Source organism: Mycetocola saprophilus (assembly GCF_000718085.1).
In the GTDB taxonomy this organism is placed as follows: domain Bacteria; phylum Actinomycetota; class Actinomycetes; order Actinomycetales; family Microbacteriaceae; genus Mycetocola; species Mycetocola saprophilus.
On sequence record NZ_JOEC01000001.1, the window covers coordinates 1032987 to 1089605 of the forward strand.

Annotated in this window: 54 protein-coding genes, 1 tRNA gene, 1 pseudogene and 1 riboswitch (2 of these 57 running past the window's edge); of the genes and pseudogenes, 27 read left to right on the forward strand and 29 right to left on the reverse strand. The window is 66.3% G+C overall.

Features of this window, described 5'->3' with window-relative positions:
* Positions 1-1260, reverse strand: partial view of a translation elongation factor 4 gene (gene lepA / locus IE92_RS0104570; protein WP_030143692.1) — the 5' portion only. 597 nt of this gene lie to the left of the window's left edge; the window shows 1260 of its 1857 coding nt (coding positions 1-1260); it begins with the start codon at positions 1258-1260; the stop codon falls past the left edge of the window.
* A gap of 288 nt (positions 1261-1548) precedes the next feature.
* Here lepA and rpsT point away from each other — a divergent pair, with 288 nt between their 5' ends.
* Positions 1549-1818 carry a 30S ribosomal protein S20 gene (rpsT, locus tag IE92_RS0104575; RefSeq protein ID WP_030143693.1) on the forward strand — a complete coding sequence of 90 codons (270 nt, stop codon included), beginning with the start codon at positions 1549-1551 and terminating at the stop codon, positions 1816-1818.
* 74 nt (positions 1819-1892) lie between these two features.
* Here rpsT and holA read toward each other — a convergent pair whose 3' ends face one another.
* A complete protein-coding gene (holA, locus tag IE92_RS0104580; RefSeq protein WP_030143694.1) occupies positions 1893-2936 on the reverse strand; it encodes a DNA polymerase III subunit delta in 1044 nt (347 codons plus the stop codon).
* Between the two features lie 92 nt (positions 2937-3028).
* Positions 3029-3214, reverse strand: coding sequence for a hypothetical protein (locus IE92_RS18165; RefSeq protein ID WP_156027389.1), 186 nt, complete (start codon positions 3212-3214; stop codon positions 3029-3031).
* Positions 3215-3245: 31 nt separating this feature from the next.
* Here IE92_RS18165 and IE92_RS0104590 point away from each other — a divergent pair.
* A pseudogene (locus IE92_RS0104590) lies at positions 3246-4112 on the forward strand (hypothetical protein); the annotation flags it as partial.
* Positions 4113-4344: 232 nt separating this feature from the next.
* Here IE92_RS0104590 and IE92_RS0104595 read toward each other — a convergent pair.
* Positions 4345-4890, reverse strand: a complete 546-nt coding sequence (locus tag IE92_RS0104595; RefSeq protein WP_030143696.1) for a TetR/AcrR family transcriptional regulator — start codon at positions 4888-4890, stop codon at positions 4345-4347.
* Positions 4891-5136: 246 nt separating this feature from the next.
* Between IE92_RS0104595 and IE92_RS0104600 the strand changes: the two genes are divergently transcribed.
* A complete protein-coding gene (locus tag IE92_RS0104600) occupies positions 5137-5559 on the forward strand; it encodes a RidA family protein (protein WP_030143697.1) in 423 nt (140 codons plus the stop codon).
* Here IE92_RS0104600 and IE92_RS0104605 read toward each other — a convergent pair whose 3' ends face one another.
* Both IE92_RS0104605 and IE92_RS17735 read right to left on the reverse strand, forming a co-directional pair.
* The gene (locus IE92_RS0104605; RefSeq protein WP_156027390.1) at positions 5560-7752 is read right to left on the reverse strand and encodes a ComEC/Rec2 family competence protein; all 2193 of its coding nucleotides are present in this window, start codon (positions 7750-7752) and stop codon (positions 5560-5562) included.
* 347 nt (positions 7753-8099) lie between these two features.
* Complete coding sequence (locus tag IE92_RS17735; RefSeq protein ID WP_081864059.1) at positions 8100-9029, reverse strand: ComEA family DNA-binding protein; 930 nt, start codon at positions 9027-9029, stop codon at positions 8100-8102.
* A 266-nt stretch (positions 9030-9295) separates the two neighbouring features.
* Here IE92_RS17735 and IE92_RS0104615 point away from each other — a divergent pair, with 266 nt between their 5' ends.
* Entirely contained in the window at positions 9296-9865 is a 570-nt protein-coding gene (locus IE92_RS0104615; protein ID WP_030149812.1) for a histidine phosphatase family protein, read from the forward strand.
* Positions 9866-9871: 6 nt separating this feature from the next.
* Here IE92_RS0104615 and IE92_RS0104620 read toward each other — a convergent pair whose 3' ends face one another.
* Positions 9872-10720 (reverse strand): helix-turn-helix transcriptional regulator, encoded by an 849-nt coding sequence (locus IE92_RS0104620; RefSeq protein ID WP_030143701.1) that lies wholly within the window; start codon positions 10718-10720, stop codon positions 9872-9874.
* A 100-nt stretch (positions 10721-10820) separates the two neighbouring features.
* Between IE92_RS0104620 and IE92_RS0104625 the strand changes: the two genes are divergently transcribed.
* Complete coding sequence (locus IE92_RS0104625) at positions 10821-11585, forward strand: SDR family oxidoreductase (protein ID WP_030143702.1); 765 nt, start codon at positions 10821-10823, stop codon at positions 11583-11585.
* Between the two features lie 74 nt (positions 11586-11659).
* Here IE92_RS0104625 and leuS read toward each other — a convergent pair whose 3' ends face one another.
* The 6 genes from leuS to IE92_RS0104655 all read right to left on the reverse strand — a co-directional run bounded on the left by leuS (position 11660) and on the right by IE92_RS0104655 (position 21805).
* On the reverse strand, positions 11660-14170 hold the full coding sequence (leuS, locus tag IE92_RS0104630) for a leucine--tRNA ligase (RefSeq protein ID WP_030143703.1): 2511 nt from the start codon (positions 14168-14170) through the stop codon (positions 11660-11662).
* A gap of 182 nt (positions 14171-14352) precedes the next feature.
* Positions 14353-15927 carry an anthranilate synthase component I family protein gene (locus IE92_RS16420; RefSeq protein WP_030149811.1) on the reverse strand — a complete coding sequence of 525 codons (1575 nt, stop codon included), beginning with the start codon at positions 15925-15927 and terminating at the stop codon, positions 14353-14355.
* Between the two features lie 43 nt (positions 15928-15970).
* Positions 15971-17674, reverse strand: coding sequence for a thiol reductant ABC exporter subunit CydC (gene cydC / locus IE92_RS0104640; protein WP_051701833.1), 1704 nt, complete (start codon positions 17672-17674; stop codon positions 15971-15973).
* Positions 17671-19356, reverse strand: coding sequence for a thiol reductant ABC exporter subunit CydD (cydD, locus tag IE92_RS0104645; RefSeq protein ID WP_030143706.1), 1686 nt, complete (start codon positions 19354-19356; stop codon positions 17671-17673). Before cydD ends, cydC begins: the two co-directional genes overlap by 4 nt.
* A 12-nt stretch (positions 19357-19368) precedes the next feature.
* Positions 19369-20379: a cytochrome d ubiquinol oxidase subunit II gene (gene cydB, locus IE92_RS0104650; RefSeq protein ID WP_030143707.1), complete on the reverse strand. Its 1011-nt coding sequence runs from the start codon at positions 20377-20379 to the stop codon at positions 19369-19371.
* 16 nt (positions 20380-20395) lie between these two features.
* Positions 20396-21805, reverse strand: coding sequence for a cytochrome ubiquinol oxidase subunit I (locus IE92_RS0104655; protein WP_030143708.1), 1410 nt, complete (start codon positions 21803-21805; stop codon positions 20396-20398).
* A gap of 252 nt (positions 21806-22057) precedes the next feature.
* On the opposite strand from IE92_RS0104655, the gene IE92_RS0104660 reads away from it, so the two are divergent.
* From IE92_RS0104660 to IE92_RS0104670, 3 genes are all read left to right on the forward strand, one after another.
* Entirely contained in the window at positions 22058-22723 is a 666-nt protein-coding gene (locus IE92_RS0104660) for a DedA family protein (RefSeq protein ID WP_030143709.1), read from the forward strand.
* Between the two features lie 60 nt (positions 22724-22783).
* On the forward strand, positions 22784-23815 hold the full coding sequence (locus IE92_RS0104665) for an App1 family protein phosphatidate phosphatase (RefSeq protein ID WP_051701905.1): 1032 nt from the start codon (positions 22784-22786) through the stop codon (positions 23813-23815).
* Positions 23816-23932: 117 nt separating this feature from the next.
* A complete protein-coding gene (locus tag IE92_RS0104670) occupies positions 23933-24976 on the forward strand; it encodes an FUSC family protein (RefSeq protein ID WP_030143711.1) in 1044 nt (347 codons plus the stop codon).
* A gap of 71 nt (positions 24977-25047) precedes the next feature.
* On the opposite strand, the gene IE92_RS0104675 is transcribed toward IE92_RS0104670, so the two are convergent.
* Entirely contained in the window at positions 25048-25437 is a 390-nt protein-coding gene (locus tag IE92_RS0104675; protein ID WP_030143712.1) for a YchJ family protein, read from the reverse strand.
* Between the two features lie 60 nt (positions 25438-25497).
* Here IE92_RS0104675 and IE92_RS0104680 point away from each other — a divergent pair, with 60 nt between their 5' ends.
* Entirely contained in the window at positions 25498-26217 is a 720-nt protein-coding gene (locus tag IE92_RS0104680; RefSeq protein ID WP_081864056.1) for an SOS response-associated peptidase, read from the forward strand.
* Between the two features lie 85 nt (positions 26218-26302).
* Positions 26303-26431: riboswitch (FMN riboswitch) on the forward strand.
* A gap of 71 nt (positions 26432-26502) precedes the next feature.
* Entirely contained in the window at positions 26503-27198 is a 696-nt protein-coding gene (gene pnuC, locus IE92_RS0104685; protein ID WP_043321983.1) for a nicotinamide riboside transporter PnuC, read from the forward strand.
* On the opposite strand, the gene IE92_RS0104690 is transcribed toward pnuC, so the two are convergent.
* The 3 genes from IE92_RS0104690 to IE92_RS0104700 are packed head-to-tail and all read right to left on the reverse strand — an operon-like array spanning position 27195 to position 28582.
* Positions 27195-27596 (reverse strand): aldo/keto reductase, encoded by a 402-nt coding sequence (locus IE92_RS0104690; RefSeq protein WP_030143715.1) that lies wholly within the window; start codon positions 27594-27596, stop codon positions 27195-27197. The genes pnuC and IE92_RS0104690 overlap by 4 nt on opposite strands.
* Positions 27584-28198: a TetR/AcrR family transcriptional regulator gene (locus IE92_RS17155; protein WP_051701832.1), complete on the reverse strand. Its 615-nt coding sequence runs from the start codon at positions 28196-28198 to the stop codon at positions 27584-27586. The genes IE92_RS0104690 and IE92_RS17155 overlap by 13 nt, the downstream gene beginning before the upstream one ends.
* Positions 28199-28252: 54 nt before the next feature.
* Positions 28253-28582 carry a thioredoxin family protein gene (locus tag IE92_RS0104700; RefSeq protein ID WP_043321981.1) on the reverse strand — a complete coding sequence of 110 codons (330 nt, stop codon included), beginning with the start codon at positions 28580-28582 and terminating at the stop codon, positions 28253-28255.
* 131 nt (positions 28583-28713) lie between these two features.
* On the opposite strand from IE92_RS0104700, the gene IE92_RS0104705 reads away from it, so the two are divergent.
* The 8 genes from IE92_RS0104705 (at position 28714) to IE92_RS0104740 (ending at position 38428) form a co-directional block, all read left to right on the forward strand.
* The gene (locus IE92_RS0104705) at positions 28714-29697 is read left to right on the forward strand and encodes a diaminopimelate dehydrogenase (protein ID WP_030143718.1); all 984 of its coding nucleotides are present in this window, start codon (positions 28714-28716) and stop codon (positions 29695-29697) included.
* 224 nt (positions 29698-29921) lie between these two features.
* The gene (gene kdpF, locus IE92_RS17740) at positions 29922-30011 is read left to right on the forward strand and encodes a K(+)-transporting ATPase subunit F (protein ID WP_043321978.1); all 90 of its coding nucleotides are present in this window, start codon (positions 29922-29924) and stop codon (positions 30009-30011) included.
* Positions 30011-31672, forward strand: coding sequence for a potassium-transporting ATPase subunit KdpA (gene kdpA / locus IE92_RS0104715; RefSeq protein ID WP_030143719.1), 1662 nt, complete (start codon positions 30011-30013; stop codon positions 31670-31672). Before kdpF ends, kdpA begins: the two co-directional genes overlap by 1 nt.
* Positions 31672-33804, forward strand: coding sequence for a potassium-transporting ATPase subunit KdpB (gene kdpB, locus IE92_RS0104720; RefSeq protein ID WP_081864055.1), 2133 nt, complete (start codon positions 31672-31674; stop codon positions 33802-33804). Before kdpA ends, kdpB begins: the two co-directional genes overlap by 1 nt.
* A gap of 11 nt (positions 33805-33815) precedes the next feature.
* Positions 33816-34406, forward strand: coding sequence for a potassium-transporting ATPase subunit KdpC (gene kdpC / locus IE92_RS0104725; RefSeq protein WP_030143721.1), 591 nt, complete (start codon positions 33816-33818; stop codon positions 34404-34406).
* Entirely contained in the window at positions 34403-36928 is a 2526-nt protein-coding gene (locus tag IE92_RS0104730) for an ATP-binding protein (protein WP_030143722.1), read from the forward strand. Before kdpC ends, IE92_RS0104730 begins: the two co-directional genes overlap by 4 nt.
* A gap of 22 nt (positions 36929-36950) precedes the next feature.
* On the forward strand, positions 36951-37640 hold the full coding sequence (locus tag IE92_RS0104735; protein ID WP_030143723.1) for a response regulator: 690 nt from the start codon (positions 36951-36953) through the stop codon (positions 37638-37640).
* Between the two features lie 80 nt (positions 37641-37720).
* The gene (locus tag IE92_RS0104740; RefSeq protein ID WP_030143724.1) at positions 37721-38428 is read left to right on the forward strand and encodes a TetR/AcrR family transcriptional regulator; all 708 of its coding nucleotides are present in this window, start codon (positions 37721-37723) and stop codon (positions 38426-38428) included.
* Between the two features lie 77 nt (positions 38429-38505).
* Here IE92_RS0104740 and IE92_RS0104745 read toward each other — a convergent pair whose 3' ends face one another.
* A complete protein-coding gene (locus IE92_RS0104745; RefSeq protein ID WP_030143725.1) occupies positions 38506-38877 on the reverse strand; it encodes a winged helix-turn-helix transcriptional regulator in 372 nt (123 codons plus the stop codon).
* A gap of 113 nt (positions 38878-38990) precedes the next feature.
* On the opposite strand from IE92_RS0104745, the gene IE92_RS0104750 reads away from it, so the two are divergent.
* Positions 38991-39380, forward strand: a complete 390-nt coding sequence (locus IE92_RS0104750) for a nuclear transport factor 2 family protein (RefSeq protein ID WP_030143726.1) — start codon at positions 38991-38993, stop codon at positions 39378-39380.
* Positions 39381-39473: 93 nt separating this feature from the next.
* Positions 39474-41012, forward strand: a complete 1539-nt coding sequence (locus tag IE92_RS0104755; protein ID WP_245601215.1) for an MFS transporter — start codon at positions 39474-39476, stop codon at positions 41010-41012.
* On the opposite strand, the gene IE92_RS0104760 is transcribed toward IE92_RS0104755, so the two are convergent.
* Positions 41009-41497 (reverse strand): Lrp/AsnC family transcriptional regulator, encoded by a 489-nt coding sequence (locus IE92_RS0104760; protein ID WP_081864054.1) that lies wholly within the window; start codon positions 41495-41497, stop codon positions 41009-41011. The two genes, IE92_RS0104755 and IE92_RS0104760, sit on opposite strands and share 4 nt — an antisense overlap.
* A gap of 62 nt (positions 41498-41559) precedes the next feature.
* Here IE92_RS0104760 and IE92_RS0104765 point away from each other — a divergent pair, with 62 nt between their 5' ends.
* Both IE92_RS0104765 and IE92_RS0104770 read left to right on the forward strand, forming a co-directional pair.
* Complete coding sequence (locus IE92_RS0104765) at positions 41560-42339, forward strand: AzlC family ABC transporter permease (RefSeq protein WP_081864053.1); 780 nt, start codon at positions 41560-41562, stop codon at positions 42337-42339.
* Positions 42336-42668 carry a branched-chain amino acid transporter permease gene (locus IE92_RS0104770; RefSeq protein WP_030143730.1) on the forward strand — a complete coding sequence of 111 codons (333 nt, stop codon included), beginning with the start codon at positions 42336-42338 and terminating at the stop codon, positions 42666-42668. Before IE92_RS0104765 ends, IE92_RS0104770 begins: the two co-directional genes overlap by 4 nt.
* Before the next feature lie 78 nt (positions 42669-42746).
* Here the strand turns inward: IE92_RS0104770 and IE92_RS0104775 are convergent, their stop codons facing one another.
* Positions 42747-43574 carry a phosphatase PAP2 family protein gene (locus tag IE92_RS0104775; RefSeq protein WP_051701829.1) on the reverse strand — a complete coding sequence of 276 codons (828 nt, stop codon included), beginning with the start codon at positions 43572-43574 and terminating at the stop codon, positions 42747-42749.
* Positions 43575-43700: 126 nt separating this feature from the next.
* The gene (locus IE92_RS0104780) at positions 43701-44456 is read right to left on the reverse strand and encodes an SDR family NAD(P)-dependent oxidoreductase (RefSeq protein ID WP_030143732.1); all 756 of its coding nucleotides are present in this window, start codon (positions 44454-44456) and stop codon (positions 43701-43703) included.
* Between the two features lie 239 nt (positions 44457-44695).
* Here IE92_RS0104780 and IE92_RS0104785 point away from each other — a divergent pair, with 239 nt between their 5' ends.
* Genes IE92_RS0104785 through IE92_RS0104795 form a run of 3 tightly spaced genes read left to right on the forward strand, consistent with a single transcriptional unit; the run spans position 44696 to position 47065 of the window.
* Positions 44696-45556, forward strand: a complete 861-nt coding sequence (locus tag IE92_RS0104785; protein WP_030143733.1) for an aldo/keto reductase — start codon at positions 44696-44698, stop codon at positions 45554-45556.
* A gap of 14 nt (positions 45557-45570) precedes the next feature.
* The gene (locus tag IE92_RS0104790; RefSeq protein ID WP_051701828.1) at positions 45571-46239 is read left to right on the forward strand and encodes a TetR/AcrR family transcriptional regulator; all 669 of its coding nucleotides are present in this window, start codon (positions 45571-45573) and stop codon (positions 46237-46239) included.
* On the forward strand, positions 46217-47065 hold the full coding sequence (locus IE92_RS0104795) for an oxidoreductase (RefSeq protein WP_030143735.1): 849 nt from the start codon (positions 46217-46219) through the stop codon (positions 47063-47065). The genes IE92_RS0104790 and IE92_RS0104795 overlap by 23 nt, the downstream gene beginning before the upstream one ends.
* A 69-nt stretch (positions 47066-47134) precedes the next feature.
* Here the strand turns inward: IE92_RS0104795 and IE92_RS0104800 are convergent, their stop codons facing one another.
* On the reverse strand, positions 47135-48160 hold the full coding sequence (locus tag IE92_RS0104800; RefSeq protein ID WP_245601216.1) for a LysR family transcriptional regulator: 1026 nt from the start codon (positions 48158-48160) through the stop codon (positions 47135-47137).
* A gap of 74 nt (positions 48161-48234) precedes the next feature.
* Here IE92_RS0104800 and IE92_RS0104805 point away from each other — a divergent pair, with 74 nt between their 5' ends.
* Complete coding sequence (locus tag IE92_RS0104805; RefSeq protein ID WP_030143737.1) at positions 48235-49071, forward strand: aldo/keto reductase; 837 nt, start codon at positions 48235-48237, stop codon at positions 49069-49071.
* A 227-nt stretch (positions 49072-49298) separates the two neighbouring features.
* On the opposite strand, the gene IE92_RS0104810 is transcribed toward IE92_RS0104805, so the two are convergent.
* Entirely contained in the window at positions 49299-51446 is a 2148-nt protein-coding gene (locus tag IE92_RS0104810; RefSeq protein ID WP_030143738.1) for an Ig-like domain repeat protein, read from the reverse strand.
* A 1227-nt stretch (positions 51447-52673) separates the two neighbouring features.
* A complete protein-coding gene (locus IE92_RS0104820) occupies positions 52674-53039 on the reverse strand; it encodes a hypothetical protein (protein WP_030143740.1) in 366 nt (121 codons plus the stop codon).
* A gap of 43 nt (positions 53040-53082) precedes the next feature.
* On the opposite strand from IE92_RS0104820, the gene IE92_RS0104825 reads away from it, so the two are divergent.
* Positions 53083-53511, forward strand: a complete 429-nt coding sequence (locus IE92_RS0104825) for a MarR family transcriptional regulator (protein ID WP_030143741.1) — start codon at positions 53083-53085, stop codon at positions 53509-53511.
* 12 nt (positions 53512-53523) lie between these two features.
* Here the strand turns inward: IE92_RS0104825 and IE92_RS0104830 are convergent, their stop codons facing one another.
* From IE92_RS0104830 to IE92_RS0104855, 5 genes are all read right to left on the reverse strand, one after another.
* The gene (locus tag IE92_RS0104830) at positions 53524-54183 is read right to left on the reverse strand and encodes an MBL fold metallo-hydrolase (RefSeq protein ID WP_030143742.1); all 660 of its coding nucleotides are present in this window, start codon (positions 54181-54183) and stop codon (positions 53524-53526) included.
* 101 nt (positions 54184-54284) lie between these two features.
* Positions 54285-54818: a hypothetical protein gene (locus IE92_RS0104835; protein ID WP_156027392.1), complete on the reverse strand. Its 534-nt coding sequence runs from the start codon at positions 54816-54818 to the stop codon at positions 54285-54287.
* A gap of 123 nt (positions 54819-54941) precedes the next feature.
* Positions 54942-55544: a hypothetical protein gene (locus tag IE92_RS0104840; protein WP_030143744.1), complete on the reverse strand. Its 603-nt coding sequence runs from the start codon at positions 55542-55544 to the stop codon at positions 54942-54944.
* A gap of 128 nt (positions 55545-55672) precedes the next feature.
* Positions 55673-55745, reverse strand: a tRNA-Ala gene (locus IE92_RS0104845).
* A gap of 298 nt (positions 55746-56043) precedes the next feature.
* Positions 56044-56619, reverse strand: partial view of a DHA2 family efflux MFS transporter permease subunit gene (locus IE92_RS0104855; RefSeq protein WP_030143746.1) — the 3' end only. It continues 939 nt past the right edge of the window; only the last 576 of its 1515 coding nucleotides appear in the window; its start codon lies off the right edge, out of view; its stop codon occupies positions 56044-56046.

Below are 56619 nucleotides of genomic sequence, written 5' to 3' on the forward strand. Positions count from 1 at the left end.
CACGCGCACCATCGGCTCGGACACGGCGTGGATCTTGCCGGTCGGGAACTCGCTGGGGTTGGTCACGGTCACGGTCTTGCGATCTTCGGTGGTGACCTCGTAGATCACGCTGGGCGCGGTCGCGATGAGGTTCAGACCAAACTCGCGCTCCAGGCGCTCGGTGATGATCTCCAGGTGCAGCAGACCCAGGAAGCCACAGCGGAATCCGAAGCCCAGGGCCACCGAGGTTTCCGGCTCATAGTTCAGCGCCGCATCGGACAGCTTGAGCTTGTCCAGGGCCTCACGCAGGATCGGGTAGTCGGATCCGTCGATCGGGTACAGACCCGAGAACACCATCGGCTTGGGGTCGGTGTAGCCGGGCAGGGCCTCGGTTGCGGGCTTCTGCGCGTGGGTGACGGTGTCGCCCACCTTGGACAGACGCACGTCCTTCACACCGGTGATCAGGTAGCCCACCTCACCAACGCTCAGTCCCTTGGACGGAACGGGCTCGGGCGAGGACACACCGATTTCCAGCAGGTCGTGGGTCGTGCCGGTGGACATCATCTGCAGGCGCTCGCGCGGCTTCAGCGTGCCATCCACCATGCGGACATAGGTGACCACACCGCGGTAGGCGTCGTACACCGAGTCGAAGATCATCGCGCGCGGCTCGGCGTCCACGTTACCCACCGGGGCGGGGATGTCGCGAATCACCCGGTCCAGCAGCGCCTCGACGCCCATGCCGGTCTTACCGGAAACACGCAGCACGTCCTCGGGCTTGCCACCGATCAGGTTGGCGAGCTCAAGCGCGTACTTGTCCGGGTCCGCGGCGGGCAGGTCAATCTTGTTCAGTACCGGAATGATGGTGAGGTCGTTTTCCATCGCCAGGTAGAGGTTGGCGAGGGTCTGGGCCTCGATACCCTGGGCGGCATCCACCAGCAGAATCGCGCCCTCACAGGCGGCGAGCGAGCGGGAAACCTCATAGGAGAAGTCGACGTGACCGGGGGTGTCGATCATGTTCAGCGCGTAGGCCTGACCACCCTCATCCGACCAGGGCATCCGCACTGCCTGGCTCTTGATGGTGATACCGCGCTCACGCTCGATATCCATCCGGTCCAGGTACTGGGCGCGCATGTCACGGTTGGCGACGATGCCGGTGATGCCGAGCATGCGGTCCGCAAGCGTCGACTTACCGTGGTCGATGTGCGCGATGATGCAGAAATTACGGATGAACTCCGACGGGGTACTCGCCGGCTCTAGGGCCTTTACAGCTTGGGGGCTCACGCGTTCCTCTGGTTGTTAATGGTCACAAATAAAATCAGGTGCCGGATAGCCGGGCGTGGACACACGTGTCCTTCTCGCCATTCTCCCATGAAAGGAGTGGCCGGGGCGAATGCGCACCGCCGAAGGGCGGGGATACGACGCGCCAGGTCGCGGTGGTTGGGCGAGATTGATGGGAACTGATAGACTCGGGTCTTGACTTGCGTGCGGAGTATCCACACGAAACAGTCGGACGGCGCCCTCTCTCGCTAACCGACACTCCCATTCGGAACAAACGAAAGACTAACTAAAGTGGCAAACATTAAGTCGCAGATCAAGCGCATCGGTACCAACAAGAAGGCTCAGGAGCGCAACAAGGCCGTCAAGAGCGAGCTGCGCACCGTCGTCCGTCACACCCGCGAGGCCGTCGTCGCCGGCGACAAGGACCGCGCCGTGTCGGCCCTGCGTACCGCTTCGAAGAAGCTGGACAAGGCCGTGAGCAAGGGCGTTCTGCACAAGAACCAGGCCGCTAACCGCAAGTCGGCTCTGGCCAAGCAGGTTGACGCACTGCTCGCCAAGTAATTCTGCTTTCTAAAAATCCCCGTCCTCCTCGGAGGGCGGGGATTTTTGCTGTGTGGGGAAGGTTGCGCCGCGCGCTAGCGACGAACGAGCGTGCGCCCGCGGCTGGCGATGGCCGAGACCATGCGCTCCAGGGCGAACTGCGGATCCCCCGGTGCGCCCTTGACGATCGCATCGGTGTCCGCGATCAGACGGATGCACGCCCCGAGGCCCGCATCGTTCCAGCCGCGCAGGTCCCGCTTGGCCCGGTCAATCTGCCAGGGCGCCAGCCCGAAGGCGCGCGCCATCTGGGCCGCGGGAACCCGGTTCGAGCTCACCTTGGCCATCGTGCGCATCTTCATCGCGAATGCCGCGACCATCGGAACCGGATCGGTGCCCGAGTTGATCGCCTGACGCAGCGCGATCAGCGCCTCACCGGCGCGGCCGGCAATCGCCAGGTCCGCCACCGCGAACGCCGTCACCTCGGCACGGCCACCATAGTACTGGGCGACCGTCTGCTCGGTGATGTCCCCGGTAGTGTCGGCCATCAGCTGGGTGCACGCGGCCACCAGCTCGGCCAGGTCACCGGAAAACGCGGACACCAGAGCGCGGACCGCATCGGGGCGCGCGCGGCGACCGGCGGTCGCAAACTCGGCGGCGGCAAAATCAATCTTCTCCGAGTCCTTTTTCAGCTCGGTGCACACCACCTCGATCGCGGTGCCCTTGGCGGCACGGATCGCATCGAGCAGGCGCTTCCCGCGCACTCCCCCGGCATGCCGCAGCACCACGGTGGCACCCTCGGGCGGGTTGGCCAGGTAGTCGATGGCCTCGGTGAGAAAAATATCGGAGCACTTCTCGACCGCATCGATGCGCACGAACCGGGGCTCCCCAAACAGCGAGGGGCTCGCCACGGTCGCCAGCTCGCTGGCCACGTAGGTGTCGGCGGTGAGTTCGCTCAGCTCAAGACTGGGATCTTCGGCACGCAGCAGATCACGCAGCATGCGAATCGATCGATCGGCCAGGAAGCCCTCGGTTCCGCTCACCAGCACCACGGAGGCCGGCCGAATCTGGTTCCACGCGAGCTGCGGGATCGCGGCCTTGGATGCCGTCTTTGTTGCCGTCGCGCCGCGAGCTGCCGCCACCGTGTCCTCCGTTTCGCGGTCGGGGCCGGGAGGCTCCGATCGTCTCCCTCCAGACTACCGGCTCGTTGACGCCGTGGTCTCGGACAGGCCGTTTAGTTCGGGCTGTGGAGACCAACGTAGGCTCGAGCGGCCCGGGCCGAGGCGACTCCGCCGAGCAGCGCCCAGACAATCAGCCAGATCAGGGCGATCCCCAGCAACACCGGAGTGGCCGATTCCGCTCCCGCCAGCGCGGTGATCTTGCCGATGATCGCGGCCACGATCATCCCGACTGAAGTCAAGGATCGTGTGCTCTGAGTTCTCTCACACAGCTGTCCCACCGTTGATCTCGACCAGCTGGCCGCCGCCGCAGGGATCACCGGGCTGGCCGTGAACGACGCAATCGAAGCCGCCCAGTACGCAATCTGGCGCTATACGGACCTGGGCTTTGATGCGGCCTGGAACTGGGAGACCCCGAACTCCGAGGCCGTGTACTGGCGCCTGGATAACGGGGCCAACGCCGCACCCTCTCCTGTGCCGTTCCCCACCGTGGCTACCGCAACAATCACGGCACCGAGTACCCGGCAGACCGCCGGAAGCCTGGTGGGTCCGTTCACCGTGAGCACCAACCAGGCATTGGTGGGTATCGATGCGCAGGGCGTGCCCGTCACCGACGCCCAGGGCACCCCGATCACCCCCTCGGCCGTGACCAATGGCCAGGCCGTCTATTTGGATCTGCGCACGCAGAAGGTCGCCGGGACCGCAACCATCACCGTGACCGCGGCCGCCGCCGGACCCACCGGAAACATCATCTCGGTGGCCACTCCAGAAAACACCGAGCCTTCCGCCGACGCGCATGCCCAGTCCATCGTGCTCGTTCAGGCACGCACAGCCACGACGCGCGCGCAGGTAGCGGCCTCCTGGTTCGCGGCACAGGCTACCGAGCCCACCGCCGGAGGATCGACGCCCACCTCGGGACCCGGTACCACCGCGGGGCCGAACGCCACGGCGGCACCCGGCGCGTCTTCCGCCCCCGCGGGAGCCGTCTCGACCTCGGACGCATCTCGCGCGGGCGCACAGAACGCTCGCCTCGCCTCCACCGGTGAATCGTTTCCGGCACTGGCGCTCGGCATTGCCGTCGTCCTGCTCGCCCTGGGACTGGCAGCCCGCCGCATCCGAGGATCGCGCCGCGACGCCTAGTGTAAGACACACCTGCCCCGGGCCTCGGTTTCCACTCGGAGATTGGGGCCCGGGGCCTCGGTCTCCGCACGGAGAACGGGGCTCGGGCTCTGTGGGCCGCAGCACGGACCAGGGCCCCGTCGGGCATGTCGGTGGGCGACAGCGCAGACCGCGGCACCGTCGGGCATGTCGGTGGCCGACAGCTCGGCGCGGAGCGGAGCGTCCTCGGGCATGTCGGCGTGAGAGCCGGAAACTAGGTGCGGGGACGGGCGGGCAATGCCGCCAGCAATACGTCCAAGCCCGCGCGCATAATGACCTCGGGGTCCACCGGATCCAGCTCTCGGAGCCGTGCATACGCCGGTGCGAGCGTCGGTTCCACGCCGAGATCACGCTCGCTTCGAGCCATACTCGCGGTGGTTGCCGAGCCGATGATGTAGTTGGCAACCACGTACGCGGTTCCCAGCGGATCCCGAGCCCCCGCCTCAATCAGGAGCACCACCATCCGATCGCTGACTCGCACATAGTGCGGTCCGCGGGGTGCGCGCATCGCGATCACCCGTACGGCCCAGGAATGCCGCACCAGATGGCGATAATAGGCAACCATCAGATCCTCGAGGGACGCAGACACCACGGCCACCTCCATGATCGGATCCAACTTCATGGCATGGTCCAGCGCCAGGTCGAATAGATCATCCGCGGACTCCACCCGCGAGTAGAGACTGGCCGGCGCGACCCCCAGCACCCCGGCAACCGAGCGGATACTCAGCGCCTGCATGCCGCCCTCGTCCAGGAGACGCATGCTCGCGCGCGCCACCTCGTCAACGTGGACGGAACGCGTCCGCCGCACGGGCTTTGGATGATCCCAGTAACTCACGGTGTCCACTATAGATCAGCACAGGGACTAAACGAACACTGTATGCTTAATTCGTTTGTGAGCTTCGGGACGACCGCAGCACACTCGCCGCGGGCGCGGGGCCTGGCCGTAGAACTGGCCCTGGCCCGCGACTACGTCGGCTGCCGCTCCCCACGCACCTCGAAGGAAAATATGACCTCCGCCGTTACCCTGATCCGTTCCGCCGCCCTATCCGACGCGGCCCAGTATGCCTACGCGGCGACCGCACCCGCGGGTGCGCGCCTAATCTTCCTTGCCGGTTCCTGCCCACTCAACGCCGATGGATCAACCGCCGGCATCGGAGACTTCGCCGCCCAGGCGGCGTCCTGTATCGACAACATGAAGACGGCACTGAACGCGGCCGGGGCACGGATCACCGATGTGATCAGCACCCGGGTTCTGGTGGCATCGAGCGACCAGGCGGACCTGGTTTCCGCCTGGAACGTGGTTCGCGACGCGTTTGGCGACCACGACGTCCCCAGTACCCTGCTGGGTGTCACGGTCCTGGGGTATGACCACCAACTGGTCGAGATCGAGGCCGTCGCCGCGGTCCTGGATGCGGAGCAGATCGACTAGCTATTGATCGGCGCGCACCTCCAGGCCTCGTCCCGTTCGCACCACGAAGATCGTGCCACCGAGATCGGTTCGTGTAACGCGGACGCCCAGGGCGCTCAGAAAACCGAGCGTCCGGGCACGCGGATGCCCGTAACCGTTGCGCGCGCCCACCGAGATCACCCCGATCCGCGGACGGAGAAGACGATAAAGCGCGGGATCCTGATCGGCGCTGCCATGATGGGCCACCTTCACGATGTCGGTGGAGCGCTCGTAGCCGGTGCCCGAAAGTTCGGGAATCAACCGTGCCTGCGTATCGGCACCGAGATCCGCGAGGAACAGCGCCCGGGTTCCCTCCCCATCAAACCCCCACACAACCGCCGCATCATTGGCGCTCTGGCTCCCATCGGCCGAGGTGGGCCAGAAAACTTGCCAATCCAACGCGCCGAGTCTTCCCCGTTGCCCCGCCTGCGCCGCCCTGGTGGCGGAGGGTAGCCGGGCAAACACGCGTTTGTCCTGCGCCGAGCGCGGCGTCGCCACCAGGGATTCATCGATGCGTTCACCCAGCTCGGTGGTGATGCCGCCGCTGTGATCCGCGTCATAGTGCGTGAGCACAAACAGGTTGATGCGATCGATGCCGAGGCGGTCCAGACAGCCGGTGAGCACAACCGGATCACGTCCCGAGTCGATGAGGGCTACCCGACCCTGGGACCGCACCAGAATCGCATCGCCCTGGCCGACATCACACGCGGCGATGATCCAGTCTTTCGGCACGGAGGCCCGCGAAAACACCGCGGGAACCACCGCCGCCCCGGTCACCAACGAACCGGTGACCAGGAGGGCAATCCCCCATCGCATTCGTCGCGCACGGTGCAGAACCCATCCCAACAGCACCACGGTCAGCGCGAGCAGACTCAGCGCCCCCATCGGCCCCGATTGCCAGGGCAGCAGAGCTCCGGGGACCGCGGCAAAAACCCGCGCAACCGCAATGATCCAGGCGGTGGGGAGCCAGGCGATCCACACGGCAACAAACCCCAGCGGAGGCCACACGGCCTGGGCGACACAGGCGACGACACCCATCAGCGTGGCAAGGGGTGCGGCCGGCTCGGCAAGCAGATTGGCGGGTATGGCGGTCATCGAAATCTCCGGTCGAAGCAGAATGAGGATCGGGCCACAGGCAATCTGTGCGGCAAGCGGAACCGCCAGGGCGTGGGAAAGCCACACGGGCAGCCACCGTTTCAACACGGCGGCCAGGGGCCCGCTGAGCAGCAGAAGACCCGTGGTGGCGGCCACCGACAGGATGAACCCAAAATCGCGAGCCAGCCCGGGATCGAGCAGGAGCAGCACGATCACCGCGATGTTGACAAGCGGTAGGCCGGATCCCGGACGTCCACGCAGCAGAAAGAGCAGCGCCACCGTGGCCATGACGGCCGCGCGCAGCACACTGGGATCCGGCCCGACCAACAGTACAAACCCGCCCAGCCCACCCGCCGCGACCACAATGCGCAGCCGGCGACCGGCCCCCAGGAGCGCCGCAATCCCGCCGCAGACGGCAATCACCACCGCACAGTTGGCTCCCGAAACCGCCACCAGGTGCGTCAGACCCGTGTCTCGCATGGCCTGATCGAGCTCGGCGGGCAGCGCCCGGGTTTCACCAATCGCCAGGCCGGGAAGCAACGTGCCCGCGCTGCCGGGCAGGACCGATGCCGCCTGAACGAGCCCCGCACGCAGACTCTCGATGCCACGTTGAATCGTCTGGGTGGGGCCCACGGGCCCCACCACATCCGCTTTACGCATCGCCCGCACCGAAACCCAGGCGACCTCCTCCGCGCCTACCGCGCTGGCGCGCACACCGCCGTCCACCTCGAAGGTGTCGCCGATCACAACATCGCTCAGCTGCTGTCCCACCAGAAGCACGGGCACGTCGCTGGATTGGCCACGCACACTCAGCGTTCGAGCCTCGACGAGTGCTCGGTCGCGCCCGTCCGCGGACGGCGTCATCGGACGCGGACGGGCGGTTGCGCGCACGCGCATTGCGATGGTCGGAGTCCGCGCCGGGGCCGCTCGATACCCCACCGGCGGCGGCGATTGCCCCTCGGAGGATGGCGCGAGTTCGGCGACCCGACTCAGCGGATCCGTCTCGACCCGGGTGCGGTTTGCCGCGATGTTCATCGTGGCCACCGTGGCCACGATGGTAAGAGCGAGTACAACGCTCACCCGAATGATCGCGCGCACCTCGGACGAAACCCTCGGATCAGGCTCCCCCGTGCCTGCTCCCGACCCCTCCACGGTCGGCGGCCGACGTTGATACTCGAGGACTAACGCCACACCCAGCGGGATTCCGATCGCAGGGATGATCGCGGCCAGGCCCCACAGAAAACCCGAATCCAGAAACGGCAGCCCCAAACTCAGCCCCCAGACCACGAGCGCAACCGGAACGAGACGGTAGGGACCGGGTAACCTTCCCGGATCGACCAGTTGCCGCCACTGCCTTCCGCCCGGTGGTCTCGGGTGATGCCGCGTCACGGGGTCACCTTCCCCCACCGGTCTCGGGTGGTGCGCCGTCACGGCATCACCTTCCCCCGGAGCGATGCAATCATCTTGGGACCGATACCCGAGACGCGAGTGAGGTCGTCGACGTTTCGAAACGGACCGTTAGACTCACGCCACTCGACGATACGGGCGGCCAGGGCCGGGCCGATCCGCGGAAGGGTATCGAGCTGCTCCGCGGTCGCCCGACTCAGTGAGATCGGCCCCTGTCCCGAGGCAGAACCGCCGCCCCCGGCGGTACCACCCGCGCCCTCCCCTGCGTTCGGCGTCGCGATTTCGCCCTGCGCGGGCACACGAATCTGCTCCCCGTCAACGAGCCTACGAGCCAGATTGATCTGCGAAATATCCGCGTTTGGTGCTGCTCCGCCGGCCGCGATAATCGCGGCGTCCGCCCGGGCGGCACCATTGAGCGTGTAGAGGCCCGGGGCACCCACGGCCCCGACCACGTGCACCGTAACCGACGCAGCGTCGCCGCCCGCCGAGCCAGCGGTGGTCTGCGTGCCAGCGTCGTCCCGTGATTGCGTGGCGGCACCGTTGCCCGCCTGTGTTGTGACATCCGCGGACTCTGATCTTGCGGAGCCTACACCCTCGGAGGCCGACCCTGCGACGCCCGGCCCCGGAGAATCGGACGATGAGCTTTCCGTCGACGAGGATGACGATGGCGACGCCGTGGTTGATACCGCCGCATCGGGATCGAGCAGCCGAATCAGGACGATCCCCAGCACCAGCACCGCGATCACCCCGGCAACAAGGAGGCCACGGCCACGAACGCTCAGAGTTGCCCATCGCCGCGCGAGTCTGTGCACCCGACCGAGCTCCGGGTGGGGCAGACGACCGTGTGCCTCACCCGCTGGAAGCGGGGCTTCGGACGGGTCCGGTGGGCGCGCGTGACGTGGGGTGTGTGGATGCGCGGAAGGCGGGCCGAGTGCGGTGTGAGTGGTCATGTCCCGAGGCTAGGCCGGGGGTGCTCCCGCGCGGAATCACGGCGCTCCCGCTGGGGATAACCGGGGGCTGGGACCGCGTTGTGGAGGAAAGCCCAAACCAGTCGGAGACCAACCGGACGAGCACCAACCGGACACCAACAGGTCCGGCACCAACGGGCAAGGCAACGGTTCAGCCGGATGCGTTACCGTGAACAGGACACCCCTTGCAGCCGAGGAAGGCCCGGCCCCCTCAGCGACCCCACGCAAGCGCAAGAAAGAGAATGTTCATGACGCCATCGGGATCCCCTGCCCGTATCGCCCTTGTCCGCCACGGTGAAACCGAGTGGAACGCCGCCCATAAATATCAGGGGCAGGTGGATATTCCCCTCAACGCCGCGGGCAAGGACCAGGCGGCTGCCGCCGCGGATGCGCTCAGGACGGGCGAGCATTCCTGGGATATCGCGCTGGTTTCTCCGCTCTCTCGCGCACGCGACACCGCCGCCGCGATCACCACGGCGCTGGCTCTGCCACCTGCAGTGGTCACCCCGCTCCTCATCGAACGTAGTTTTGGCGTCGCCGAGGGGATGCCCCGCGACGAAGCCCACGAGCGCTGGCCCGAGGGCGACATTCCCGAGGCCGAGACCCTCACCGAGGTGGATCTGCGCGTGCGAGACTTTCTCACTCAGGTTGCCGAGCAGTACGCCGGACAGTCGGTCATTGTGGTGTGCCATGTGGTTATCATCCGCTCGATTGTGCGCGCACTCACCGGCGAAGACCCGGGGTTTGTCGTCAATGGATCGGTCACCCAGCTGGTGCCGGATTCGGCACCGGCGGGCATGCGCATCATCCCCGAATAGTTGACGTTATGAACCAGAAGCGAAGCGCTCGATACCCACCACACTGAGCATCTGGAGCTTGCTCTCGGCCTCGCTACGCGGCGCGGCCGAGAGCACCAGCAGGGCCTGGGTTTGATCTTCGGTGAAGAGCGTCTGACAGTCCACTTCGATCTCACCCAGCTCGGGATGGATCAGCGTTTTATGGTCGGCGAATCGCCGCTGGACGCGCTGTTCTGCCCACAGCGTGACAAACTCCGGGCTCACGCGCTCGAGCTCTCGCACCAGTTCGGCGGCTCGGGAATGCGGACCCATCAGACCCAGCGCGGCCCGAAGCGACGCCACCTGGGCGCGCCCCTGGCGGTCCCGATCCGACTCGGGATAGAGCGTGCGTGCGGTCTCGGGATGGGCAAACCAACGATAAACCTCGCTGCGTTCCCACCCGGTGAGATGGCTGGTCTCCCCGTACAGAGCGGCCGCGGGCGCATTCTGAATCAGGATTTCCCCAAGCAGGGAGACGATCAGCGCGGGTGTGTCCGAAAGCCGGTCCAGGACCCGCAGCAACGCGGGTGCCACATACTCACCCGTGGCCGAGCGGTCGGGCGCGGCCAAACCGGCTATCCGGTATAGATAGTCACGCTCGTCCGGGGAGAGCCTGAGCGCTCGCGCCAGCGCAGACAGGATCTGCGCACTCGGCTGCGTGCTGCGCCCCTGCTCCAACCGCGTGTAATAGTCGGTAGACATCTGGGCGAGCTGCGCAACCTCCTCGCGGCGTAATCCCGGGGCGCGCCGCCTCGGGCCCGCGTGCAAACCGACGTCAGCGGGTTTGAGATCGCCGCGGTGGCGAGAGAGAAACAGGCTGAGAGCATCGCGATCCATGTGACCAGTATCCTCCGTTCCCACCGGGCAAACCAGGGACTCTCCCTCCCCCGATAACCGCTCTCTGGTACCCGGCCCTGTACGGATCAATACTCGACACATGAACATTTCAGGAAACACCATCTTCGTTCCCGGCGCGACCAGCGGCATCGGTCTGGCGCTGGCTCTCGCACTGCAGAACGCCGGAAACACGGTCATCATCGGTGGACGACGCACAGAGCTGCTCGACCAAATCGCCGCCACTCACCCGGGCATTCACACGGTGCACATCGACACCACAAGCGTGGCCAGCATCCAGCAGGCCGCCACCGCCGTGATCGACGCCCACCACGATCTCAACGTCCTGATCGCGATGGCCGGAATCATGCGTGTCGAGGACTGGACCCGCCCAAGCGGGTTCCTCGACTCCGCCGAGGAGATCGTCACTACCAACCTGCTCGGGCCCATCCGCCTGATCGGCGCGTTCGTGGAACACCTGCAGGGTCGACCGGATGCCACCATCATGACGGTGAGTTCGGGCCTCGCCTTCACCCCGCTCATGGCGACGCCGACCTATAACGCGACCAAGGCGGCAATCCATATGCTGACCGAATCGCTGCGACTACAGTTCGCCGAAACCTCGGTACGCATGCTGGAGCTGGTGCCGCCGTCGGTGGCCACCGATCTCCTGCCCGGCCAGCGCGAGAGCGCGTTCGCGATGCCGCTGGATGAGTTTATTGCCGAGACGGTGGCGCTGATCCACGAGAATCCGAATGCCGAGGAAATCCTGGTGGAACGGGTGAAATTCCTCCGGTTTGGCGAGGCACGCGGGGACTATAAGCAGACAGTCGCCGCGGTGAACAACCTGGATCCGCACGGCAAGTAGCGCCGCGCTCACAGAGACGGACACAAAGCGGGGCGGTTTCCCTTCGGAAACCGCCCCGCTTTTGTATGTGCGAGCTACGCCTTGATCGCGATGTTGACGAGCTTGGGCTCGCGCACGATGACCTTGACGATCTGGCCCTCACCGATCGCGCGCTGCACTCCCTCGGAGGCCAGGGCGATGGCCTCGAGGTCTGCGGCGGAGATGTCGGGGGCCACGTCCACGCGGTCGCGCACCTTGCCGTTGACCTGGAAGACCGCGGTCACCGAGTCGGCCACCAGCAGGCTCGGGTCGGCATCCTTCCAGCGCACCAGCGCAACCGGGGCCGGGAAGCCCAGGTTGGCCCACATGTCCTCGGCCGCGAACGGCGCAAAGATGTTCAGCGCGGTGGCCAGAACCTCGGCGGCCTCGCGGACGGCGGGGTCACCGGCACCGGGGCCCGAGTCGATCGCGCGACGGGTCACGTTGGTGAGCTCCATCAGGCGGGCGACCACCACGTTGAACTTATACGACTCGATCAGCGCGGGGGCATCGGCCAGGAAACGGTGGGTTTCGCGGCGCAGGGCGCGGTCACCGTCGTCGGCAATGCTGCCGGACGGGGTGGTCACGTCCTTCGAGATCCGCCAGGCGCGGGCGAGGAACTTGGCGGCACCGGCCGGCGACACATCCGCCCAGTCGATGTCGTCCTCGGGCGGGCTGGCGAAGGCCATGGTCACGCGCAGGGCGTCGGCACCGTAGGCATCCAGCTCGCCGGCGAACTCCACCAGGTTGCCCTTGGACTTGCTCATCTTGGAGCCATCCATGAGCACCATGCCCTGGTTCAGCAGCGCGGTGAAGGGCTCCACGAAGTCGACGTAGCCGAGGTCGTGCAGCACCTTGGTGATGAAGCGCGCGTACAGCAGGTGCAGGATCGCGTGCTCCACGCCACCCACATAGTGGTCAACCGGTGCCCACTTCTTCGCCTCGTTGACGTCGAAGGCCACCTCTTCCGAGTTGGCGGACAGGAAGCGCAGGAAGTACCAGGAGGAGTCCACGAAGGTGTCCATGGTGTCCGAGTCGCGCTTGGCGGGCTTGCCACAGGTCGGGCAGGGCACGTTCACCCAGTCCTCTGCGGCACCCAGCGGGCTCGCACCCTTGGCCTGCAGGTCGAGGCCCGCGCTCTCGGGCAGACGCACCGGCAGCTCGGAGGAGGGAACCGGAACCTCGCCACAGTCACCACAGTGGATGATCGGGATCGGGGTACCCCAGTAACGCTGACGCGAGATCAGCCAGTCACGCAGACGGTAGTTCTTGGACGCGTGACCGAGGCCACGCTCCTCCAGGTCGGCGATGATCGCGGGGATCGACTCGGCCTTGGTCAGGCCGTCAAACTTGCCCGAGTTGATCATCTTGCCGGCGCCGGGCAGCGCGATGCCGCTCTCGGCCGGGTCGACCACGGCGTCCGCGCCATCAACCGGCTCGGTGTCCACAACGATCCGGATCGGCAGGTCGAAGGCCTTGGCGAAGTCCAGGTCACGCTGGTCGTGCGCGGGCACGGCCATGATCGCGCCGTGGCCGTAGTCGGCCAGCACGTAGTCGGAGATCCAGATCGGCAGCTTCTCGCCGTTGACCGGGTTGATCGCAAAGCGGCCGGAGAACAGACCGGTCTTCTCGCGGTCGGTGGCCTGACGCTCGATGTCGTTGGCCTTCTTGACCTCTTCCAGGTAGTCCTGGAACTTGATGCGGGTCTCCGCGTCGGCCTCGGCCACCAGCTCGGCGGCCAGGTCGGCATCCGCGGCAACAACCATGAAGGTGGCACCAAACAGGGTGTCCGGACGGGTGGTGTAGACGGTGATCGGCTCGGCGCGGCCCTCGATCTCGAAGGTCACATCGGCACCGTTGGAACGGCCGACCCAGTTGCGCTGCATGCTCAGCACCTTGGACTGCCAGCCCTCTTCCAGGAGGCTCAGGTCATCCACCAGGCGGTCTGCATAATCGGTGATCTTGAAGTACCACTGGTTCAGCTTCTTCTTGGTGACCAGTGCGCCACAGCGCTCACAGCGACCGTCCACCACCTGCTCGTTGGCGAGCACGGTCTGGTCGTTGGGGCACCAGTTAACCGGGCTGTCCTTGCGGTACGCCAGGCCCTTGTTGAACATCTCCAGGAACAGCCACTGGTTCCAGCGGTAGTACTCGGGGTCGCTTGTGTGGATCTCGCGGCTCCAGTCAAAGGAGGTCGCGTAGCGGCGGAAGGAGGTCTTCTGCTGCTCGATGTTCTGGTAGGTCCACTCGCGCGGGTCGATGCCACGCTTGATGGCCGCATTTTCCGCGGGCAGACCGAAGGAGTCCCACCCGATCGGGTGCAGCACCGAGAAACCCTGTCCACGCCAGTAGCGCGCGAGCACGTCGCCCAGCGCGAATGCTTCGGCGTGACCCATGTGCAGGTCTCCGGAGGGGTACGGGAACATGTCCAGCACGTACTTGCGCGGTGCATCATCGGGTACATCGGCCGTATTGAACGGCGCAAGCTTGTCCCAGATCCCCAGCCAGCGGTCCTGGATGGCGGAGAAGTCGTACTTCTCTTCGATGTTGGGCTCGTTGGTGCTCACAAAACTCTCATTCTCAAGCGAAATCGGGCGGCCGCGGTGCGACGCTCGGTGGCCACTCACGGTGGAGGACAAACGGTTCTAGCAAAAGAACACGTATCCGTCTAGGTTACCGCGGATTGCGGGGTCCCGGGTGCCGAAGCGGGTGTCGATCCGGATGCCCACGGCGAACGGCAAGCTTCGGTTTATCGATCGGCCTCGGCCACGCCCAGCGCCGCCAGCAAAACGCGCGCCTTCAGCCGCGATTCGGCATACTCACGATCGGGATCCGACAGGATCGTAATTCCCCCACCGGCACCGATCCGCACAAGCCCGGGTTCCACCAGGATGCTGCGGATGATCATCGAGAGTTCCAGGGATCCGCGCGCGTCCCGGTACCCGAACGCACCCGCATATGCCCCGCGCGGCCCGGCCTCCATTTCGGCCAGATGGGTCATCGCGCGGTGCTTCGGGGCACCGGTCATCGATCCCGCCGGGAACGTGACGCGCAGCAGGTCTCCGATGTGTACGTCCCCGCGCATGGTCGCCTGCACCGTGGACACCAGCTGATGCACCTGCGAGTATGTCTCGACCACGTGCAGCTCCGACACGGTGACCGAGCCGAGTTCGGCGATTCTTCCCAGATCGTTGCGCATCAGATCCACGATCATCAGGTTTTCGGCGCGCTCCTTCTCATCCGCACGCACCTCGGCGGCCAGTTCGGCGTCTCGGATCGGATCCGGGTCGCGCCGCCGCGTGCCTTTGACCGGGCGGGTGGTGACCCCGCGTGCGGTGTCCACGGAGAGGAAGGTTTCGGGGCTCGAGGACACCAGCGCGGTGTCGCCAAACCGCAGGTATCCCCCGCGGTCGGTGGGGCTCAGCGTGCGCAGGCGCCGATAGAGCCGGAACGGATCGACGTTGCCCGGCACGGTGACCTCGTTGGTCAGACACAGCTGAAAAGCCTCGCCGGCGGCGATTAGCGTGCGGCAACGCTCGACCAGCGTGCGGTACTCGGTTCCCGAGTGCCGCCAGGTCGGGTGGGACGTCGCGGGGGCCGAGGCTGCGGGCGCAGTACCGGCGAGTACCGTGCCGGTGGCCGCGGGTGTGGGTGCGGAAACCAGGTGGGCGGGGTCGGCAGCGGTCGGCCCAGCAGCCGCAGCAGTCGGTCCGGCAGCAGCGGTCGGTCCGGCGGCAGTGGCTGGGCCAGCAGCGCCAGCAACAGCAGCAGCAGCAGCAGCAGCAGCAGCAGCAGCAGCAGCAGCAGCAGACGGATCCTCCCACCTCGGATCGGCCGGCAGGTCCTCGCGCTGAATCAGCGTGATGCTGCGGGCGCCGTGGTCGAAGGCGAGCATCCGGTCCACCAGCATCCATCCGGCGTCCGGGAGCGCCTCGGCCCGCGATGCGGCGGCGGGTGCGCCCACCAGGTCGGCACCGTACTCGTAGCCGAGGAACCCGATCCATCCCCCGCCGAAGCCGGGCACATCCGCAGCGACCAGCGTGAAAGACTCCAGCACCGACTCCAGTACCGCGTGCAGGTCCGGCAGCTCCGCCGAGGGCGAAAGCACGCGGGAGTCCCGTCCGGCCTCATGCAGGCTCACGGTGCCGGAAATCCGATCGGCGGTGGCCACCGTGCTGGCGATCCCCAGATAGGAGGGTCCGGAATCCGCTCCGGCACCGGCATCCAGCCAGAAGCAGAGGTCGGCATCACCGATCAGGCCCGGAGCCACCGAGGCGGGATCGATCCACCCCGGCAGCACGCGGGCACTAAAACTCAGTTTCACCCTCAAAGCTTAGCGAGACGACGGCCCACCTACGGACCGCGCGCTAGCTCGCCGAGACCAGGGTTCCCGCCTCGATGCGCAGGTGACGGTCGAAGAGATCACCGGCGACGTCGGCATGGGAGATCAGGATGACCGTGCGTCCGTGGGCGCGGGCGACGCCCACCAGATCGGCGATCAGGGCGGTCGCCAGGTCTCCCTCGACGCTCGCCGTGGGCTCATCCAGCACAATCACCGGGAACTCGTGCAGCAGGGCCCGCGCCAGGGCCAGACGCTGCGCCTGGCCGCCGGACACCAACGCACCCCGCTCACCCACGCGAGCGGACAGGCCGCCGCGCTCGCGCACCCAGTCACCGAGACCCACCTGATCGAGGAGTGATTCAAGCTCCGCATCGGTGGCGGTGTCGTGGGCGAACAGCAGGTTCTGGCGAATATCCTCGTCAAAGAGGTACGGCGCCTGCTCGCACAGACCGATTTCCGTGCGCACGGTATCGGGATGCAGCGAGGAGAGCTCGGTGCCCTGCAGCCGGATGGATCCGGTGTAGTCGATGAAGCGCACCAGCGCGTGAGCCAGGGTCGTCTTGCCGGCACCGCTCGGGCCCTCGATCAGCAGGCTCTCGCCCGCCACGATGTTCAGCGAGTCGATGCGCAGCGCGGGTTCGGGGGCACCGGGGTGACGGATCGCGACGTTGGAGAACGACAGCAGATCGGCACCGGGCACCGGCACCAGCTCGGTCGCGCCCACCTCGGCGGGCACGTCGGACGCACGCTCGGCGTCGGTGGCACCGGCGATCCGCTCGGCGCTCGAGCGCACCTGACGCCAGGCACCGAGGGCCAGTGGCACGTTGGCCACGACCTCAAACACCGCGAGCGGAACCAGGGCCAGCACGGCCAGGCCGGGGCCCGACAAGCCACCCTCGTGCAGCACCGGAATCGCGCTGATCATGGCGATCGCAATCGCCACGCCGGTGAACAGGGCCAGGGCCGCCGCGGCGATGCCGGTGCCACTGGCACGCTTAACCAGCGAGGTGGTGAGGGCCTTGTCCGCCGCGTCCACCCGGGCACGGGCCGCGGGCTCGGCACCGTAGGCCACCAGCACGTCGAGCGCACCGAGGTAGTCCACCAGGGAATCCAGCAGGTTTGCCCGCTGCGGGGCGAGCGAGCGCTCGGCTCGGGCGGCCACCACCGAGATAGCCCAGGCGCTCAGCGCAAACGTCAGGATCAGTGCGAGCGCGAGTCCCAGGGCCGCGCCCGGGGAGAGCAGAGCTACGCCGACAACCGCGATGATCGACACGCCCAGCGCGGTCAGCAGCGGCTGAATCACGCGCAGTCCCAGGTTCTGCATCTCGTCCACATCCGACACCAGGGTCGACAGCAGGCTGCCGCGGCGGGAGCGGGCAAGGCCCGCCGGGGCGATCGGGAGCAGCCGCTCCAGCAGTCCCACCCGCACGGTTTCCAGCTGGCGGAAGGCCGCCTCGTGGCTAAACAGACGATCCAGGTAGCGGAAGAAGGCCCGGGCCAGCGCGAAGGCGCGCACCCCCACGATGGCCAGGTTGAGGTACATGATCGGCGGCATCTCGGCCGCGCGGGTGATCAGGTAGGCGCTACACGCCATCAGGGCCACGGTGGCCAGGGCCGATCCGATGGCCGATAGGAGCCCGCCGGTGGCGTACTTGCCGCGCGGTCGCGCGGCCCTCAGCACGTCCCGGGTGTTTACCACCGAGGGGGTCGGGGTCACTGTTGCGCTCATGCGTCCACCTCGATCGGCTCGGCTGCGGGTACGGGGATCGGGACCAGGTCAATTCGGGTGTCGGAACCCTCGAGGAAGGCCCCGCGATGGCTGAGCACCAGCACGGCGGTACCCTCCGCAGCCAGGGTGCGCAGGTTTGTCACCAGGCGCGCCTCGGTGGCGTGATCCAGGGCCGAACTCGGCTCATCCAGGATCAGCACCGCGCAGTCACGTCGACGCATCCGGTACAGCGCCCGAGCAATGCCCACGCGCTGCGCCTGCCCGCCGGAGAGACCGGCACCTGACACACCCAGGTCACGTGTCGCGTCCAGATCATCGGCAACCGCGGTCTCCAGCGCCCAGTCCAGGACGGCGGGGTCGGGATCCGGGTCGCCCAGGGTCACGTTTTCGGCGATGGTGCCGGCGGTCAGGCCCGGACGCTGCGGGGCCCAGGCGAGCCAGTCCCGCTCCCCCGCGGGGACTCCGCGCAGGGACACACCGTCGCGGGTGATCTCGCCGGTAAAGTCGGTGAAGCCCAGCAGCGCACCAACCAGGCTGGACTTGCCCACGCCGCTCGGACCCGAGAGTACTGTGAGCTTCCCAGGCAGGACCTCGGCGCTGATCGGCTCATGCGACAGCGGCGCATCGGCCTCATGCTGGGCGCGCACCGCGGCGAACACCAGTCCGGCGCCCGCGGTCCCGCCGTTCACAACCGAGGAAGCGGAGCCGATGGAGGTTTCGGGCAGCGTGGCCGCCTCATCGAGAATCGCGAACGCATCCTCGGCGGCGGTCACACCCTCGGCCGCCGCGTGGAAGTTGGTGCCCACGTTGCGCAGCGGGAGGAACACCTCGGGGGCCAGCAGCAGCACAAACAGTCCCACCGAGAGCAGCATGCCGCCCTCAACCAGGCGCAGGCCGATGCCCACGGCGACGATCGCGACGGCGAGGCTCGAGGCCAGCTCCAGCACAAAGCCGGAGAGGAAGGTCACCCGCAGCACCTTCATCGTCGCCTGACGATACTCGGTGGTGATGGTGCGCATCCGATCGGCCTGGCGGTGCTGGCGACCAAAAATCTTCAGGGTTGCGAGTCCGCCGAGCAGGTCGACGAAGCCGCGCGAGAGTTTACCCAGGGTGTCCCACTGGGTGCGCTGGATGGACTGGGTTGCCCAGCCCACGAGCGCCATAAAAAACGGAATCAGCGGCAGGGTGACCACCACGACGATGCCCGACACCCAGTCCTGCCACCAGATCACCACCACGAGGATCGGGGTGACCAGGGCGGTCAGGATCAGCTGGGGCAGGTACTTGGCGAAGTAGTCATCCAGCGCATCCATGCCGCGGCCCGAGAGGGTCGCGACCGAGATCGATCCGCGCCGGGCCAGCCAGCTCGGACCGAGCTTTCGGGTGGCGTCGAGGACCTTGCCGCGCAGCTCGGCCTTGACGCGGCCGGCCGCGCGCATCGAGAGGGTTTCGCTCGCCCACACGGTGAGCGCGCGAACCGCGGCGACCCCCACCAGTGCGCCGAGCCACGGGCCCAGGATGGAGAGCGAGTCTCCATCCAGGGCCCCGGTCACGATCCGGGTGAGAACGGCGGCAAAGCCGATCACACACGCGGTGGTGACCAATCCAATCAGGGTCTGAGCCGCGAGGTAGACGCGGATTGAACGGGCATAGCGCAGCAGGCGGGGGTCAAGCGGACGCATCGTGAGTGGACCCTAGTGGGCCGCGGCCTCGATCGTCGCGTGGGTAATCCGCTTGCGGAAGACCCAGTAGGTCCAACCCTGGTAGAGCAGGATCAGCGGCAGTGCAATCACGGCCACCCAGCTCATGAACTCCAGCGTGTAGGACGAGGACGAGGCGTTCTCGATCGTCAGGCTGTTGTTTGCCGGGTCGATCGTGGAGGGCATCACGTTCGGGAACAGGGTCACGAACAGGGTCAGCACGGCGGCGGCCACGGTCACCGCGACCGCGGCGAAGCTCAGTCCCTCCTTGCGGAGGTAGTTGAGCGCAACCGCACCGATCAGCGCGACGGCGGCAATCGCCGAGCAGATGGTCGTGGCAAGCTTGAACTCGGACATGATGATGGTCCAGACCAGGAAGCTGGCCGCAACCACGATGGTGATGATGCCCACCTTGACCGCGAGCTTCTGAGCCCGCGCGTGCAGGTCGCCGTCGGTCTTCAGCAGGATGAAGTACAGACCGCTCAGGAAGAACAGCAGCAGCGTGGTGACACCACCCAGCAGCGCATACGGGTTCAGCAGGTTCCAGAACCCACCCACGTAGTCGAAGTGCTCGTTCAGCGGAACACCGCGTACCACGTTGGCGAAGGCGACACCCCAGAGCAGCGCGGGGATGACCGAACCGATGAAGATCATCGTGTCGAAGGAGCGCTTCCAGCTCTCGTGCTTGCGCTGGTGGCGGTACTCGAAGGAGACACCGCGCAGAATCAGCGCAATCAGGATGAGGAACAGGGGCAGATAGAACCCGGCGAACAGGGTCGCGTACCACTCGGGGAACGCGGCAAACAGACACGCACCGGCCACGATGACCCAGGTCTCGTTGAGATCCCAGACCGGACCGATGGTGTTAATCAGGACGCGACGCTCGGAATCGTTTTTCCCGAGGAAGGGCAGCGAGATGCCCACACCGAAGTCGAAGCCGTCGAGGATGAAGTAGCCGATGAACAGGGCACCGACGATCCAGAACCAAAGCTGTGCAAGATCCATGATGGTTTCCCTTTACCTAGTAGACCGTCGCGGTGGGCACCGGAGTGTCCGAACCGTCGTCTGCGGTTTCCACCGGCGCGGGGCCGGCAATGGCTGCCTTACGGATCAGGCCGAACTCGACCACGGCGAGTGCACCGTAGACAATGGTAAATCCGATCAGGGAGAGGAGCACCTGGAACCCGGTGAGCTCGGGCGATACGGCGTCCTTGGTTTTCAGCAGGCCAAACACGATCCAGGGCTGTCGGCCCATCTCGGTGAAGACCCACCCCACGGACATGGCCAGCAGCGATGCAGGGAAGGACCAGATGGCCACGCGCCAGACCCAGCGCTTGGGGTTGCGTCCCTTGCGGGTCACAAACAGACCCACGGCGGCGACGAGCATGTGGAACAGGCCCAGTCCGATCATCCAGCGGAACGCCCAGTAGGTGATCCAGATGGTCGGCGAGTAGGTGTCCGGACCGTACTGCTGCGAGTACTGAGCCTGCAGGTCGCGGATACCCTCAACGGTTCCATCGAAGGAGTGGGTGGAGAGCAGGGACAGCAGGTAGGGCACGCGGATCGAGAACAGCTCGTGCTGTCCGTCCGGGGTACCAAACGTGAAGATCGAGAAGGAGGCGTTTGCTCCCGTGGCGGTGTTGTACAGCGCCTCGGCGGCGGCCATCTTCATCGGCTGGGTCTGGACCATGGCCAGCGAGAGCTGGTCACCAAAGAACATGGTGCCGGCACCGGCGATCAGCATCATCCACAGTCCGAACTTCAGCGCCGGGCGCATGGTGTCCAGGTGCTGGTTACGCGACAGGTGGTAGGCGGCTACGGCGACGATCAGACCGGCACTCACCATGAAACACGCGGCGATGGTGTGCGGGAACGCAGCCAGGGCCACCTTATTGGTGAGCAGCTCGCCGATGCTGGTGAGCTCGGCCCGGCCCTTCTCGGCGTTCATCTGGTAGCCGACGGGGTTCTGCATGAACGCGTTGGCGGCGATGATGAAGTACGCGGACAGTGCGGTTGCGAAGGCCACACACCAGATCGAGGCGAGGTGGAGCTTGGGCGAGAGTTTATTCCAGCCGAAGATCCAGACACCGATGAAGGTGGCCTCAAAGAAGAAGGCGAGCAGACCCTCGAGGGCCAGCGGGGCGCCAAACACGTCGCCGACGAAGCGGGAGTAGTTGGACCAGTTCATCCCGAACTGGAATTCCTGCACGATACCGGTGACCACACCCATGGCGAAGTTAATCATGAAGATCTTGCCGAAGAACTGGGTGAGCTGCAGGTAGTGCACCTTACCGGTCCGCACCCATGCGGTCTGGAAGATCGCCACGGTGGTGGCCAACCCGATCGTCAAGGGGACAAACAGGAAGTGGTACACCGTGGTGAGACCGAACTGCCACCGGGACAGTATCAGCGGATCGAGTATTTCGTTCATGTCACAAACGCTCCTGGTTTACGCAAGACAACTACGTGGACTATGCGACCGTCAGCTCCGTGCAGGGAGGTAATTCCTGTGGTACGACCTGTCTTGTTGACCTCAGATTAGCATGATTTACCCCTGTGGTCTGACCACACATTTCGCATACTCACCGACACGGTGTCGCAATCCCTGGAACGGGTGACGGAACCTCCCCTAAACGGGGCACAGATGCGGCGGAAGAGGGTGCGGTTACCGTAGATTGGACGGGTGAATGATTTCCTCGGCGGCCTGCTCGACCTTGTCCAGAGCGTAGATCCGGTGCTGCGCACGCTGCTCGCCGGGATCGGCATGATGCTGGAGACCAGCGTCCTGGTCGGCCTGATCGTCCCCGGCGACACCATCGTGATCATCGCCTCGACCGCGGTGTCCAATCCGGTGGAGTTCATCGCGATGGTCCTGGCGATCATCATCGGCGCGCTGCTGGGGGAATCGATCGGCTTCTGGCTGGGCCGCACCTTCGGCCCGGCTATCCGCCGCTCCTGGGTGGGGCGCAAGATCGGGGAAAAGAACTGGCAACGCGCCGAACTCTACCTCGATCGCCGCGGCGGTATCGCGGTGTTTCTCTCACGGTTTCTCCCGGTCCTTCACTCGCTCATCCCGCTCACGGTGGGCATGAGTCGTATGAGCTATCGTCGCTTCCTTGCCTGGACGATTCCCGCATGCGTGATCTGGGCGGGTGCCTACGTCGGCGTGGCCTCGGCCGCGGCCGGTGGGTACCGGCAGTTGGCCGATCGACTCCACGGTGCCGGTTATATCTTTGTGGGCGTCATCGCCGCGTTCCTGGTGGCGGTCTGGGGCATCAAAAAACTCATCGGACGCGGCGAGGCGAAGCATTTGGACCTCCCCGAGGACCCGACCGACCCCAAAGCATGACAGAATTGAACCGTGCCCACGCCTGACCACGACGACACCGCACGTCACTCCCCCTCCGCGATGGTCTCGGCAACCATTCATCGCGCCGCCCGAATTGACGATGCCATTCTCGCCTGGCGAGAACGCCGCGGCCGCAAGCGCGGCTGGCGGGGAACCGTGGTCCCCTACACCGGGTACGGCTCGACCACCTGGGTGCGCGTGCTGTGTCGAGTGCTCCTCAGTGGAAGCACCACCCACCCGCAAACCCGCGAGCAGGAGTCATCACGGCGCATTCGCGGCTGGCGCTCGTTCATCACCGTGCCGGTGGTGGACGCCGAGGTGATCGTCACCGTCGCCGGGGTGGAACACCGCCTCAGCGCCGACCGTGGCGGACTGATCGACGCGGTCATTCCCGCCGAGCTTGAGCCAGGTTGGCAGCAGATTACGCTCACCACCGAGGGGCACGAACCGGTGTCCGCCGACGTCTTTATCGTGGATCCCGAGGCGCGCTTCGGAGTTATCTGCGACGTGGATGACACGGTCATGGTCACGGCCCTGCCACGTCCGCTGGTCGCCGCCTGGAACACCTTTGTGTTGGATGAGCACGCCCGCGTCCCGGTTCCCGGAATGGCCGTGTTCCTGGACCGCATGGTGCGAGCCCGTCCCGGCTCCCCCATCATCTATCTCTCCACCGGCGCCTGGAACGTGGCCCCGACCCTGAACCGTTTCATGTCACGGAACCTGTATCCGGCCGGCGCACTACTGCTCACCGACTGGGGCCCCACCGTGGACCGCTGGTTCCGCAGCGGCCGAGACCACAAGGTGCAGAACCTTGACCGGCTCGCCAGCGAGTTCCCCAATATCCGCTGGCTCCTGGTTGGCGACGATGGTCAGCACGATGAGGACCTCTACCGCGACTTCTCCCAGGCCCATCCGGGCCAGGTGCGGGCCATCGCGATCCGACGCATGTCGACCGGTGAGGCCGTGCTGGCCGGCGGTCGCAGCCGTCACGACGATGTGGAAGACAGCGAGAGTGACGGCGTGCTGCGCCTCTCGGCACCCGACGGTGCCGGACTGCTGGCGCTGCTGAAGAACGCGCACCTGCCCGACTAGCCGGAACGTCGCACATGCCGAGGGCGGCATGCGTTTCCGAAGCGGGGCCTGAAGCCGGCGCGCGCCTAATCCGACGCGCCCTGCGTCGCCGATGCATTCATCCGATATTCTGGGGGCATGCGCCTGACCTCTCTGATCCGCACCAGTTCGCGGATTCCCCTGCTTCAGGCGCTCAAGACGTCCATCGCCACCGTGCTCGCCTGGTTCGCCGCCTCGGCGGTGCTGCCCTCACAGATGCCCGTGTTTGCGGCGGTGGGCGCGCTGCTGGTGGTCCAACCGAGCCTGCACCAGTCGGCCGGTAAGGCAATCGAGCGCAGCATCGGCGTGATCGGCGGCGTGCTGATCGCCACCGGCGTCAACCTGGTGTTTGGCCTGCAGAGCTGGGCGATCCTCCTGGCCATCGTGATCTCGATCATGCTGGCCTGGGTCTTCCGACTCTCCCCCGGATCCTCGAACCAGATCCCGATCTCGGCGATGCTGGTACTGGCGATCGGCGGGGCAACCCCCGACTACGCCTGGCATCGAATCCTGGAGACCCTGATCGGTGTGGCGATCGGTTTTGTGGTCAATGCGGCGATCGTGCCCCCGGTAATCCTCGCCCCGGCCCAGCGCGAGGCCGCCCAGCTGGCCCAGTCGGTGGCGGCGCAGCTGGATGATCTGGCCGCGGCGCTTCCTGCTAAGCAGAGCCGCGCCGAGCTGGACTCGCTGATGATCTCGGCCCGGCTGCTGCGTCCGATGCGCGATAAGGCCCTGGCGGCGATTCGTGTGGGTGAGGAGTCACTCACCATGAACCCACGCCGCAGCAATCACCGGGATCGCCTCAACGAGACCAAGGCACTGATCCACACCCTCAGCGCACTGACCAACCGGGTTGTGGGCATGAGTCGCGCGTTCCACGACCACTACGATGACGGCCTGCGTGATGAACCCACCGTGCGTGCGATCGCCCAGGAACTCTCCCGCGCCGCCCATGACCTGCGCCTGCTCGCCGATGCCCGCATCCTCGACGGCCGCGATCCCGAGCTCTCGGTCCCGATCGAGGAACCCATGCTCACCGCGCCGATCACGATCCACAAGCCCAATCCGCTGCACTGGATCCTGATCGGCTCCCTGATGGAAGACCTCCGCCGCATCCGCGAGGAAATCACCGGGGACGCCTAGGCCCCGAGTCTCCGAGTCCCCGAGTCAGGTTATGCGCCGCCTCGGGTCGAGACCCAGCCTCGTAGCTCCGGTTAGCCGATGGTGGGGTCGGCGTCGCGGTAGTACCAGCGGCCGTTTTCGCGGGTGAAGTGGCTGCGTTCGTGCTGGGTGCCCTTGCCGTCCGGGGAGCGGTAGTAGGCGGTGAATTCGACCGTGCCGACGCGGTCCAGCGGGCCGCCGGCACTGGTTCCTTCGATGTCGAGGCGATACCAGCGTAGGTCGGGGTCGAGCTCGAGGGAACCGGGACGGGTGTGCGGGTGCCAGGTGTGCAGCAGATAGTCCACATCGCCCACCGCAAACGCCGAGAAGCGCGAGCGCATCAGCGCCTCGGCCGTGGCCGCCGGGGTGCCCGCATGGGCGCGACCGCAGCACTCACCATAGGTGAGACCGCTCAGGCACGGGCAGCGCAGTGTGGGATCCATGCCCCAATTCTCCCACGATGTCCCCACCAGCGGATAACATCTCTGGAAAGGGGGTATCGCATGTGTGGACGCTTTGCCATGGACGGTGAGATCAACAACATGATCGTCGAGTTCATCGAGGAGACCGGACGCGCCCCGGCCGAGTGGCGGCCGTCCTGGCAGCCCTCCTGGAACATCGCCCCGACCCAGCAGATCCCGATCCTGCTCGAGGCCACCCGGCCCGAACTCAATCGCGAACTGCGCTTCGAGGGTGCGTCCTGGTCTCTGGTCCCCCGCTGGTCCGAGACGCTGCGCCCGAAGTTCCCCACGTTTAATGCGCGGATCGAAACCGCCGCCGAAAAGCCCACGTTCAAAACCGCGGTCAGGCATCAGCGCGCCGTCGTGTTTGCCACCGGCTACTATGAGTGGCACACCGAGGACGGGGTCAAGGTGCCCTATTTTATCCGTCCCGCGACCCATGAAATCACCGCGTTTGCCGGGCTCTACTCCTGGTGGCCGGACCCCGCGCTCCCGGAGAGTGATCCGGCGCGCTGGCACCTCACCGCGACCATCCTGACCCAGCCCACCGCTCCCAACCTGGCCGAGATTCACGACCGCAATCCGGTGTTCCTCCCACAGGAGCTGTGGCTCCCCTGGATCGACAGCTCGGTGACCGGAGACGCGGCCCTGCTGGGCACCGTGGCCGAGGCCGGTTCCGCCTGGGCGCGGGAGTTTCGCGTGGATCGGGTCGGGCCGGTCCGCGGAAACGGCCCCGAACTCATCGATCCGCTGGCCGCCTAGCGGCACCCACGAACGTCAAAAATCGTCATCCCCGAGGCCCCCGCTAGCATGCGGAACAAAATCCACGGGGGTCGCGTTAGACTGATCGAGTGCTCCGGGGTCGGTGTAATTCCGAACCGGCGGTGATAGTCCGCGAACCGTACGGGAAACCGTGTGGCCGAATCGGTGAAATTCCGATACCGACAGTTAGAGTCTGGATGAGAGAAGCACGCTTTGGTGTTTGTTGACGTTTAACATTCCCTTGGTATTTCCCCCGCAGTTTCGCACGCGGAAGGAGAAAAACCATTGAACGTCATCACCTGGCTCTTTGACGCCCAGCTTCACATCGGATCCCAGACGATCCTCTGGCGCGAAATTATCGGCAACGTCTTCGGGCTGATCTGCGCGATCGGCGGCATGCGTCGCAAGTCCTGGGCCTGGCCGGTCGGTATCATCGGCAACCTGCTGCTACTCACGGTGTTCCTGGGTGCGGTGTTCCACACCCCGAACCCGACAAACCTGCTGGGTCAGGCCGGACGACAGATCATGTTCCTGATCGTCGCCGTGTACGGCTGGATCCGCTGGCACCAGTCCCGCGGGGGCCAGGCCGTGGCGATCTCGCCGCGCTGGGCAAGCGGCAAGCAGCGTATCTTCCTGGTGGTTGCCCTGGTGGGTGGCACCGCGATCCTCACGCCGGTGTTCCGCGCGCTGGGATCCTTCGAGCCGGTCTGGGCCGACGCCTGGATCTTCATGGGCTCGCTGCTCGCCACCTACGGGATGGCCCGCGGGTGGGTCGAGTTCTGGCTGATCTGGGTTGCCGTGGACGCCGTGGGTGTGCCGCTGCTGGTCAGCGCCGGCTACTATGCCTCGGCGTTTATGTACCTGTTCTACGGAGCCTTCACGCTGATCGGGTTCTTTGTGTGGTGGCGGATCAACCGGGTCGAGTCGGCCGCCCGCGCGCTCCTCGACACCGATTCGGCCATGCCGGTTTTGCGCGGCTAGCCACGAGCAAGCTCGGCGTTCCACTCGCTCACCCCGATGAAGCGCGCCTTACCGGCCCGCACCACCTCGGCAAACGCCCGCATGGTCTCCTCCAGCGAGGTATCCACATCGAACCGGTGCGCCTGATAGACATCCACGTAGTCGGTACCTAATCGGGTGAGCGACTCGTCGATCGAGGCCTGGATCTGCGCCCCGGACAGCCCTCGGTCGGGTCGCCGTAGCCGGTCTCCGGGCCAATACACCCGGGTGAAAATCTCCAGGCTGTCTCGCCGCTCATGTTTCAGGACTCGGCGCATCAGGTCCTCGGCGGTGCCATCGGCGTTATCGCAGGTGTCGAAGGTGGTGATGCCCGCATCGAGAGCGGAAATCCCTCGCGGACCGAGCTCTAGTCGCCACACACCTGGCGGATAGCGTTGCGCACCAGCGCCCGCTCATCCAGCCAGGGGAACCCGGGAATCGTTGTCATCAGCACGGTGATTCCGTGGAGGGCAGCAAACAGGGTCTGCGCGCTGAGCATGAGGTCCGCCTCCGAGGCCTTCGCCCCGGCGGGGGTCTCGCGGATGGCATTCAGCAGGATACGAAAGGCGCGCAGACCCTCGTCGTAGCGGTGCGGCGGGGTGACCACATTCTGCGCCGCACGCTCGAACATGATCGCGTACTGTCCCGGATTTTCCCGGGCAAAACGGAGATAGCTCAGGCCCAGCTCATCCACGCCCTCGATGCCACCACTAGCCTGGGCCGCGGAGGCCTCAAGCGCCTCCCGGAAGCGGGTGAATGAGCGGGCGACCACGATGTCGAGGATTGCGTCTCGGTCGTCAAAGTGTGGGTAGATCGACGGGGCGGCGATACCCGCCTCACGGGCAATCGCACGGAGGGTGAGCGCCTCGCTGGACCCGGTCGTGGCCAGCAGCCGCTCGGCGGCGTCGAGGATTTCGGTTCGGAGATTGGATCCGAAGCCACGCTTATTGGCGATCCGATCCGATGACGTTCCAGTACCCATGCTGTCAGTCTACTGAGTGCGCGATGGGGCACACTGTTCGCCCCGCCTCCGGGACTAGCAGGCCCCCGCTTGACGCACCTCGATCAGGGCACCGTCGATGTCGGCGGCGGTCAGCACGTCGGCGCGCGAGTAGACCAGGTGTCCCCCGCGGTAGATCAGCGTGGTCGGGATCGAACGCACACCCAGTTTCTGGGCGAGCTCGGGTTCGGCCACGGTGTCCACCGAGCCGTAGAACACATCCGGGTGAGCCGCCGAGGAGGCCCGGAACACATCGGCAAAGGCCAGACAGGGCCCGCACCAGGCGGCCCAGAGGTCAAGAATCACCAGGCGGTTGGATTCAAGAACGGATTCGAAGGACTCGGTGGTCACCGGCGTTACGGACATGGTTCCATGCTAAACCCGCCGCCACACCCCGGTGCACGAGCGTGCACTCCGCCGCCGGGGCGCGGGGGCGCTGCGCTAGGGTGGGGGTTCGTTTATCCGGGAGCGCCCCGGCGCGGAAAGGGAGCAGTAGCATGACACAGCAGATTCGGGTCGGCATCGTGGGGTACGGAAACCTCGGACGCGGGGTCGAGGCCGCGCTCGCCCTGAACCCGGATCTGGAACTCGTGGGCGTCTTTACCCGGCGCGATCCCGAAACCCTGGTCCCCGCCCGCCCCGAGACCCGGGTGCTTGGAATCGACGCCCTGGACGGTCTCGAAGACCGGATCGACGTCCTCATTCTCTGCGGCGGCTCCAAGGACGACCTGCCGGTCCACGGCCCCGAACTCGCCGCCCGGTTCAGCACGGTGGACAGCTTCGACACCCACGCCCGCGTGCCCGAGTACTTTGCGGCGATGGATGCCGCAACCTCCGGCGAGCGCGTGGCGATCATCTCGGTGGGCTGGGACCCCGGCCTGTTCTCGATCAACCGACTGTACGGCGAGGCGATCCTCCCCGACGGCGATACCCACACGTTCTGGGGCCGGGGCCTCAGCCAGGGACACTCGGACGCGATCCGCCGCATCCCCGGCGTCGCCGCGGGCGTGCAGTACACGATTCCCTCCGAGGAGGCGATTTCCCGCGTCCGCTCCGGCGAGCGCCCAACCCTCTCCACCCGAGACAAGCACACCCGTGAGTGCGTGATCGTGCTGGAGGACGGGGCCGACGAGGAAGCCATTCGCCAGGCGATCGTGACCATGCCGCACTATTTCGACGAGTATGACACCACGGTCACCGTGATCGACGCCGTGGAATTCAACCGGGAGCACCGGGCGATGCCGCACGGCGGGTTTGTCATCCGCAGCGGGCAGTCCTCCCCGGCCACCTCCCAGGTGATCGAATACCGGCTCGCCCTGGACTCCAATCCCGAGTTCACCGCGAGCGTGCTGGTGGCCTACGCCCGCGCCGCCGCAAGGCTGCGCGCCCGGGGACAGTTTGGTGCCCACTCGGTGCTGGATATCGCCCCGGCGCTGCTCTCCCCGGACTCCCCCGAGGCGCTGCGAGCACGCCTGCTCTAGCCCGGTATTAAGAGCGCGTTAAGAAAGCGCAGTGTGGTGTCAGGACGGCGTTAAGACGATCCCTACACGATCCGTTCCCGAGGTTACCTAGAGAGGCACCCCGCCCGAACCGTTCGGGCGGGGGTTCCGTCTCGGGAGATTTTCGTGTTAGACATCCTCTTTATCGGCATCACCATCGCGTTCTGCGCGCTGTGTGCGTGGGCCGCGCGTGGAATCGAGAAGCTATGAGCCTCGACTCCATCACCGGACTCGTTCTGATCGTCCTGGCCCTCGGTTATCTGGCCGTGGCCCTGCTGCACCCGGAGCGCTTCTGATGGCCGCGCTGATCCCGGGGATCCTGCAGATCCTCCTCGTTTTCGCCGCACTCGCGCTCTGCTACCGCCCGCTGGGCGACTACATGGCGCGGGTGTTCACCACGACGAGCCACTGGCGGGTAGAGCGAGCGATCTATCGCCTCGGAGGCATCAACCCCGACGCCGAACAGGGCTGGCGCTCCTACCTGCGCTCACTGCTGTGGTTCTCGCTGGTTTCCATCCTGCTGCTCTACCTGATTGTGCGCACCCAGTCGGTGCTGCCCTTCGCCGGTGGACACACCGGGCTGACCCCCGACCAGGCCTGGAACACGGCAGTGTCCTTTGTGACCAACACCAACTGGCAGTCCTACTCCGGTGAGGCCGCGCTCGGCGTGAGTGCCCAGGCCGTGGGACTGGCCGTCCAGAACTTCCTCTCCGCCGCGGTGGGTATCGCCGTGGCCGTCGCGCTGTTCCGCGGGCTTGCCCGCACCGAAACCAGCCAGCTGGGTAACTTCTGGGTGGACCTGGTGCGCGGCAGCGTGCGCATCCTACTACCGCTGTCCACGGTCTTCGCGGTTGTACTGCTGGCCGGTGGCGTGGTTCAGAACCTCGCCGACCCGGTCACCGTGCACACCCTCGGCGGCGCGGTTCAGCACATCCCCGGCGGAACGGTGGCCTCCCAGGAGGCGATCAAGAACCTCGGAACCAACGGTGGCGGCTACTTCAACGCCAACGCCGCCCACCCCTTCGAGAACCCCAGCGCCTGGACCAACCTGCTGCAGGTGTTCCTGATGCTGCTGATCCCGGTGGCCCTGACCCGCACCTTCGGCGTGATGATCGGCAGCAAGAAGCACGGCTACGCAATCCTCTCGGCCATGGGTATCCTCTACATCGCCTCCCTGGCCGGCGTGATCGCCTCCGAGCTGGTCAACGCCAGCGGAGCCCTGCACGCCGCCGGTTCGGCGCTCGAGGGCAAGGAACTGCGCTTCGGCGTGATCGGCTCGGACTTCTTCGCGGTCAGCACCACGATGACCTCGACCGGTGCCACCGACGCCGCACACTCAAGCTTCACCCCGCTGGGTGGCGGACTGCTGGTGCTCAACATGGTGCTCGGTGAGATCTCCCCCGGTGGTGTCGGATCGGGCATGTACGGCATGCTGATGATCGCGATCCTCTCGGTCTTCATCGCCGGCCTGATGGTTGGACGCACCCCCGAGTATCTGGGCAAGAAGATTGGCCCCAGCCAGATGAAGCTCGCCTCGCTGGCGATCCTGGTGATGCCCGCGACCGTGCTGATTGGCACCGCGGTGGCCTTCTCGCTGCCGAGCGTGCGCGCGTCCCTCAGCACCAGCGGACCCCACGGCCTGACCGAGCTGCTGTACGCGTTTGTCTCGGCGGCCAATAACAACGGTTCGGCCTTCGCCGGGCTGAGCGCCAACACCCCGGTGCTCAACGTGATGCTGGGCCTGGCCATGCTGCTGGGTCGATTCCTGCCGATCATCCTGGTCCTCGCCCTCGCCAGCACCTTCGCCGAGCAGCGCCGCGTACCGGATACCGCCGGAACCCTGCCGACCCACCGTCCGCTCTTTATCGGCGTCATGGCCGGCGTGGCGCTCCTGGTGTCCGCACTGACCTTCCTGCCGGCCCTGGCACTTGGCCCGATCGCCGAGGCGCTCGGCTAATGACTACCCCCACCACAGAAACAACCTCGGATCCTCTAGGGAGCACCGTGTCCACGTCCACCACTACCTCAGCAAAGCCCTCCGCGGCGGCCACCGCCCGCACCAGCGGCGGCGCGTTTAGTCCCCGCCAGATGGTGTCCTCCATCCCCGCGGCCCTGCGTAAGCTCGACCCACGCATCATGATCAAGACCCCGGTCATGTTCCTGGTCGAGGTGGGTGCAGCCTTCACCACCGTGATGGCGATCATCAGCCCGAGCCTGTTTGCCTGGGGCATCGCGATCTGGCTGTGGCTCACCGTGATCTTTGCCAACCTGGCCGAGGCCGTGGCCGAGGGGCGCGGCCGGGCCCAGGCTGACTCGCTGCGCGCCGCCCGCACCACCACGACCGCGGCGCGGCTGGACGCCGGCGGTCACATCGAGATCGTCCCGGCGACCGCGCTGCGCCGCGACGACCGGGTGCGCGTCCGGGCCGGAGAGGTGATCCCCGGTGACGGCGACGTGATCGAGGGTGCCGCGACCGTGGACGAATCCGCGGTGACCGGCGAATCCGCCCCGGTGATCCGCGAGTCCGGTGGTGACCGCTGTGCCGTGACCGGCGGCACCCGGGTGCTCTCGGACACCATCATCGTGCAGATCACCAGCGAACCCGGCGAAACCTTCCTCGACCGGATGATCGCCCTGGTGGAGGGTGCCACCCGACAGAAGACCCCCAACGAGATCGCGCTGAACATCCTGCTGGCCGTGCTGACCATCATCTTCCTGCTAGTGATCCTCAACCTCCAGCCGCTGGCCATCTTCTCCGGGGCCCGGCAGTCGCTCATCGTCCTGACCGCGCTGCTGGTCTGCCTGATCCCCACCACGATCGGCGCGCTGCTCTCGGCCATCGGTATCGCCGGGATGGACCGTCTGGTTCAGCGCGGCGTGCTGGCTCGCTCGGGCCGTGCGGTCGAGGCCGCAGGCGATGTCAGCACCCTGCTGCTGGATAAGACCGGCACGATCACCGAGGGTGACCGCAAGGCCACCGGCCTGCTGCCCGTGACCGGCGTGAGCGCCGATGATCTGGCCCGCGCCGCCCGCCTCTCCTCCCTCGCCGACGAAACCCCCGAGGGCCGCTCGGTGGTGACCTATGCCGAGGAACAGTTCCCCGCCCAGAGCGCGATCGCCGCCCCGGCCGACGCCGAGTTTGTGCCCTTCCAGGCCAAGACCCGGATGAGCGCGATCGTGTTGCCCACCGGCGAGAAGATCGTCAAGGGTGCCACCAACGAGGTCCTGGCCTGGGTCGAGGCCCATGACGGTACCGTGCCCGCCGATGCGCGCACCATCGCCGATGAGGTCTCCGCCGGGGGTGGCACCGCCCTGGTGGTGGCCACCCACGCCCCCGAGATGCCCGCCCGGGTGCTCGGCGTGATCCGCCTGTCGGACATCGTCAAGGCCGGCATGCCCGAGCGCTTTGCTCGACTGCGGGCGATGGGGATCCGCACGGTCATGATCACCGGTGACAACCGGCTGACCGCGCAGGCCATCGCCGCCGAGGCCGGGGTCGATGACTTCCTGGCCGAGGCGACCCCCGAGGATAAGCTCGCCCTGATCCGCCGCGAACAGGAGGGTGGCCACCTGGTCGCCATGACCGGGGATGGCACCAACGACGCCCCGGCCCTCGCCCAGGCCGACGTTGGTGTCGCGATGAACACCGGCACCTCCGCCGCCAAGGAGGCGGGCAACATGGTGGACCTCGACTCGGACCCCACCAAGCTGATCGAGATCGTCGAGATCGGCAAGCAGCTGCTCATCACCCGCGGCGCGCTCACCACCTTCTCAATCGCCAACGACGTGGCCAAGTACTTCGCGGTGATCCCGGCCATGTTTGTGGCCGCGTTCCCGGGCCTTGCGGCGCTCAACATCATGGGCCTGCACTCCCCCGAGTCGGCGATCCTCTCGGCGGTGATCTTCAACGCCCTGGTCATCATCGTGCTCATCCCGCTGGCCCTGCGCGGCGTGCGCTACCGCCCCCAGGCGGCGGCCAAGCTGCTCGGCCACAACCTGCTCGTGTTTGGTGTGGGCGGGCTGATCATCCCCTTCCTCGGGATCAAGGTCATCGACCTCATCCTGACCCTCATCCCCGGTCTGAACTAAGGCTTAAGAACATGTCTGCATCCTCCTCACTGCGCTCCTTCGGGACCGCGCTGCGCACCCTCCTGGTGCTCACGGTCCTGCTGGGTATCCTCTACCCGGCGGCCATCCTCCTGGTGGGCCGGGCCATGCCCGCGGCCGCCGACGGCTCGCTGGTCTTAGACCACGGCAAGGTCGTGGGATCCTCGCTGATCGGCCAGGACTTCACCGGCGACACCTGGTTCCACCCGCGCCCCTCGGCGGGCAAGTACGACGCCCTGGACTCCGGTGCCTCCAACCTCGCCCCCACCTCGAAGGACCTGGCCAAGCAGATCGAAGATCTGCGCGCCCAGGTGGCCAAAACCGAGAACGTGTCCCCGGACAAGGTTCCCGCCGATGCGCTGACCGCCAGCGCGTCGGGCCTCGACCCGGACATCTCCCCGGAGTACGCTCGGCTACAGAGCGCACGCGTGGCCGCCGCCCGTCACCTCTCCGAGGAGACCGTGGCCAGACTCGTGCGCGAGCACACCGAGGAACCGCTGCTGGGGTTCATCGGCGTCCCAACCGTCAACGTGCTGGAGCTGAACCTGGCTCTTGAGCACGCCGCAGGAAGCGAGGCTCAGTGAGCGAACGGGTAGCCCGTGGCACCCTCAAGGTCTACCTCGGTTTCGCGCCGGGCGTGGGAAAAACCTTCACCATGTTGAAGGATGCCCACGACCGGCACGCGGCCGGGGTCGACGTGGTGGTGGGGCTGATCGAGGACCACGGTCGGGAGCGCACCCGCGAGCTGCGGGCGGGCATCCCGGCGATTCCGCTGCGCGAGGTGTCCTACCGCGGCGGCAGCTTCCGCGAGCTCGACGTGGAGGCGATCCTGGCGCGCAAACCCACGCTGGCCATCGTGGACGAGCTGGCCCACAGCGTGGTGCACACCGAGGGCACCACCGGCGGCCCCGAGAAGCGCTGGGAGGAGGTACAGACCCTGCTGGATGCGGGGATCAGCGTCTACACGACCCTGAACATTCAGCACCTGGAATCCCTCAACGATGTGGTCACCGCGATCACCGGGATCACCCAGCGCGAAACCATCCCCGACCGGGTGCTGCGTGCCGCCGACGAGATCGAGCTGGTGGACCTCACCCCGGATGAGCTGCGCGCCCGGCTCGGTGCCGGACACGTGTATCCGGCCAACCGGGTGGACGCCGCCCTCGCCAACTACTTCCGGATCGGCAACCTCACCGCCCTGCGCGAACTCGCGCTGCTGTGGCTCGCCGATCAGGTCGACGAGCTGCTGGAGAAGTACCGCACCCAGAAGAGCATCAACACCACCTGGCCCGCCCGCGAGCGCATCGTGGTCGCGGTGACCGGCGGCCCGGAAACCGAGACGCTGCTGCGCCGCGGCGTCCGCATCGTGGGTCGGATCGCCGGACGCGAGCTGCTGGCCGTGCATGTGATCCAGGACGACGGTCTGCGCGCCTCCGACGCCACCGCGCTGGCCCGCGCCCGCACGCTGGTGGAGGAGCTCGGCGGCACCTGGCACACCGTGGTGGGTGAGGACCCGGCGAAGGCCCTGCTCGACTTTGCCCGCTCGGTCAACGCTTCCCAGCTGGTGCTCGGGGTGAGCCGCTCGGGCTGGCTGCGCCGCCTGCGCGGACCGGGCATCGGTTCGCGCGTGATCGCCGCGGCCGGCAATATCGACGTGCACATGGTCACCCATCAGGCCGCGCACGGCAAGCGCGAACCGCGCGCCCGCCGCGGGGCCGCGCTGACCCGCTCGCGCCGGATCGCCGGCTGGATCGCCGCCCTGGCCGGTCCGGTTGTGGTGACCGCGCTCTTCCTCAGCTTCGGTCCCGGGGCGACCTCGCTCAGCCTGACCCTGCTCGGCTACATCACCCTGGTCGTGTTTGTGGCGCTGCTCGGGGGGTTCTGGCCGGCGATCATCGCCGCGCTGGTGGGCACCGCGCTGGTCAACTGGTTCTTCACCCCGCCCGTGCACACCCTGACCATCTACCAGAGCGAGAACGTGGTCGCGCTGGTGCTGTTCCTGCTGGTGGCCGCCGGGGTGGCGCGCGTGGTGGACCTCGCCGCCCGGCGCACCACCGAGGCCGCCGCGGCCCAGGCCCAGGCGGCCCTGCTCTCCGAGCTGGCCGGTGGCGTGCTGCGCGAGGGGGCGTCGGTCCAGTCGCTGCTCGACAGCCTGCGCGAAACCTTCAGTCAGGACGCGGTCACCCTGGCCTCGCATAATCCCGAACCCACCGGCGCCGATGTGTGGCAGGCCGTGGCGACCTCGGGACCCGCGTGTCAGGGTCCGGGCTCGGCAACCAGCACGATCCGGATCGACAAGACCCACGCGCTGCTGCTGGTGGGGACGCCGGTTTCGGCCTCCGATCAGCGCGTGCTCGAGGCCTATGCGGGCCGCCTGCTCGGCGTCCTCGCCCAGGATGAGCTGGACCGCGCCCGCGTGCAGGCCCAGGAGCTCGCCGCCGGCAACTCGATCCGCACCGCGCTCCTGGCCGCGGTCTCCCATGACCTACGCACCCCGCTGGCCGGAATTAAGGCAGCGGTGTCGAGCCTCCGGTTGCCGGATGTGGAGTTCAGCGCCGAGGATGAGGCCGCCCTGCTGCTCACCATCGAGGATTCCACCGACCGACTCAACACCCTGGTCACCAACCTGCTGGACATGAGCCGGATTCAGGCCGGGGAGATCCGGCTCGAACAGGCGCCGCTGGAGGCCACCGACGTGGTGGCCGGTGCCCTGGCCGCGCTGCCCGGGGATCCCGACATCTCGCTGTCGATTCCCGAGGACCTGCGCCTGCTCGGCGACTACGGGCTGCTGGTGCGCATCCTCGCCAACCTGCTGGATAACGCCCTCAATCACGGTGCCGGTGCCCAGGTCGGGGTGTCCGGCGGCCGGGTCGAGGATCGGGTGGAGTTGCGCGTGATCGATCACGGACCGGGCATCCCCCGCACCGAACAGGACACGGTCTTCCGCCCGTTCCAACGCCTGGGTGATGCCCCCGCCGGAACCGGAATCGGCCTGGGACTCGCCGTGGCGCGGGGCCTGACCGAGGGAATCGGTGGCACGCTGGACGTGGAGGAAACCCCCGGCGGCGGCGCCACCATGGTTTTGAGCCTGCCCTCCGCCCCCTAACCCCGCCCGAAAGGAGCACACCGTGAGTACGGTTCTTGTGGTTGAAGACGATGCCAACATCGCCCGCGCCCTGCTGGTGAACCTGCGGGCGCGAGGCTACCGGGCGCTACACGCCCCCGACGGCACCCGCGCCCTGGACCTCGCCGCCCACGAACACCCCGACGTGATCCTGCTGGATCTCGGCCTGCCGGATGTGAGCGGGCTCACGGTGATTCGCGGGATCCGTGGCTGGTCGCGGGTGCCGATCCTGATCGTGTCCGCGCGACAGGAGTCCGCGAGTAAGATCGAGGCGCTGGACGCCGGGGCCGATGACTACGTGACCAAGCCGTTTGCGATGGACGAGCTGCTCGCCCGGCTGCGGGCGGCCCTGCGTCGTGGCACGCCCGAACAGGCCGAGGCGATCGTGACCACCGCCGACGGGCGACTCGAAATCGACCTGGCAACCAAGCGGGTCCGGGTCGAGGGCACCCCGATCAGCCTGACCCCCACCGAGTGGCTGCTGGTCGAGCAGTTTGCGCGCAATCCCGAGCGACTGCTCAGCCAGACCGAACTGCTGCACGCGGTGTGGGGTCCCGAGTATGGCCGGGAAACAAACTATCTTCGGGTGTACCTCTCCCAGATCCGGCAGAAGCTGGAAGCCGATGGTTCGCGCCCCCGCTACTTCGTGACCGAGCTGGGCATGGGGTACCGGTTTACCCCCTCGGGCGGCTAGGTTCCCCCACGCCGTATACACTCACGAAACACCCAAGCACAATCCCCTAAACTGGGACAGCCCTTCGAAAGGAGCCGTCCATGACGAGCGATCGACTCCCCCAGTCCGACAGCACCACCCCCGCCGGCGAAATCACCGGCATGCGCCGCGCACCGCGCCAGGAGCGCAGCGAAAAGCGGGTGACCCTGATCCTGGACACCTTTGCCCAGCTGATCGACGAGGTGGGCTACTCGGCCATTTCGCTCTCGCTGCTGGCTCGCCGGGTGGGCATGTCCGGCCCCGGAATCTACCGCTACTTCGACGGCCTGCCCGCCGTGGCCCGTGCGCTGGCCACCCGCAACCAGGAGCGCGTGTTCGAGGCGATCGTGGCCCGCATCTCGCACCGGCCCGAGGCCGACTGGGACGAGGCCGTGACCGATGTGATCGCCGGCTACGCCGACTTCTTCCGCACCGAGCCGGGATTCCGCTGGCTGCGACTGGGCAACATCATCGATGAGCACCAGGACGATGCTACCGAAACCAACCGGATGATCGCCGCCCGCCGCGTGGGCGAGCTGTTCGCCAACCACTTCAACGTGGTCCCGCGTCCCGACTTTGGCCGCCACATCGAGGTGGTTGTGGAGGTCACCGACTCGCTGGTCTCGCGGGCGTTTGAGCTCTCCCCCGAGGGCGACGAGTTCTTCCTCACCGAATCGGCACGCATGGTGGTCACCTACGTGGGCGACTACCTCGAGCGCACCCGTCCCGCGGGCTCCCCGGGTACCCCGCCCAAGACCCCTAAGCCCTAAACACGGCGGCCCAAACACCGGCAGCCTAAACACCGTCGGCTGCGGAGCCCTGCGGGGTTTGGTCGCCACACCTCCGACTAGGAGGCGCGCGGGATCCCCGCCAGGATCGCCTCATCGGCGGCGCTGTCATAGCGATCGCGGTTGTCCAGGACGTCCTCGATATGGGATTCGGCCCACACCTGGAGCGCCTTCAGGGGTTCCTCGAGCGTGCGTCCCAGCTCGGTGAGGGCATAGCATCCGTCGTCGCGGATCAGCATGCCGTCGCGTTCCAGCGAACGCAGCGTATCGGTGAGCACCTTTTTGCTGATGCCCTCGATCCGGGTGTGCAGCTCGCCAAAACGGGCGGGCCCGGGGACCAGGCTGATCACGATCATCGCCGTCCACTTATTGGCAATCTGCGCAAGCGAGGTGCGCGAGGGGCAGCTGCGCGAAAAAATGTTCCACTCCACAGGTCTTCCATTCACTCCGGGGTTCCCCTAGCCTAGTGCCCAGATGCTGGTTACGTTGAGGTAACCGAATGCATCATGACATAACTGTCTAAGGACAACCCCAAGGAGAAATCATGAGCATTCCCGCCGCCTACCAGCGCTACGAAGACGCCCTCGCCACCGGAGACATGGCAGCCCTGGCCGCCGCCCTGCACCCCGCGGTTGTGTGGCACCAGCCGGGCGCCAACCCGCTCTCCGGCGACCACGTGGGACCCGACGCCGTTCTCGCCCTGCTGGGTGGGTTCATGGAGCGCAGCCAGGGCACCTTCGCCCTGCAGACCCAGACCCGCATGGTCAACGGTGACACCGTGGCCACCACCGTGGCCTTCTCGGCACAGCGTCCGGGCCGCACCGACCTGGGCATGAACGGGGTGGATGTGTTCCGCATCGCCGATGACCGCATCGCCGAAATCTGGCTCTTCAGCACCGACCAGGAAGCCGAAGACGCCTTCTGGCAGGACTAGGGTGTCGGGGCGCCCGTGAACACTGGATAAACGGGCGCCTTCACCCCCTCCTCACGGCGATTTCAAATCGATTCGACCACTACAGTTAAACGTGTGAGCGTTTCCCCTTCCCCTGCACAGGATTCCCTGTTTTCCCGCCGTTTTTTGAGTGTCACCCTGGGTGCCTGCGCCCTGGTCTTTCTGGGTGCGTTTGAATCGATGGCGGTGACCACCATCATGCCCGTGATCAGCGCCGATCTGAACGGGCAATCCCTCTATGCCCTGGCCTTCGCTGGCCCCCTGGCCACCGGCATCATCGGGATGGTGGTAGCCGGCAACTGGGCCGACCGCTCGGGACCCACCCGGCCACTCCTGGGCGCGGTCACGATGTTCACCATCGGGCTGATCGCCTCGGGCCTGGCCACCGCGATGTTCCCATTCCTGCTGGGCCGCCTGGCTCAGGGCATGGGTGGCGGCGCGATCACCGTGGCCCTCTACGTGATGGTCGCCCGGGCACTGCCCCCGCGCCTGCACCCGCCGATGTTTGCCTGCTTCTCCGCCGCCTGGGTTTTGCCCTCGCTGGTCGGACCGGTGATTGCCGGCTTTGTGGCCGACACCTGGAGCTGGCACTGGGTCTTCCTGGGGGTTGTGGTCCTCGTGGTGTGCGCACTGGCGCTGGTCGCCCCGACGCTGCGCCGTCTCTCGGCGAGTGAGCACACGCTGCGCGAGGCGGATGCCGACGGCACCGCCCCGGTGCGCGCCGCCTGGGACGCCCCGCGCATCCTCTGGGCCACCCTGGCCGCCGTGTCCGTGCTCACCCTGAGCCTGGCCGGCGAGCAGGGCCCCGGCGGTCTGGTGGTCGCCGTGGTTGCCCTGGTGATCGGGCTGATCGCCGTGCGCCCGCTGCTGCCCGCCGGCGTCCTGGGACTGCGCCGGGGACTGCCCGGCGTCATCCGCATGCGCGCGGTGGTCGCCGCGACCTTCTTCGGCGCCGAGATCTACGTGCCCTACCTGCTGATCGAGCACTACGACTTCTCACCTACCGCCGCGGGCTTCGCGCTCACCGGTGGTGCCGTGAGCTGGGCCGTGGGGTCGGCGCTGCAGGGACGGATGGGCGACCGCCTGCCCAACGCCTTCATCGCCCGCAGCGCCCCGATCATCGCGTTTGTGGCGATCGGCGGACTGTTTGTGGTCGCGCTACTGCACCTCTCGCCGTGGATCGCCCTGGGCGCCTGGACCCTCGCCGGTCTCGGCGTGGGCATGCTCTACCCGCGCCTGGGTGTGCTGACCCTGGCCCACTCGACCCCCACCAACCAGGGCTTCAACTCGGCGGCGCTGACCATCGCCGACTCCTTCGGAAGCGCCATCTCGCTGGCCATCGCCGGGGTGCTGTTTAGCTCGGCCCTGACCGGCGGCAGCGGACCGTTCCTGCTGGTCTTCGCCTTCACCGCGGCACTGGCGCTGGTCGCGCTGGCGATCTCCTCGCGGATGCTCGGCGGACTCCCGGCACGCGTCGAACCCACGCCGACGATGCCGGTCACCGTGGTGCCCGCGGATCCGCACACCGGCCCGATCACGCTGATCTCCGCCGAGGAGGTCGCCGTGCACACGGGGACGATCACGATTGTCTCGCCGACTCAACCCGAGGACTAGGGCTCAAACGAGCGCGCATCCCCCTCGGGCAGCGTGTCGGTGAACAGCTTCATGGTGAGGTGGGAGTCGACCCGGGTCACCGGGGAGAGCGTGGACAGCTTGGACGTGAGGAACATCTCGTAGGCATCCGAATCGGACACGGCCACCCGGATGTAGTAGTCGGGGCGGCCGAACATCCGGCGCAGCTCCACCACCTCGGGCATCGCGATCACGTCCTGCTCGAACTTCTCCATGGTGACCCGGTCATTCACCCCGATGTCCACCGCCACAACCACCTCAAAACCGCGCCCCATCGCGGTGTAGTCCACCTGAGCGCCGTAGCCGGCGATGATGCCCGCCTCCTCCAGGCGACGTACGCGTCGCAGGCACGGAGGCGGGGTCAGGCCGACTCGACGTGCCAAATCCACGTTGGACATCCGTCCGTCTCGCGCAAGCAGTAACAATATCTCTTGATCGATGGCGTCCAGGGCGGGTTTGTTGCTCATAATTACCATTCTAGGTTCATATCGGGTACAAAATAAGCCACGCTTTTTCCTAAAATTGCGTTGTGACCACTGAACCCGCACCCACACCCCGGCGTGGCGCTCGACCCCGCCCAGACGGACGTCGGGCGCGTCTCGGGCAGCTCAGGCTGGCGTTTTTTGATACCGCGGGTGCCGGCGGCGCACTGTTCCCGCTCGGACTCGCCTTCGGCTTGCTGGTTTCCCAGGCGGGGCTGGACTGGTGGTGGGCCACGATCTTCACCGCCGTGGTCTATGCGGGATCGCTCGAGTTCATCCTGGTGGGCCTGGTGCTGGTCGCCGCACCGCTCTCCACGATTGCGCTGACCTCCCTGGTGGTCAACGTCCGCCACGTCTTTTACGCGCTCTCCTTCCCGATCCAGCGGGTGCGCCCGGGCCTGGGCAAGCTGTACTCGGCGTATGCGATGACCGACGAGGCCTACGCGATCACCACCGGTCGTCCCCGAGAGAACTGGACCGGCACACGCATCATCGGCGTCCAGGTGCTCTGCCAGCTCTACTGGGTGCTCGGCGCGACCGTCGGCGCGCTGGCCGGGAACCGGCTGGATCTCCACCTCCCCGGACTGGAATTTACGCTGACGGCCCTGTTTGTGGTGCTGGCCATCGAGGCATTCCGCGCCCGCCGCGATATGCCCACCGCGATCATCGCCCTGCTGGCGGGCCTGATCGGCATCGCGCTATCCCCCGAACACATGCTGCCGATCGCGATGTCGCTGCTGACCGCGGGGCTCCTGGTCCGCTTCTGGATGCGCACTCGCCGCGCACAACCCACGCCGCATGCGGACCACCTGCAGGAGGAACGATGATCGATCCCGGCTATCTCCTGGCCACCGTGCTGGTGGCCGGCGGCATCACGTTTGCCCTGCGCGCGGTTCCCCTGCTCGCGGTCGCCCCGCTTCGGCGCAGCGCCGCCGTACGCTATCTCGCCGAGGAGCTGCCCGCGGGCATCATGATCGTGCTGGTGCTCTACTGCCTGCGGGATCTGGATGTCACCACCCTCTCCCCCGCTCTGCCCACGCTCATCGCACTCAACGTCACCATCGCACTTCAGCTCTGGAAGCACAACGCGCTGCTGAGCATCTTCGCGGGCACCGCGGTCAATGTGGTGCTGCTCTCGACGGCGCTCCCGGCCTAGGGCCAGATCCGCGCCTCGATCGAAGGCACCACGCTCGTGACACCGGAGCCGCGCGCGGCTCGGCACGGGCTTACCCGGCTAGCGCCGGCCGCGCACCGGGATCCGCAGCAGCGAAACCAGGGCAAGCACCCAGAGCGCGGCACCGCCGCCGGCAATCTCCCCGGCCAGCATCACGCGGGTATTCAGCCCGGCACCGAGCCCAGCCACCCCCACCGCAAACGCCACCGCGAATCCCAGCGTCCCCAGCACCATGAAGAGGGTGCGCACCAGGCGCAGCCCGCGGGTGCCGGATTCCACCGGGCCGCGCGCGGGACGGATGACGGTTCCCAGCGCCAGCGTGCCCAGCGACAGCGCGAAACCGCCAAAGACGTCGCTGGGGCGGTGCCAGCCAAACATGAGCAGCTGGGCACTGATGGTGATCAGCAGCGGGGCGCTCAGCAGCATCACGATCCAGCGTCCGGTGGAGGGCAGCATCAGGATCAGCGCCATCACCAGGACCGACACCACCGCCGCATGCCCGCTGGGGAAGGAGTTCCCCGGGTTTTCCAGGTGGAATTCGGGCCGCTCCAGGAACACGTTCTTCAGCGCCTTGGCCGAGAGCACGGACACCCCGATGGCCAGCACCGCGTGGATCGCACCACCGATTCCCGAGCGCAACAGGGCGATCAGCGCGATCACCACCGCGATGATGCCGATGGACTGCAGGCTGACCCAGTCCAGCGGCGGCGGAACGTTGCTGGAGAGGGTCGAGGCACGCAGGAGTGCATTTTCGGCACGCTGCCCGACATCGTTCTGTACCCCGAGCAGATAGGTCGCGACAAACACGGCGAGGGCGATCACAAAGACGATGATCGCGCGTCCGCGCGCACCAAGGCGGGCGCGGGACGGGGACGGGTTGGGCGACATAGGGGGAGCTTTCTCGGTGGCCCGAGGGCCGGGAACGTGCGGGGAAGGCTTCCACCCTATGACAGCCAGCCTGGGAGTTTCGGGATCGCCCCGGGGTTTGGGATCAGCCCGGGGCGAACGCACACCCTATCGGGCGCTGTAGCCACCATCCACGAGATGGGTGCTCCCGGTCACAAATCCGGCGGCATCACTGGCGAGGAAGGCGACCATCTGGGCGATCTCCTCGGCGGTGGCGAGGCGGCCCATCGGGTGCAGCGCGACCAGAGCCGCATAGCTCTCGGGCGTGGTGATGTTCTGGATCATCGGGGTGTGGACGTATCCGGGGGCAACCGCGTTAACCCGTACGCCGGTGCGCGCATTCTCCAGCGCGGTGGACTTGGTCATCCCCACCACGCCGTGCTTGGCTGTTACATAGGCCGAGGCACCAGCCTGACCCACGGTGCCCAGGATCGAGGCAAGGTTCACCACGGCGCCACCGCCGTGGGCGGCCATCGCGGGGATCTGGGCGCGCATGCCGGTGTAGAGCGAGTCGAGGTTGATGCCGATCACGCGGTGCCAATCCTCGGGGGTGTACTCGGTCAGCGGGGCCGACGGTCCCGAAATGCCCGCGTTATTGACGGCGATACCCAGGGGTGCCATCGCCTCGGCCAGGCGGACCGACTCGGTTCCCCAGCCGGGGCTGGTCACATCGGCGACAAACGTGGCCGCGGTGCCTCCGCGCGCAATGATCTCCTGATAAACGGCCTCGACGGCGGCCTGGTCCCGATCAACCAGCAGCACCGCCGTTCCGTTTGCCGCCAGGAGTTCCGCGACGGCGCGGCCGATTCCCGCACCCGCTCCGGACACGATTGCCGAACGGTTTGCCACATCATAGGTAGCCATGATTTCCTTCCCGGACCGGCGAACGTCCCGCCTGGCCCATCCGGAACCATACGCCTCGGTATCTACCCGTCAATGGGTGGCGCCGATTTCGCACGTTATGCTGTCGCATTTTGCGGGACTCCCCGCTTTCACCCCGGAAACTCAGGGATTTTTGCCGTTCGCACGCCGCGAACACGCGGGCTTGACAACCGAACATACAGAACTAAACTAAACGTACAGTTCAGTTCTGAAAGGACATCATGTCAACACCACACGCAGCCGGTTCGGGCACCTTCCTCCTCGGCGGCGACCTCCCCGTCACCCGACTGGGCTACGGCACCATGCAACTCACCGGCCCCGGAGTCTGGGGGGAACCCGCGGACCCCGACACCGCGATCGCGGTCCTCCGCCGCGCGGCCGAGCAGGGCGTGACCCTGTTTGATACCGCGGACTCCTACGGCCCCAGCGTCACCGAGCGTCTGATCCGCGAGGCTCTCCACCCCTACCGCGACGAGATCGTGATCGCCACCAAGGCGGGCTTCACCCGTCAGGGACCCGGCGAATGGACGATGCTGGGCCAGCCCGCCTATCTGCGTCAGCAGGTCGAGATGTCCCTGCGCATCCTGGGGCTGGACCGGATCGATCTCTTCCAGCTTCACCGAATCGACCCAAACTTCCCCCTGGCGGACCAGCTGGGGGTCCTCGAAGAGATGCGCGTCGAGGGCAAGATTCGCCACATCGGCCTGTCCGAGGTGAGCGTGGACCAGCTGAAGGCGGCATCCGACATCACTCGGATCGCCTCAGTACAGAATCTCTATAACCTGAGCGACCGCAGCGCCGAAGACCTGCTGGACTACGCCGAGGCCACCGGCATCGGCTTTATCCCCTGGTTCCCCCTCGCCACCGGGAAGCTCGCCGGCCCCGACAGCCCACTCGCCCAGATTGCCGAAACCCACGGTGCCACCCCGGCGCAGCTGGCCCTGGCCTGGCTCCTGCACCGCTCCCCCGCGATGCTGCCCATCCCGGGAACCTCATCCCTCGCCCACCTCGATTCGAACAACGCCGCGGCGGACATTAGCCTGGATGCGGACGAGATGGCAGCGCTTTCCGCGCTGAGCTAACCCCGGAGGACCCGATGCCCACGCCCCCACCCGCCGAGGTACCCGACGGCATTCAGTGTCACCCCACCGGGACCCGCAGCGACCGCATTCACGAATCGGTTCTGCGCGCGACCGAGGAGCTGCTGACCGAGGGTGGCTATCCCGCGGCGACCGTGGACGCCATCGCGGCCCGGTCGGGCGTGAGCAAGGCCACCATTTATAAGCACTGGCCCTCGCGCACGGCCGTGGCTGCCAAGGCGTTCGGACGCCTGATGGCGGGCGCGCTCCCACTGCCCGACACCGGCAACAGCGTTGCCGATCTCACCGAGCAGGTCCGCCGCGTCAGCGCGTTCTACGCCAGTGATCTGGGTGCGGTTTTTGCCCAGCTGCTGGCGGCCTGCGTGGACGATCCAACCGGCGCCGCGTACTTCCGCGAGTATTTCCTCGACGGCCGCCGCACAGCTATTGCAACACTCTGGCAGCGTGCGGTTGATCGCGGGGATGCCTCCCCCACCATTCCGATTGACGACGTGATCGACATCCTGTTCGGACCGCTGATTTTCCGTCGCCTGACCGGACACTACCCCCTCACCGAGGACGCGGCGACCACATTGGCGCTGAACGCGCTCCGTGGGCTCCTCCCCGCTGCGTCCCGACAAACTTCTCTTTCCAAGGATTCCCATGACACACACCATTCTGATTAGCGGCGTGAGCGGCGGCCTCGGTCGTTCGTTCGCCACGGCCGCACTCGAAGCCGGACACACGGTTATTGGCACGCTGCGCAGGCCCGAACAGATCGCCGCGTTCGAGGCCCTGGCACCGGGACGCGCCCACGGCATCCTGCTTGATGTCACCGACACTCCGGCAATCGCCCCGGCGATTGAGCGGGTTGAGCGGGAAATCGGCCCGATTACCGCGTTGGTCAACAATGCCGGCTACGGGGTTGAGGGCGCATTTGAGGAAACCCCACTGGACACCGTGCGTGAGCAGTTCGAGGTCAACGTCTTCGGCGTGATTGCGCTCACCCGGGCGGTTCTGCCCTACCTCCGCTCGCGTCGGGCCGGCCACGTGGTGTTCATCACCTCGATGGGTGGACTGCGCGCCTTCCCCGGCCTGACCGCCTATAACTCCACCAAGTACGCGGTGGAGGGCCTAGCCGATGCCCTCCGTCCCGAGATCGCGAGTTTTGGTATCCACGTCACCAGCATCGAACCGGGCGGGTTCCGTACCAACTGGGCGGGGTCCTCGATGACCCGGGCACCGCGCAGCATTGAGGACTACAACTCGGTTATGGATCCGATTCGTGAGGGCCGCCTGAAAATGAGCGGCAACCAGATCGGCAACCCCGACGCCGCGGGCCTGGCTCTCCTCACCGTCTTGGACTCCAAGACTCCTCCGGCACACCTGATGCTGGGTTCGGATGCGCTGCGCCTGGTGGGTGAGGCTCGTTCGGCCTTCGACAGTGAGGCGGAGGCCTGGCGTGAGGTCAGCCTGTCCACCGACTTCGAGGACGGCATCACCCTGGGCTAATCCCCACACCCACACGCGGGTTCGCTCCCCACACCATCCGGTCCGGGTGAGCGAACCCGCGTGTTCGCGTTAACCCGAGATCGATTCGGGGGTGAGCAGCTCCAAGCTTTTCGAGCCGGGTGCCTCGGTTCGGGCGGAGGATATCCGGCCCAGAGTGCGTGCCGCGTACTCCCGATGCGCATGCTCGGGGGTGCAGTGATCGGGCAGGCAGCGACCGGATTCCAGCAGCTCCAGCAGAAGCCTGGCGGGAACCGTGCGATGTTCGGCGGTGGCCGTGGTAGTGATCGCCGAGACCGTCCAGTCCGCCACCGCCTCCCCCGGAAGTGAGCGCACCATCAGTTCCCGCGCCTCCGGCTTACCGATGACGTGCTCGGGCACGATGGCAATGCCCATCCCCGTGCCTACCAGTTCCAGGAGCGTATGCACATCGGTCACCGTGCAGCGCACCCGACGATTCACCCCGTGAGCCTCCAGGAGTTCATCGTTGAGGGTGCGCACACCCCAGGTAGGGGCAAAATCTACGAACTCCATTCGGGCAAGATCGTCCCAGTCGGGACTCGCGATCGCGGCGAGTGGATGTGAGGCCGCGTGCAACACCACGAAGGTTTCCTGACCAATCACCATGCGTGGCAGCGCGCCGAGGTGTCGATTTGCAGCCACAAAAGCCACGTCCACAGCGCCCGAGCGCACCTTGCCCACAAGCTCGTGAGACCCCGCCTGGACAAACTCGGTTTCCACCAGCGGATAGCGCCGGTGGAAGCGGTCAAGCACCGCGGCGATATCCACAAACCCCAGGCACTGCTCGGCCCCGATCCGCAGCGATCCGGAGACCTGATGCGAGGTCTGGATGACCGCATCACGGGCGCGAGCCGCCTGCTCGAGCATCAACCGGGCGTGTGGAATCAGGGCGAGCCCCGCCTCGGTGGGCTCAACACGCCGGGAGGTGCGATCAAAAAGCGGGGTGCCCAGCTCCTGTTCGAGGTTCCGAATCGAGGAGGACAGACCCGACTGGGAGATGCCGGACGCCTCGGCAGCCCGCGTAAAATGGCGTTCGTCGGCGAGGGCGACGAGGTGTTCCAGCTGGCGCAAATCCATGTATTAGTTCCACTTCTCAAAACCATCAGTATCAACTGTTGGACTTCTAGATTACCCCTCCCTAGGCTGAGGACATGAGCATTCCTAAGATTTCACTGAATTCCGGACATTCAATCCCTCAGCTCGGCTTTGGCGTTTTCCTGGTGCCGGCCGACGAGGCAGAAAAGGCCGTCACCGAGGCGCTCGAGGTGGGCTACCGCCACATCGACACCGCGGCGATCTACCAGAACGAGGAGGGTGTCGGCGCGGCCATCGCCAAGAGCGGCATCCCGCGCGAAGAACTCTTCATCACCACCAAGCTGTGGAACGACCACCAGGCCGAGGAGCTGCCGCATGAGGCCATCCGTACCAGCCTGGACAAGCTCGGCCTCGAGTACGTCGACCTGTACCTGACCCACTGGCCCACCCCCGAGCGCCAGACCTTTGTTAACGCGTGGACCAAGCTGATCGAGATTCGTGACGCGGGCCTCTCGCGTTCGATCGGTGTCTCCAACCACCTGCCCGAGCACCTCGACGCGCTCGTAGCCGCCACCGGTGAGGTGCCCGCGATCAACCAGATCGAACTGCACCCCGCGTACCAGCAGCGCAACGTCCTTGAGTGGGCCGCCGCGAATGGAACCCGGGTAGAGTCTTGGGGCCCGCTGGGCCAGGGCAAGTACCCGCTGTTCGAGAACCCTGCGGTGGCCGCGGCCGCCGAAGCTCACGGAGTCACTCCCGCACAGGCGGTCATTCGCTGGCACCTGCAGAAGGGGATCATCGTCTTCCCCAAGTCGACCCGCAAGGAGCGCATGGCCGAGAACTTCGATGTGTTCGGCTTTACCCTGACCGACGCCGAGATCGCCGCTATCGACGGTCTTGACCCGCTGGATGGCTCGGGCCGCGTGGGCACCCACCCGCTCGAATTCAACTAGTCAGCCGCACAAGAAACCGCCGCCGCCCAACTCGGGCGACGGCGGTTTTGTTGCGTTTATCCCTCGGGCGAAGCTAACCAGTACCGGGCACGGCATCGGACGAGAACATGAGGCATCAGACTGCACAGAGTCACGGGGCCGGGTTTGCGACCGGAGGACCGCCAGAGCTGGCGGCGGGGACTGGCGACACCCTCGCCACCCGACCCCGCCGCTCGCCCCGCGAGGCCCTATGAATTACGTGAGCGCTGTGCGCGTCGATGCCCTCCCATCAGGCCGACTCCGAGCAGCAACGCGAATGCTCCCAATGCCACTCCGAGAGGCACACCGGTCGCGCCGGTCTCGGGGAGGCCATTGCCCGGTTCGGCTCCGGGGTTGGTTCCGGGCTTGGTCCCGGGCTTGGTCCCGGGGTCGGTCCCGGGTTCGGGAACCAGAATCTCAGTTGAGCTCGTGCGATTCGAGGAAGCACCCACAGCAACAATGGTGTGCTTTCCCGCCGCGACCTCCGGAAGCGCGAACGTGAACACAGCAGAACCGGCCTCGTCGGCAACGACGCTCCCCAGCTCAATCGGATCAGAATGCAGGGTGAGGTTAATGGTCTCGTGAGGCACAAAACCCGTCAGAATGATCGTGAGCTTATCGCCGACCCCTGCGGTCGCCTTATTCACGACAGCCGCTGCGGTTCGCGCCTGCACCGACAGAGTGGCACCGTCAGACTCCGAAGCTTCATGATTCTCATCGCCCGAGTAGCTAGCGACGAGCTGGCTGGTGCCCGCGGTCAGGTTACTCAGCGGCAACGTAGCCCGTCCGGCGACCAGGGGTGCCGAGCCGACAACCGTCGTACCGTTCCTGAGCGTCACGGTACCTCCGGGTACCGTTCCGTGGCCCGCGGCAACGGACACGGTCACCGAGGCGCTGTCACCCTCAACGAGCGCAGCGGGGGTGACAGCAATCGACGTGACAGACGATGCCTTGCTGGTGGTGGCGGATGCTGTGGCGCTCAGCGCGACGGCCACCGGGGATTGTACCGTCGCGGTGAACGGGAAACTCCCCGCAGGCTTTACACCCAGGTTCAACGTCGCTATTCCGGATGCGTCAACGGTCGCGGTACCCAGAGGACCGTTCGCGGAGTCGGCGAAGGCGATCGAACCGGCGATCGGGTATCCATCGGCCCGCACGAGCGTGGCCTTGGCTTCGGCTTCCTGCCCGTAGGAGACGGGTGAAGCGGCGGCGCTCAGGGTGACATTTGCAAGGACAGAGACGTTTCCATTGCCCGAGTTCGGAACGTAGAACGAACCGCCCTGTTGCGGATCCAGCACGCCCCAGAAGGCGAGGTTTCCCACGGGGATTGTCCGAGCAACACCCGTATCGGCGGGCACCACAGACACAAAGGACTTCGTCTCTGACGGGAAAACCTGTGTGACCACAAGAGCCGTACCATCCTTGAGCACGTCGACGGAGAGCGGGAGGAGTGTGTCAGCGTTCACGGTTCCGAGGGCTTCGCTGCGAATGACCTCGGCCGTCCCCCATCCGTTGTTGGAGGAGAACCACGACACGGCGTTGGTGTCAGAACTGGCGATAACGACCGCTCCGGTTCGCGGGTCCACGCCGATTCCCGTGGGGGTGTCGGTAACCGGGAAGGTGCCGATGACGGCCGCGGGGGTAGTCGCGGTATCGATCACGGTGACGAGCTTCGCATACTCACTCGCGATAAAGAGCCGGTTGCGGTCGTTGTCGATCGCGCTCGTTGCCCCGGCCGTGGCAACAGACGACAGCGTCTGAGCGACCCTGAGTTTATCGGCGCCGTCCGCGCGTCCGAGGATCGAGACCGTGTCGCCGGTCAGGTTGACGACGTAGGCGCGTCCATCCGCTCCCACCTCGACCTTTTGGGGGTTCCCCCCGACCTCGACGGTGGGAGGCAGCGACGTCGCGGTGTACGTGGCATCGGGATCGACCACTGAGACAAACCCATCCGTGGTGTTGTGGACGACGTACACGGTCCCCCCGACGGGCGAGACGGCCGCATCGAGCGCATAGGTTTCACCGTCCAGCGGAATGGTTGACGCCGTTCCATTCCTCAGATTGAGAACGGAGAGGCTCGGGGTGTCATCCTTCTGGTCATCGGCTAGGTACAGCCGGTCACGGGTGGGATCCACCGCTCCGCCCTGCAGCCACGTTCCCGCGGTCGTCTGGGTATAGATGCTCGGCCGAGCAACTTCGGCGAGCGTGGATGCGGTCGACGACGGCGTGGGTACCGCCGCCGCCCCGTCGGAGCTCAGGACAGCGCCGGCAACGGGGACCATGATGAGCGCCACGGTGGCGACCGCCGCGAGTTGGAAGTTTGCACGGAAGTATGGCCGTGTCAGGGCAGGGGGCATGTGGGGGAATCTCATTCCGGTTAGTGCAGCGGGTATCCACAGCTATTCGTCGTCACAATACATTTCACAACAAAGTAGTGCGATTTTCGCGATCGTGCGGCTGGCCAAACACTAGCGGAATGCGGGCGTCAGCGCCACAGTTTTTTCATGCACCTCGGACCAACATCCATTGCGGGAACTTTTCGCCACCGAACGCGGCGGGGAAGCCCTCACAGCAGGCGCAACCCCGAAATGGCCCGCTGGACGTCAACTAAGCTTCACATCCGTGAGCCCTCGCGACTAGGCCCGCAGAGGCCTCTCCGCGGATACAACCGCCGTCACCCAATTCGGGTGGCGGCGGTTCATGTATTCGCGCGCAGCTAACCTTTCCACCGAAACCAACGTCGGCGTCTGCTCGACCTGCTCAGTCCCATCTGCCGGTTAATATCCGCCTGAGAGGCCTCGAATTTGCGCAGGTATTCCGTCCACTCGGCTTCGATCTGTTCCTGCCTATCATCAGGCTCCCATCTGCCGGTCTCTATCGTCCAAACCCACATATCTCGCATCGTTCACCTCCTTTCGATCAGGCTAGATCCGAATACACCCAAAAGACACACCTGTGCCACCTCACTCACCGGGGGTGCACGGGTAAACCGCGTGAACCCGCGAGGCTTTCCGCTATCCCCAGAGCTTCGCCAAAGCACTGGAGGACAACCAGGTCACCGCCCGCGAAACAATCAGGGACTTCACTCAGGACGGCGAGCACACCGACGGTCACACCTGAGACCCGCACGGGTAGCGCAATAAGTGCCCCGCTCAGCAGTCCGAGCGGAACATGTCGTCCCCTTCGACGCTGCTCGTTCACATCCGATATCAGGAGCTGGTCGATTTCCGAGTCAACGAGCTGCCACAGCGCCGAGTTCAGTCGCACGCCGACGTCTGGACGCCGTCACTAAGACGGAAATCGCGCGCAGAATCTGTGCAACGGTAAATCCCAGCGATGCGGCGCCTCGCTCGCCGCTCGCGCGTCGATTCTCGAAGATATTGTCTTCTCGTTGCGCGGACCAATGAGCTCGATAGAGTCCGAGGAGAAGGATGAGGAATCCTGCAAGATAACCCCCACGCCGAAACAGTAGTGCAAGCCCCCACGCGTCAAGCGAATCCAGAATCGCCAGCATAAATGCCGAAGCCGCGACCGACACCAGCGCGATAGTGGGCCATCGCACGCGCACCCGAAGCGGCCGAACCTCAGACCCGGTGGGGAGAGACGGGGGTGTTCGCCAGGTTGCGGGTGAAGGACTGCCGGTTTGGTTCGGTGTCGTCCGCCGCAAGGCCGGCATCCTCGAGCATCCTGGCAGCCTCGGCGGGGATCTGCGTCAGCGTGCCGGAGCCATCGTGGGCTGAACGGGCCAGGCCCGTGAGCAGGGTGATCGGATCCCCGTTCGCGGTCTGCACCTCGATGCGTGCACCGCGACCCCAGGCCACAAGGTACACGCGGGTCAGCTCCGTCAGGGCGTACACGCGCCGGGAGCCGCGACGGCGCAGCACAATCTCCGCGGGCTTGATTTCGAGCGTGACGGTTTCGGTACCGCGACCCACCCGGGCAACCGGCATCGCCCAGATCCATCCGAATACAGCCTTGCTGTATTATTTCACCATGACCAAATCTTCAGAGTGGGCCGAACAGCTTCGTCGATCGGTGGGGGAATTTGTCCGCGCAACCCGGGCATCCGCCGACAGCCTGCCCGATGCCCAGGCCGCGACGCTCGGATATCTGGACCGCGAGGGTCCCGCCACGATCGCCGAGCTCGCCCGGAAACGCAACGTCCGCCACCAGAGCATGCGTGTGACGGTCGATGATCTGGAACGCACCGAACTGGTGGACCGAACCCCGAACCCCGACGACAAACGCAGCCTGCTCATCACCATCACCGACCCGGGCCGCGCGGCCCTCGGCCACGCGCGCGCGGGCCGAGCGTCCACGATCGATGCGGCGATCGCCGAAGAACTAACGGCCGAGGAACGGCGCGACCTGCAGCGCCTCTCGAGCATCCTCGATCGACTCACCGCGGCGATCACCAAATAGCATCCAGCTCCGCTACGCGAAGGCCGACGATACCGGATCCACGTCGAGGCTCTCCCCCGGCGGCAGAATCAGGAACGGCACATCGGTCAGCCCCTCGGCTCCGATGAAGTTGGCGGTGGATCGCTGACCCAGCTCGCTCAACATCAGCTCGTGGATCTGGATGACCCGAGTGGGGGCGACCGCTCGCACATAGCCCACCGCGTCTCCGAGCTTGGTCCAGGGCCCGCTCGTGGGCAGCAGCAGCACCTCGACCGGAACCTCGGGCACAAGATAGGCATCGCCGGGGTGGAAAACCGTGCCACCCACGAGGTATCCCACATTGTCGATCTGCGGGATATCGGGGTGGATCACCGCATGCTGGCCGGCAAAGACGCGCACATCGATGTCTCCCACGGCAAAGCTCTCCCCGTCGGAGACGGCGTGGACGGAACCGCCGGAGAGTCGCTCGGCGAGCGCCTGAGGCGCAAACACCCGCAGCTCGGGATGGGCGGTGAGCGCCGCTTTCAGCGCCTCCTCGTTTACATGGTCAAAGTGGTCGTGGGTGATGAGGACCGCATCCACCGACTCCAGGAGGGTCGCGGCCTCGGGGGTGAAGGTCCCCGGATCAATCACCAGCGAGGCGGTATCGGTGGCCAGCACAACGCAGGCGTGGGCAAACTTCGTGAGAATCATGAGGAACTCCATTCGTACAGGTTAACTGTACAACATAACTGTAGAAATTCCCAGGGTGACCCCTGCCCGGCTTCTCGCTCCCGGCCCCATTCCCGAATTTGCTAGCGCGCGGCACCCGCCGGACGGGTCACCATGACGGAGTCTTCGGGCGGCGAGCCCGCGCTCTCCTGGAGGACCGAGATGTAGTCGGTGAGGAAGTCGACGCGGGACACCTCATCGATTCGCGCCCGCTCATCCCCCTCGTCCCAGGTTCCCTCCGGCGAGATCGTCAGGTACCACCAGTGCGGTTCGACGACGGCAATCCCGCGCGCAATCCAGAACCCTCCGGAAGGTGCGGTGCTCCGATAGAACCCGAGGACGGGCGCGTTGTCGAGCGCACCCCGAACCACGCCCTGCGCGCTCCCCAGATCGATCGGGTGGGTCGGCCGCGCGGGCGGCCAGTTCCGCTGGGCTTTCAGGAACGGCAGGAAGCGGTCGTCCGGACGAACCGCCGAGATATCCGCGGTCCGGATCGCCGAGTAACCGTCGAGATAGGCCCCATCACGCAGCCGGGCGATCAGGGTCCACTCGGCCGAGACGTCCAGCACGATACCGTCGAGGGGTTCTCCGGGTGCCCCCTCATGCTGGATTCGCACGGGCACAGCCTCGCGCCAACTTTGCTCGAGTCGCCGGGAAATCTTCGATGGTTTCTGCTGCGTGTTTTTCACACCCCATAGTGGCACGTGGCAGGCGGCAATTGCCACCTCCCCCACGGATCGCTACTCCGAGGCGGGATCCTCCGAGGGTTCGGATCCCCAGGCGGGCATGGGCCCGGCGACCGCGTGAACGGCGCGGCTGTAGTCATCGCCAAACTCCACCTGGGTGAGGTTTGTGAACAGGGCCTCCCGGGCGCCGTCTTCCCAGGTGCAGTCCGGGTTGATCATCACGATCCACATTGCCCGAGCATCCCACTCCACCGGGGTCCCTAACCACACCGCACCGGGGCGGCGTCGCTCCTCGGCAAATATGAAGACCGAAGCAATCCGTGCCACATCGGCGAGGATGGTCGCCGCGGAAGCCAGGTTGATCTCCCCGGCGGGAAGCGGTGGCGGCCACTCGCGGTGCTCACGCAGATAGGGGACAAAGGTATCCCGAAGGCGGACTCGGCGAATGTCCTTTCGACGCAGAATGGCATAGCCATCGTAGAATCCCGCATCACGAATGCTCTGCAGCAAGATCCAGTCCTCCCCCAGGGCCAGCACCAGACCCGTGCGAGTTTCCCCATCCGAGAAGCGGTCGACAATTTCAACCGGGATGCATTCGGTCTGCGAGCGGCTCAGGCGACGCGCGATCTTTTTGCGCGAGTGGGAGGATTTAGGCACACCCCATAGTGGCATCCGCCGCAAGTCGACGCCACCCCGATCCGGGAGTGGCAAACGCCGTTTGCGGTGCAACGCAAAAACCCCGTCCGAAGACGGGGTTTTAACTGTGCTACTGCACCGGGGGGGGGTGGATCTGAGGGGACTCGAACCCCTGACCCCCTGCATGCCATGCAGGTGCGCTACCAGCTGCGCCACAGACCCAGATTTCCTTGCCCGATCTCTCGCGCTTGGAACTCTTATACTCTACAACACCGCGACCCCGATCTCCCAATCGAGCACCCCGGAATCGGCACCCACACACCCGGCTTGCCCGAGAAATGGGGCGACGCGCCGCGACCGCCGACACCCTCGCTCGGGCGCGTCGTTTCGCGGATCCGGGTGGGGTGCAGGTGATTCGGACCAGCCAGATTCCCGCGATGGAGACCCCGCTCAAACGCAAATCGCGCGACATGCCGTTCGGGGCATATCGCGCGATTCGCGGTGTGGGAGAAGGCGGAGTCTAGCCCTCGGCGGGAACCGGTGCCGCGGCGCGGGTCTCCGGTGCGGCCCACGCGGCCTTCTTCGGCTTCTGGAAGAAGAGCACAAACAGGGCACCCAGCAGGGCCACGGCGGCGGGCAGCAGAAGCGTCTGCGACATCGCGGTGGTGAACGGCTCGTGCAGGAACACCGGCAGCTCTCCCCCACCGATCTCGGACATCCCCGGGGCTCCACCCGGAGCGGCGGGCATCTCGGCGGTCAGTCGGGCCTGAATCAGCGCGGCAATGCTGGCACTACCCAGCACCGCACCGATCTGACGGGTGGTGTTGAACACACCCGAACCGGCACCGGCCTTATGCGGGGGCAGGTTCCGGGTGGTCATGTTGGACACCGGACCCCACATGAAACCGTTGGCGAAACCGAGCAGGGCGCTCGGGAACAGCATCATCCACAGCGGCTGATCGGGGGTCATCAGCAGCGAGTACCAGAGCAGCGAGACCGACAGCACGGTCAGACCAAACAGGGCGAACCACTTGGGGTTGACTCGGTCGATCATCTTGCCCACCACCGGTGCCAGACCGGCCGAGATTACGGCCAT

Coding starts and splice junctions, on each gene's coding strand:
- IE92_RS0104800 (WP_245601216.1), bottom strand. CDS start 48,160: ATGGATTTGCGCCAGCTGGAACACCTCGTCGCCCTCGCCGACGAACGC.
- IE92_RS0104625 (WP_030143702.1), top strand. CDS start 10,821: ATGAACATTTCAGGAAACACCATCTTCGTTCCCGGCGCGACCAGCGGC.
- IE92_RS0104795 (WP_030143735.1), top strand. CDS start 46,217: ATGACACACACCATTCTGATTAGCGGCGTGAGCGGCGGCCTCGGTCGT.
- IE92_RS0104830 (WP_030143742.1), bottom strand. CDS start 54,183: ATGATTCTCACGAAGTTTGCCCACGCCTGCGTTGTGCTGGCCACCGAT.
- IE92_RS0104825 (WP_030143741.1), top strand. CDS start 53,083: ATGACCAAATCTTCAGAGTGGGCCGAACAGCTTCGTCGATCGGTGGGG.
- IE92_RS0104700 (WP_043321981.1), bottom strand. CDS start 28,582: ATGTCCGTAACGCCGGTGACCACCGAGTCCTTCGAATCCGTTCTTGAA.
- IE92_RS17155 (WP_051701832.1), bottom strand. CDS start 28,198: ATGGGTACTGGAACGTCATCGGATCGGATCGCCAATAAGCGTGGCTTC.
- cydC (WP_051701833.1), bottom strand. CDS start 17,674: ATGAGCGCAACAGTGACCCCGACCCCCTCGGTGGTAAACACCCGGGAC.
- IE92_RS0104740 (WP_030143724.1), top strand. CDS start 37,721: ATGACGAGCGATCGACTCCCCCAGTCCGACAGCACCACCCCCGCCGGC.
- IE92_RS0104600 (WP_030143697.1), top strand. CDS start 5,137: ATGACCTCCGCCGTTACCCTGATCCGTTCCGCCGCCCTATCCGACGCG.
- kdpF (WP_043321978.1), top strand. CDS start 29,922: ATGAGCCTCGACTCCATCACCGGACTCGTTCTGATCGTCCTGGCCCTC.
- IE92_RS0104770 (WP_030143730.1), top strand. CDS start 42,336: ATGATCGATCCCGGCTATCTCCTGGCCACCGTGCTGGTGGCCGGCGGC.
- IE92_RS0104790 (WP_051701828.1), top strand. CDS start 45,571: ATGCCCACGCCCCCACCCGCCGAGGTACCCGACGGCATTCAGTGTCAC.
- cydB (WP_030143707.1), bottom strand. CDS start 20,379: ATGGATCTTGCACAGCTTTGGTTCTGGATCGTCGGTGCCCTGTTCATC.
- kdpA (WP_030143719.1), top strand. CDS start 30,011: ATGGCCGCGCTGATCCCGGGGATCCTGCAGATCCTCCTCGTTTTCGCC.
- IE92_RS0104665 (WP_051701905.1), top strand. CDS start 22,784: ATGGTCTCGGCAACCATTCATCGCGCCGCCCGAATTGACGATGCCATT.
- IE92_RS0104805 (WP_030143737.1), top strand. CDS start 48,235: ATGAGCATTCCTAAGATTTCACTGAATTCCGGACATTCAATCCCTCAG.
- IE92_RS0104750 (WP_030143726.1), top strand. CDS start 38,991: ATGAGCATTCCCGCCGCCTACCAGCGCTACGAAGACGCCCTCGCCACC.
- IE92_RS0104670 (WP_030143711.1), top strand. CDS start 23,933: ATGCGCCTGACCTCTCTGATCCGCACCAGTTCGCGGATTCCCCTGCTT.
- IE92_RS17735 (WP_081864059.1), bottom strand. CDS start 9,029: ATGACCACTCACACCGCACTCGGCCCGCCTTCCGCGCATCCACACACC.
- IE92_RS0104680 (WP_081864056.1), top strand. CDS start 25,498: ATGTGTGGACGCTTTGCCATGGACGGTGAGATCAACAACATGATCGTC.
- IE92_RS0104595 (WP_030143696.1), bottom strand. CDS start 4,890: ATGCGTCTCCTGGACGAGGGCGGCATGCAGGCGCTGAGTATCCGCTCG.
- IE92_RS0104760 (WP_081864054.1), bottom strand. CDS start 41,497: ATGAGCAACAAACCCGCCCTGGACGCCATCGATCAAGAGATATTGTTA.
- IE92_RS0104675 (WP_030143712.1), bottom strand. CDS start 25,437: ATGGATCCCACACTGCGCTGCCCGTGCCTGAGCGGTCTCACCTATGGT.
- kdpC (WP_030143721.1), top strand. CDS start 33,816: ATGTCTGCATCCTCCTCACTGCGCTCCTTCGGGACCGCGCTGCGCACC.
- IE92_RS0104785 (WP_030143733.1), top strand. CDS start 44,696: ATGTCAACACCACACGCAGCCGGTTCGGGCACCTTCCTCCTCGGCGGC.
- IE92_RS0104655 (WP_030143708.1), bottom strand. CDS start 21,805: ATGAACGAAATACTCGATCCGCTGATACTGTCCCGGTGGCAGTTCGGT.
- IE92_RS0104810 (WP_030143738.1), bottom strand. CDS start 51,446: ATGCCCCCTGCCCTGACACGGCCATACTTCCGTGCAAACTTCCAACTC.
- IE92_RS0104775 (WP_051701829.1), bottom strand. CDS start 43,574: ATGTCGCCCAACCCGTCCCCGTCCCGCGCCCGCCTTGGTGCGCGCGGA.
- IE92_RS0104780 (WP_030143732.1), bottom strand. CDS start 44,456: ATGGCTACCTATGATGTGGCAAACCGTTCGGCAATCGTGTCCGGAGCG.
- kdpB (WP_081864055.1), top strand. CDS start 31,672: ATGACTACCCCCACCACAGAAACAACCTCGGATCCTCTAGGGAGCACC.
- cydD (WP_030143706.1), bottom strand. CDS start 19,356: ATGCGTCCGCTTGACCCCCGCCTGCTGCGCTATGCCCGTTCAATCCGC.
- IE92_RS0104615 (WP_030149812.1), top strand. CDS start 9,296: ATGACGCCATCGGGATCCCCTGCCCGTATCGCCCTTGTCCGCCACGGT.
- IE92_RS0104705 (WP_030143718.1), top strand. CDS start 28,714: ATGACACAGCAGATTCGGGTCGGCATCGTGGGGTACGGAAACCTCGGA.
- IE92_RS0104620 (WP_030143701.1), bottom strand. CDS start 10,720: ATGGATCGCGATGCTCTCAGCCTGTTTCTCTCTCGCCACCGCGGCGAT.
- IE92_RS0104820 (WP_030143740.1), bottom strand. CDS start 53,039: ATGCCGGTTGCCCGGGTGGGTCGCGGTACCGAAACCGTCACGCTCGAA.